Annotated in this window: 51 protein-coding genes and 1 pseudogene (1 of these 52 running past the window's edge); 30 read left to right on the forward strand and 22 right to left on the reverse strand. The window is 72.4% G+C overall.

The genetic code is table 11. The features are described from left to right. Positions 1-358 (forward strand): hypothetical protein (locus tag IH00_RS37875; RefSeq protein ID WP_039947579.1); only part of this gene is annotated, 358 nt, incomplete at its 5' end. A 220-nt stretch (positions 359-578) separates the two neighbouring features. Here IH00_RS37875 and IH00_RS0130310 read toward each other — a convergent pair. The 5 genes from IH00_RS0130310 to IH00_RS0130330 form a co-directional block, all read right to left on the reverse strand. Then, positions 579-1,400, reverse strand: coding sequence for an APH(3'') family aminoglycoside O-phosphotransferase (locus IH00_RS0130310; protein WP_031079163.1), 822 nt, complete (start codon positions 1,398-1,400; stop codon positions 579-581). 208 nt (positions 1,401-1,608) lie between these two features. Then, entirely contained in the window at positions 1,609-1,974 is a 366-nt protein-coding gene (locus tag IH00_RS0130315) for a cupin domain-containing protein (protein ID WP_031079165.1), read from the reverse strand. A 310-nt stretch (positions 1,975-2,284) separates the two neighbouring features. Next, on the reverse strand, positions 2,285-3,073 hold the full coding sequence (locus tag IH00_RS0130320) for an MBL fold metallo-hydrolase (RefSeq protein WP_052411742.1): 789 nt from the start codon (positions 3,071-3,073) through the stop codon (positions 2,285-2,287). Positions 3,074-3,181: 108 nt separating this feature from the next. Beyond that, the gene (locus tag IH00_RS0130325) at positions 3,182-4,159 is read right to left on the reverse strand and encodes a GlxA family transcriptional regulator (RefSeq protein ID WP_031079168.1); all 978 of its coding nucleotides are present in this window, start codon (positions 4,157-4,159) and stop codon (positions 3,182-3,184) included. A gap of 150 nt (positions 4,160-4,309) precedes the next feature. Beyond that, positions 4,310-5,017: an AAA family ATPase gene (locus tag IH00_RS0130330; RefSeq protein ID WP_031079169.1), complete on the reverse strand. Its 708-nt coding sequence runs from the start codon at positions 5,015-5,017 to the stop codon at positions 4,310-4,312. A gap of 75 nt (positions 5,018-5,092) precedes the next feature. On the opposite strand from IH00_RS0130330, the gene IH00_RS0130335 reads away from it, so the two are divergent. Beyond that, on the forward strand, positions 5,093-5,431 hold the full coding sequence (locus IH00_RS0130335) for a PadR family transcriptional regulator (RefSeq protein ID WP_031079173.1): 339 nt from the start codon (positions 5,093-5,095) through the stop codon (positions 5,429-5,431). A gap of 83 nt (positions 5,432-5,514) precedes the next feature. Continuing rightward, positions 5,515-6,468, forward strand: coding sequence for an HAAS signaling domain-containing protein (locus tag IH00_RS0130340; protein ID WP_234335015.1), 954 nt, complete (start codon positions 5,515-5,517; stop codon positions 6,466-6,468). A gap of 28 nt (positions 6,469-6,496) precedes the next feature. Here IH00_RS0130340 and IH00_RS0130345 read toward each other — a convergent pair whose 3' ends face one another. From IH00_RS0130345 to IH00_RS0130355, 3 genes are all read right to left on the reverse strand, one after another. Continuing rightward, entirely contained in the window at positions 6,497-7,480 is a 984-nt protein-coding gene (locus IH00_RS0130345) for a serine hydrolase domain-containing protein (RefSeq protein WP_031079177.1), read from the reverse strand. After that, entirely contained in the window at positions 7,477-7,710 is a 234-nt protein-coding gene (locus tag IH00_RS0130350; RefSeq protein ID WP_031079179.1) for a hypothetical protein, read from the reverse strand. The genes IH00_RS0130345 and IH00_RS0130350 overlap by 4 nt, the downstream gene beginning before the upstream one ends. 255 nt (positions 7,711-7,965) lie before the next feature. Further along, a complete protein-coding gene (locus IH00_RS0130355; RefSeq protein WP_234335016.1) occupies positions 7,966-8,517 on the reverse strand; it encodes a MarR family winged helix-turn-helix transcriptional regulator in 552 nt (183 codons plus the stop codon). 78 nt (positions 8,518-8,595) lie between these two features. Between IH00_RS0130355 and IH00_RS0130360 the strand changes: the two genes are divergently transcribed. Next, the gene (locus IH00_RS0130360) at positions 8,596-9,540 is read left to right on the forward strand and encodes an EamA family transporter (RefSeq protein ID WP_039947580.1); all 945 of its coding nucleotides are present in this window, start codon (positions 8,596-8,598) and stop codon (positions 9,538-9,540) included. A 507-nt stretch (positions 9,541-10,047) separates the two neighbouring features. After that, the gene (locus tag IH00_RS0130365) at positions 10,048-11,817 is read left to right on the forward strand and encodes a SpoIIE family protein phosphatase (protein WP_107064551.1); all 1,770 of its coding nucleotides are present in this window, start codon (positions 10,048-10,050) and stop codon (positions 11,815-11,817) included. 11 nt (positions 11,818-11,828) lie between these two features. Here IH00_RS0130365 and IH00_RS0130370 read toward each other — a convergent pair whose 3' ends face one another. Then, positions 11,829-12,566 (reverse strand): SAM-dependent methyltransferase, encoded by a 738-nt coding sequence (locus tag IH00_RS0130370; RefSeq protein WP_031079184.1) that lies wholly within the window; start codon positions 12,564-12,566, stop codon positions 11,829-11,831. A gap of 149 nt (positions 12,567-12,715) precedes the next feature. Between IH00_RS0130370 and IH00_RS0130375 the strand changes: the two genes are divergently transcribed. The 4 genes and pseudogenes from IH00_RS0130375 to IH00_RS0130390 form a co-directional block, all read left to right on the forward strand. Beyond that, on the forward strand, positions 12,716-13,300 hold the full coding sequence (locus tag IH00_RS0130375) for a GNAT family N-acetyltransferase (protein ID WP_234335017.1): 585 nt from the start codon (positions 12,716-12,718) through the stop codon (positions 13,298-13,300). Positions 13,301-13,766: 466 nt separating this feature from the next. Further along, positions 13,767-13,961, forward strand: a complete 195-nt coding sequence (locus IH00_RS0130380) for a hypothetical protein (RefSeq protein WP_031079189.1) — start codon at positions 13,767-13,769, stop codon at positions 13,959-13,961. Positions 13,962-14,512: 551 nt separating this feature from the next. Beyond that, positions 14,513-15,784, forward strand: a complete 1,272-nt coding sequence (locus IH00_RS0130385) for a hypothetical protein (protein ID WP_031079190.1) — start codon at positions 14,513-14,515, stop codon at positions 15,782-15,784. A 72-nt stretch (positions 15,785-15,856) separates the two neighbouring features. Further along, positions 15,857-16,138, forward strand: a pseudogene (locus IH00_RS0130390) (nitroreductase family protein); the annotation flags it as partial. A gap of 79 nt (positions 16,139-16,217) precedes the next feature. On the opposite strand, the gene IH00_RS0130395 reads toward IH00_RS0130390, so the two are convergent. Next, positions 16,218-16,388, reverse strand: a complete 171-nt coding sequence (locus IH00_RS0130395; protein WP_158828017.1) for a hypothetical protein — start codon at positions 16,386-16,388, stop codon at positions 16,218-16,220. 181 nt (positions 16,389-16,569) lie between these two features. Between IH00_RS0130395 and IH00_RS0130400 the strand changes: the two genes are divergently transcribed. Continuing rightward, the gene (locus IH00_RS0130400) at positions 16,570-17,610 is read left to right on the forward strand and encodes a PucR family transcriptional regulator (protein ID WP_031079195.1); all 1,041 of its coding nucleotides are present in this window, start codon (positions 16,570-16,572) and stop codon (positions 17,608-17,610) included. 82 nt (positions 17,611-17,692) lie between these two features. On the opposite strand, the gene IH00_RS0130405 is transcribed toward IH00_RS0130400, so the two are convergent. The 3 genes from IH00_RS0130405 to IH00_RS0130415 all read right to left on the reverse strand — a co-directional run bounded on the left by IH00_RS0130405 (position 17,693) and on the right by IH00_RS0130415 (position 19,524). Then, a complete protein-coding gene (locus tag IH00_RS0130405; protein ID WP_031079197.1) occupies positions 17,693-18,019 on the reverse strand; it encodes a hypothetical protein in 327 nt (108 codons plus the stop codon). Between the two features lie 13 nt (positions 18,020-18,032). Then, complete coding sequence (locus tag IH00_RS37880) at positions 18,033-18,371, reverse strand: STAS domain-containing protein (protein ID WP_052411743.1); 339 nt, start codon at positions 18,369-18,371, stop codon at positions 18,033-18,035. Between the two features lie 406 nt (positions 18,372-18,777). Further along, complete coding sequence (locus tag IH00_RS0130415) at positions 18,778-19,524, reverse strand: lysophospholipid acyltransferase family protein (protein WP_078888039.1); 747 nt, start codon at positions 19,522-19,524, stop codon at positions 18,778-18,780. Between the two features lie 690 nt (positions 19,525-20,214). On the opposite strand from IH00_RS0130415, the gene IH00_RS0130420 reads away from it, so the two are divergent. The 3 genes from IH00_RS0130420 (at position 20,215) to IH00_RS0130430 (ending at position 22,080) form a co-directional block, all read left to right on the forward strand. Further along, positions 20,215-20,643 (forward strand): VOC family protein, encoded by a 429-nt coding sequence (locus IH00_RS0130420; RefSeq protein WP_031079202.1) that lies wholly within the window; start codon positions 20,215-20,217, stop codon positions 20,641-20,643. A gap of 315 nt (positions 20,644-20,958) precedes the next feature. Continuing rightward, complete coding sequence (locus tag IH00_RS0130425; RefSeq protein ID WP_031079203.1) at positions 20,959-21,216, forward strand: EF-hand domain-containing protein; 258 nt, start codon at positions 20,959-20,961, stop codon at positions 21,214-21,216. A gap of 39 nt (positions 21,217-21,255) precedes the next feature. After that, positions 21,256-22,080 (forward strand): DUF817 domain-containing protein, encoded by an 825-nt coding sequence (locus IH00_RS0130430; protein ID WP_420710941.1) that lies wholly within the window; start codon positions 21,256-21,258, stop codon positions 22,078-22,080. Positions 22,081-22,309: 229 nt separating this feature from the next. On the opposite strand, the gene IH00_RS0130435 is transcribed toward IH00_RS0130430, so the two are convergent. Beyond that, positions 22,310-23,827, reverse strand: coding sequence for a WD40 repeat domain-containing protein (locus IH00_RS0130435; RefSeq protein ID WP_031079209.1), 1,518 nt, complete (start codon positions 23,825-23,827; stop codon positions 22,310-22,312). A 6-nt stretch (positions 23,828-23,833) separates the two neighbouring features. Here IH00_RS0130435 and IH00_RS42985 point away from each other — a divergent pair, with 6 nt between their 5' ends. After that, positions 23,834-23,995 carry a hypothetical protein gene (locus IH00_RS42985; RefSeq protein WP_158828019.1) on the forward strand — a complete coding sequence of 54 codons (162 nt, stop codon included), beginning with the start codon at positions 23,834-23,836 and terminating at the stop codon, positions 23,993-23,995. A gap of 23 nt (positions 23,996-24,018) precedes the next feature. On the opposite strand, the gene IH00_RS37885 is transcribed toward IH00_RS42985, so the two are convergent. Beyond that, positions 24,019-24,429 (reverse strand): hypothetical protein, encoded by a 411-nt coding sequence (locus IH00_RS37885; protein WP_234335018.1) that lies wholly within the window; start codon positions 24,427-24,429, stop codon positions 24,019-24,021. A gap of 566 nt (positions 24,430-24,995) precedes the next feature. Between IH00_RS37885 and IH00_RS0130450 the strand changes: the two genes are divergently transcribed. From IH00_RS0130450 to IH00_RS0130480, 7 genes are all read left to right on the forward strand, one after another. Then, a complete protein-coding gene (locus tag IH00_RS0130450) occupies positions 24,996-25,280 on the forward strand; it encodes a hypothetical protein (RefSeq protein ID WP_031079212.1) in 285 nt (94 codons plus the stop codon). Next, positions 25,273-26,328, forward strand: a complete 1,056-nt coding sequence (locus IH00_RS0130455; protein ID WP_031079213.1) for a polyprenyl synthetase family protein — start codon at positions 25,273-25,275, stop codon at positions 26,326-26,328. Before IH00_RS0130450 ends, IH00_RS0130455 begins: the two co-directional genes overlap by 8 nt. A 96-nt stretch (positions 26,329-26,424) precedes the next feature. After that, positions 26,425-27,585, forward strand: coding sequence for an oxygenase MpaB family protein (locus tag IH00_RS0130460; RefSeq protein ID WP_031079215.1), 1,161 nt, complete (start codon positions 26,425-26,427; stop codon positions 27,583-27,585). A 308-nt stretch (positions 27,586-27,893) separates the two neighbouring features. Continuing rightward, positions 27,894-29,447 carry an amidohydrolase family protein gene (locus IH00_RS0130465; RefSeq protein WP_031079217.1) on the forward strand — a complete coding sequence of 518 codons (1,554 nt, stop codon included), beginning with the start codon at positions 27,894-27,896 and terminating at the stop codon, positions 29,445-29,447. Next, entirely contained in the window at positions 29,444-31,024 is a 1,581-nt protein-coding gene (locus IH00_RS0130470; RefSeq protein ID WP_078888040.1) for a S41 family peptidase, read from the forward strand. The genes IH00_RS0130465 and IH00_RS0130470 overlap by 4 nt, the downstream gene beginning before the upstream one ends. 183 nt (positions 31,025-31,207) lie before the next feature. After that, a complete protein-coding gene (locus tag IH00_RS0130475) occupies positions 31,208-32,434 on the forward strand; it encodes a cation:proton antiporter (protein WP_031079221.1) in 1,227 nt (408 codons plus the stop codon). Positions 32,435-32,514: 80 nt separating this feature from the next. Beyond that, entirely contained in the window at positions 32,515-35,451 is a 2,937-nt protein-coding gene (locus IH00_RS0130480) for a tetratricopeptide repeat protein (protein WP_078888041.1), read from the forward strand. A gap of 319 nt (positions 35,452-35,770) precedes the next feature. Here the strand turns inward: IH00_RS0130480 and IH00_RS0130485 are convergent, their stop codons facing one another. Both IH00_RS0130485 and IH00_RS0130490 read right to left on the reverse strand, forming a co-directional pair. Next, on the reverse strand, positions 35,771-36,943 hold the full coding sequence (locus tag IH00_RS0130485; protein ID WP_031079225.1) for a zinc-dependent alcohol dehydrogenase: 1,173 nt from the start codon (positions 36,941-36,943) through the stop codon (positions 35,771-35,773). 101 nt (positions 36,944-37,044) lie between these two features. Then, complete coding sequence (locus tag IH00_RS0130490; protein ID WP_031079227.1) at positions 37,045-37,992, reverse strand: SRPBCC family protein; 948 nt, start codon at positions 37,990-37,992, stop codon at positions 37,045-37,047. Between the two features lie 611 nt (positions 37,993-38,603). On the opposite strand from IH00_RS0130490, the gene IH00_RS0130500 reads away from it, so the two are divergent. From IH00_RS0130500 to IH00_RS0130510, 3 genes are read left to right on the forward strand one after another with little or no spacing between them, the layout of a single operon-like run. After that, the gene (locus tag IH00_RS0130500) at positions 38,604-39,008 is read left to right on the forward strand and encodes a GntR family transcriptional regulator (RefSeq protein WP_031079229.1); all 405 of its coding nucleotides are present in this window, start codon (positions 38,604-38,606) and stop codon (positions 39,006-39,008) included. Then, positions 39,005-39,901, forward strand: coding sequence for an ABC transporter ATP-binding protein (locus IH00_RS0130505; RefSeq protein ID WP_031079231.1), 897 nt, complete (start codon positions 39,005-39,007; stop codon positions 39,899-39,901). Before IH00_RS0130500 ends, IH00_RS0130505 begins: the two co-directional genes overlap by 4 nt. Continuing rightward, positions 39,898-40,908 (forward strand): transporter, encoded by a 1,011-nt coding sequence (locus tag IH00_RS0130510; RefSeq protein WP_031079232.1) that lies wholly within the window; start codon positions 39,898-39,900, stop codon positions 40,906-40,908. The genes IH00_RS0130505 and IH00_RS0130510 overlap by 4 nt, the downstream gene beginning before the upstream one ends. A gap of 387 nt (positions 40,909-41,295) precedes the next feature. On the opposite strand, the gene IH00_RS0130515 is transcribed toward IH00_RS0130510, so the two are convergent. The 4 genes from IH00_RS0130515 to IH00_RS0130530 all read right to left on the reverse strand — a co-directional run bounded on the left by IH00_RS0130515 (position 41,296) and on the right by IH00_RS0130530 (position 46,002). Next, positions 41,296-42,516, reverse strand: coding sequence for a lipase family protein (locus IH00_RS0130515; RefSeq protein ID WP_031079233.1), 1,221 nt, complete (start codon positions 42,514-42,516; stop codon positions 41,296-41,298). A gap of 186 nt (positions 42,517-42,702) precedes the next feature. After that, positions 42,703-42,990 carry a helix-turn-helix domain-containing protein gene (locus IH00_RS37890; RefSeq protein ID WP_039947582.1) on the reverse strand — a complete coding sequence of 96 codons (288 nt, stop codon included), beginning with the start codon at positions 42,988-42,990 and terminating at the stop codon, positions 42,703-42,705. A gap of 704 nt (positions 42,991-43,694) precedes the next feature. Beyond that, complete coding sequence (locus tag IH00_RS0130525) at positions 43,695-44,756, reverse strand: GNAT family N-acetyltransferase (RefSeq protein ID WP_107064553.1); 1,062 nt, start codon at positions 44,754-44,756, stop codon at positions 43,695-43,697. A gap of 292 nt (positions 44,757-45,048) precedes the next feature. Continuing rightward, a complete protein-coding gene (locus IH00_RS0130530) occupies positions 45,049-46,002 on the reverse strand; it encodes a zinc-binding dehydrogenase (RefSeq protein ID WP_199819838.1) in 954 nt (317 codons plus the stop codon). Positions 46,003-46,079: 77 nt separating this feature from the next. Here IH00_RS0130530 and IH00_RS0130535 point away from each other — a divergent pair, with 77 nt between their 5' ends. Next, positions 46,080-46,469, forward strand: coding sequence for a winged helix-turn-helix transcriptional regulator (locus tag IH00_RS0130535; RefSeq protein WP_031079238.1), 390 nt, complete (start codon positions 46,080-46,082; stop codon positions 46,467-46,469). 76 nt (positions 46,470-46,545) lie between these two features. Further along, positions 46,546-47,190, forward strand: coding sequence for a class I SAM-dependent methyltransferase (locus IH00_RS0130540; protein ID WP_107064554.1), 645 nt, complete (start codon positions 46,546-46,548; stop codon positions 47,188-47,190). Positions 47,191-47,370: 180 nt separating this feature from the next. Here IH00_RS0130540 and IH00_RS0130545 read toward each other — a convergent pair whose 3' ends face one another. Then, the gene (locus tag IH00_RS0130545) at positions 47,371-51,078 is read right to left on the reverse strand and encodes an ATP-binding protein (RefSeq protein ID WP_078888044.1); all 3,708 of its coding nucleotides are present in this window, start codon (positions 51,076-51,078) and stop codon (positions 47,371-47,373) included. Between the two features lie 333 nt (positions 51,079-51,411). On the opposite strand from IH00_RS0130545, the gene IH00_RS0130550 reads away from it, so the two are divergent. From IH00_RS0130550 to IH00_RS0130565, 4 genes are all read left to right on the forward strand, one after another. Beyond that, the gene (locus IH00_RS0130550) at positions 51,412-52,116 is read left to right on the forward strand and encodes a response regulator transcription factor (RefSeq protein WP_078888047.1); all 705 of its coding nucleotides are present in this window, start codon (positions 51,412-51,414) and stop codon (positions 52,114-52,116) included. 249 nt (positions 52,117-52,365) lie between these two features. After that, a complete protein-coding gene (locus IH00_RS0130555; protein WP_031079245.1) occupies positions 52,366-53,463 on the forward strand; it encodes a phosphotransferase in 1,098 nt (365 codons plus the stop codon). 154 nt (positions 53,464-53,617) lie between these two features. Next, positions 53,618-54,934, forward strand: coding sequence for an aminotransferase family protein (locus tag IH00_RS0130560; RefSeq protein WP_031079250.1), 1,317 nt, complete (start codon positions 53,618-53,620; stop codon positions 54,932-54,934). After that, positions 54,931-56,130 carry the 5' portion of a 1-deoxy-D-xylulose-5-phosphate synthase N-terminal domain-containing protein gene (locus tag IH00_RS0130565; RefSeq protein ID WP_052411747.1) on the forward strand. Its footprint extends 579 nt past the window's final position, so only the first 1,200 of its 1,779 coding nucleotides appear in the window; the start codon lies at positions 54,931-54,933; its stop codon lies off the right edge, out of view. Before IH00_RS0130560 ends, IH00_RS0130565 begins: the two co-directional genes overlap by 4 nt.

Genomic DNA, 56,130 nt, shown 5'->3' on the forward strand with positions numbered 1-56,130 from the left:
GGTCAAGATCGCCGTCACCAACACGGTGAAGACGACGACCAACGTCCTGGTCAACATCCTCAACTCGGGAGCATCGCCGGCGGTCAAGGTGACGGCTACGAATGTCGTGAAGACGACGACCGAAATCCTGGTGTCCGCGCTGAAGCCCGGCACGAAGCCGGCGCAGCAGACGGCGGCGACCAACTTCGCCAAGCAGGTGAACGACACGCTGAAGGTGTCCCAGAACCCGAACGCCGCCGCTGCTCAGCGGACCGCGGCGACCCAGAAGCTCTCCCAGTGGGAGGACTCGCTTCCGAAGTGCCTGCAGCAGAACCCGTTCGACCAGTGCGTGAACACCGCTGCGAACACTGGTGAGTGAAGACTGAACAACCTCGTGCTCCGGGCAGGCCTCGACAGCAGACTCCGAGGCAGGGTTGTGAGCCGGTGACCCGGGAGCGGCCTTCGTGCAGCGCGCCAGTAAGGGCGCTGCACGAAGGCCGCTCCCTCACGGGTGCCGTCGAACACTCGAGCCACGTGCGGGGGTACCGGTCGACCGGGGTGCGATCCGAGCGGTCCCCCGTCAGACCCGGCAGCCCCGGTCAGCCCCAGGTGAGCGGGTCGAGGTGGAGGTAGAAGCGCAGGCGGTCGTGGTCGAGGCTGATGCCGTACCTCTCGGCGAATGCCGCGTCCGCGGCCCGTGCCTGTGCCTCGTCCGTCCATGTCTCGCGCGCCTGGGCGAGCAACAGCGCGAGGTCGGCGTAGCGGTCGGCCGGCCCGAGGCGGCCCAGGTCGATGAAGCCGGACACATCCAGGGTCCGCGGGTCGAGAATGATGTTGGGCAGACACAGGTCCCCGTGACAGACGACCATGTCGGCGGCCTCCTGCTCCCGTCGCCGGGGGACCTGCGGGGTGAGCCGGGCGAGCAACTCCGCTGCGGGCGTGTGCTGCTGCTCGGCGGGGAGGAATTCCGGGTTCACGGCGTCACGGGAGACGACGTCGCGGGCCACGGCGACCATGGCGTCCAGGCCACGGCGGAACGGGCACTCCGACACCGGCACCTCATGCAGCCGACGGACCGCGTCCGCGATGCTGTCCCAGGCGGTGCGCAGCTCGGCGGCGGGCACCTGATCGGCCGGCACGCCGGGGACGGCACTGGTCACCAGACAGGCACCCGCGTCACCGGAGTGCCAGGCGAGCACCCGCGGCCCCGGCACGCCCTGTGCGCCGAGCCATGCGACCCGGTCGCACTCGGCCTGCAGGCCGGCCGCGTCCGCGGGGGGCACGCACTTGGCGTAGCGAGTGGCGTCGGCGCTGCGGAACACGGCGGCTCCGGACTCGCCCGCCGTGACAGGCAGCCAGTCGCCACCCTCTGCACCGAGCGGCACCGGCCACGAGGTCTGCGGGGCGTAACGATCACTCATGACGGCCACTCCAGCCAGCCCGGCATCATGGCCCCCCTGTGCGAGCGCGTGCTCGAACCCCGGCGTACACCGTGCACCGGCTCTGCGGCGGGCCTGCACGAGGTGCGAACCGCGGGCGGGGCCACGGGCGCGGACACGGGTCGGCGCCCGGCACGGTGTCGGGGCGGACCGGGGCGCGGCCCCCGGCTCTCCGGTCGGCCCGAACGGCTCAGAGGCATACGTGGTACGCCTTGCGCAGCGTCTCGTGCACCGTCCACGTCGTCCGGTCGCCTGCGCGCAGGACGCCCGCGTCACCCGGCCCGATCTGCAGGGTGTCCCCGCCCTCGACCTCCACGGTGGCGCGCCCGCTGACGACGACGAACAACTCGTTCGCTTCGGTGTCCGTCACCACGCCGGGGGTCATCTGCCAGATGCCCCGGACCTGCGTGCCGTCCGCGGACTCCCAGAGCACCTTGCCGGTCACCACCGGATCACCGGAGACGATCTGCTCCGGATCCAGCGGTTCGGGCTCCAACTCGGCATCCGGGATGTGCACCACGAAGGAGGCCCTGCCGTCCGTCGTCTGCGTCGCCATGTGCGTCATGGGCACCGACTGTACGCACCGAGGAGTCCGCACGACCCGGCAGGGGCCTCACCCTTCTGGAAGCGGCCGTTCGCAGTGGCGGGGGCGTCCGCACCGAGGTGGTCCACCGCGGGCTGAGCACGCCCCGGCTCACCCGGCCGTCGCGGCAGCATCACGGCCGTCGGGGTCCTGCCGCCCCCCGGCCGCCCGTGGTGGTGCATGCGATGGGGTGTTCGGTCAGGCCCGCGCACCCTCGGCCAGTGCGGACACGTCGGCCCGGTCGTTCCACGCCGAGTGGGCACCGGGTGCGGGACGGACGGGCTCAACCCGCAGTGACATCACCCCGGTCGGGCGCCACGTCACCCACGTCCGCGCGGGTGGTGAGGCGTCCACGGGCCGCGAGGCGGGCGAGGCGCCGTCCTTCCCGGGCCGCCCAGCGTCGTACGCGGTCCGGGTCGAGCGGCGTGCCGTGGCCCACGTGGAGGCGGGTGGGGTCGAGGGCGAGCATCTCCCGCAGGCTGGCGAGGTTGCCGAGCGGGTCGTCATGGAAAGGCGGGTTGGCCGGCCTCCCCCGGATGAGGCCCATGAAGGAGTTGGCCACCAGGTCTCCGGCGACGAGGTCGCCGGTGTCGGTGAGGACGGAGACGGAACCGGCGGTGTGCCCGGGGGTGGGCATGATGCGGGCGTCGAGCCCGAAGTCGTCGAGGCTCGTCTCGCCCCGCACCAGGATGTCGGGTTCCAGGGGCTCGACCTGGACGTGCAGGTTCCTGTTGCGGGCCATGAGGCGGCCCATGGGTCCCGTGGGCAGGTAGGGCGTGCGCACCCGGCCGGTGCGATAGGGCTCGAGGTCGGCGATGTGACCGGCGACGGGAGCTCCGGTGAGCCGGTGGAGCTCGGCGGCGGAGCCGAAGTGGTCGAGGTGGCCGTGGGTGATGACGATCAGCGCGATGTCCGCGGGGTCCACGCCGAGCGCGGTGACGCGCTCGTGGATCCTGCGGGCACTGCCCGGCATCCCGGCGTCGACGATGACGGGACGCCGGCCCAGCAGCAGGTACGCGTTGACGGCGTGCCGGCCGAGGACGGGAAGGGGAACGACCTTGGTGCGGGGCATCGCTTTCTCCTCGGTACAGGACGTGGTGGCTTCAGGGCAGGCCGGCTCGGGACACGGCACCGTGGGCGGGCCGTGTCCTTGCACTGACGGGGTGGGGCTCGGAATCGCCTAGCGGAAGCGGCGGCGGTATTCGGCGGGAGTGGTTGCCAGCCGGCGCTGGAACGACCGGTGCAGGGTCTTCACCGACCCCAGGCCGCTGGCGGCGGCCACCTCCGGGAGACCGAGGTCGGATTCCTCCAGCAGCCGGCGGGCCGCCTCCAGGCGCGCGGTCTCGACGTACGAGGCGGGGGTGGCGCCCGTACGCTTCGTGAACAGCCGCGAGAAGTGGCGAGGGCTCAGGTTGACCCGTGCGGCGAGGGCCTCGGCGGACAGGTCCTCGCGGGGATGCTCGCCGATCCAGCGGCACAGCGCTTCCATCGGGTCGTCGGGACCCGGCCTTACGGAGAGCGGCACGCTGAACTGGCTCTGCCCGCCGGATCGCTTCACGTACATGACCATCATGCGCGCGGTGGCGAGCGCGATGGCGTGACCGTGGTCCTCCGCGACCATCGCCAGGGCCATGTCCATGCCCGCGGTGACTCCGGCGCAGGTCCACACCCGCCCGGACCGGACGAAGATGGGATCGGGATCGACGCCGACCTCCGGATGGTCGGCGGCCAGCTGCCCGGCGGTGAGCCAGTGGGTGGTGGCCCGCAGGCCGGTCAGCAGTCCGGCTGCGGCGAGCAGGTGCGCGCCGGCGCAGATGGAGCCGACCCTGCGGGCCTGGTGGCCGCCGCGGCGCAACCACGTGCTGACGGTCTCGTCGACGACCGCCTCGACCTTGTCCCCGTCCCCGGTGATGGCACCGGACACGAGCAGGGTGTCGGTCCGGCCGTCCACTTCCGCCAGGGTCAGGTCGGACATCAGCCGGACACCGCTGGAGGTGACCACCTCTCCCCCGGCGGGCGTCGCGATGTGCACCCGGTAGCCGGGCCGCTCCTGTCCCGCCACTCGGGATGCCACCGAGAACACTTCGGCGGGCCCCGTGACGTCGAGCAGTTCGACGCCGGGGAACGCAACGATGACGACTGTTCGCGGTGCGGGCATGCACCGATCATTCGCCCTCCCGGCCTGTGTCCGCAATGACGAGGTCGTCTCACATCCGGACACGGGCCCGCCGGCCGCCGGCCTCGGCGGTTCCGGCCTCGGCGGTTCCGGCCTCAAGGGCTCATGAGGGGAGGGCCGGCGCCGCAGCGCTCACCCCACGATGTGCCGCAAGTAGGACTGCGGGTCGGCGAGGTAGCGGCGCCAGTGGTCGACCAGGGCCAGCTCTTTCCAGGCGACCCGGCGCATGCCGTGCTCGCCCACCTCGATGATGTCGGCGCCGGGCAGGGCGGTGAGCAGCGGCGAGTGGGTGGCGCAGATCACCTGGCCGCCGTTCTTGACCAGTTGGTCGATGTGGCCGAGCAGCTCCAGGCAGGAGGCGAAGGACAGCGCGGCTTCGGGCTCGTCCATCACATAGAGCCCCGGCTGGAGGAACTTGCCCCGGAAGGCGGCGAGGAAGCCCTCCCCATGACTCACGCTGTCCGGTGCGAAACCTTCGCGGTCCAGGGCGTCCAGCGCGGTCTCGGCCCGCAGGAAGAACCCCTTGCGGGCCGACCAGCTGCCGAGCATGCGCCGCCCCCGCGGGGCCGCCTCGAAGCGGATCCACTGCCCCAGTGCGGACTTGGGGCGATGACTCGCGTAACGCCAGTCGTGCGAGCCGCCCCAGGAGTCGAGGCCGAAGCCCTCCGCGAGCGCCTCCACGAGGGTGGACTTGCCCGAGCCGTTCTCACCTACGAGAAAGGTCACCGGTGCCGTGAAGCTCAGGCCGTCCTCCGACAGCGCCCGGACACAGGGGACCGACCAGGGCCATTCCTCCGGTGCGCAGGAAGGCGCGTGTGCGTACGCGCGTTCGATGATCACCGGTCGAGCTTCTCATACGCGCAACCCGCCATCACAAATGACACTAGTGTGCGGCGCACAGTATCGTGTGACCTCATGGCCGCTGAAGAGCTGATCGCCGCCCAAGCCCAGGAGCTGCGCCGTGGCACGGTCGTCCTGGCCTGCCTGACGCTCCTGGAGGAACCGCAGTACGGCTACGCACTGCTGGAGACGCTGGGAGACGCCGGTATCGCGGTGGACGGCAACACTCTCTATCCACTGCTGCGCCGGCTGGAGAAGCAGGGGCTGCTCATCAGCGAGTGGAACACCGACGAGTCCAGGCCGCGCAAGTTCTACCGGGTCAGTCCGGAAGGCGCCCGGGTGTGCGCGGGACTGACGCGCGAGTGGCGGGACCTCGTCGACTCGCTCTCACGCCTGACCAAGGGGGACCGTTGAGCACATCACGTACATCACGTACATCACGTACATCACGCATATCGAGGGCATCCACAACATCGAGCCCTCCGGCCACTTCGAACGTGTCGAGCCTGTCCGGCGCCGGAACACTGGCCGACCGCTATGTCGACGAGGTCGTCCGGCACGTACCGGCCGGCCAGCGCGACGACGTCGCGGACGAGTTGCGGGCAACGATCGCCGACACCGTCGAGGCCCGGGGAACGGCCGACCAGGAGGCGGCCGAACGCGCGGTGCTCACCGAACTGGGGGACCCGCTCCGGCTCGCCGCCCGGTACGCCGACCGCCCGCTCGCCCTGATCGGGCCCGCGTTCTATCCGGCGTACAAACGGCTACTGGTGCTGCTGCTGTCCACCGCGCTGCCCGTCGTGATGGCCGTGACCATGGGGCTCGACGTCCTCGACGGGAAGGGCCTGGGCGAAGTGATCGGCAGCGGTGTCGAGACGGCCCTCACCGTCGGAGCGCAGGTGATCGCCTGGCTGACCGTGATCTTCGCCGTGGCCGAGCGGTCCGGCAAGCGGGTCGAAGCGGTCGGCCGGGAGTGGACTCCCGACGACCTGCCCGAGCGCCGGGCGCCGCAGAGGCGCTGCACTGCGGCCTACGCCGGGGTGGCGTGGCACGCGCTGCTGCTCGCCCTGGTCGTCTGGCAGCACACCGCGAAGCCGTACCGCACCGCCGGCGGCGAACGCCTGGAGGTGCTCCACCCGGGCCTGTGGTCCGGCTGGATGTGGCCGGTCCTCGCGGGGCTCACCGGGCTCGTGGTGCTCGGCGTGATCCGGGCGATGCACCCGTGGACGTTGCGCCTCGCCGCGTGGAGCGCCGCCGTGGAGGCCCTGTTCGCACTGCCGCTGGCATGGATCCTCCACCGGCAGGAGTTCTTCAACCCGGCCTTGCTGGAGTCCGTCAACGGCTCCTGGCAGACGCCGGACGCGTTCTACACCGCGGCGGCGCTGGGCGTGCTGGCGGTGGGCGTCGGCGAGACGGCGAAGCACTTCCGCGCAGCACGAGGCACGAGGTGACGCGAAGCCGTGGAGGGCCCGGCCCTTCTCAGCGGGGCTTGTTGTCGGCGTACTCGGTCAGCAGCGCGAATCCCTGCCGGTCGACCGACGCGGTGCCGGCCGCGAGGACGACGACACCGGTTCCGGCCACGCGGTCGAGCCCCAGCCAGGACCGGAAACCGCCCGTACCGCCGTTGTGCCAGGTGATCGGGCGGCCCTTCATGGGGATGGTGAGCCACGCGGCGCCGATGCGGGCGCCCGCGCCGAAAGGGGCGGCCGGATCGAGCGCGGCGACGCCCGGGGCGGTGCCGTCGAGCAGCGCCGCCGTGAGACGGGCCATGCTGGTGATGGACGCGCGGATGCCACCGGCCGGCCCGAGCGCCTCGCCGGTCCATGGCTGCCGCAACCGTCCTCGGCGGCTGGTTCCGGTGAGCGCCCCGGGCCGGAGCTGGTCGGCCGATGCCGGGGCGTAGAAGGGGTCGAGCCCCAGCGGGGTGGCGATGCGCCGGTGGAGCAGCTCGGGGTACGTCGTCGCGGCGGCGTGGGCGAGGGCGTGGCCGAGCAGTTCATACCCGAGGTTCGAGTAGCGGGGCCGCGGGCTGCCGAGCGGAACGTCCCGGGCCTGGTCGAGGAGCTGTCGGAGGTCCTCGCCGTAGGGATTCGTGCCGTGTCTCCACAGCGCGATGGTGCGCCGCCAGGGTTGCGCCGAGGCCGGCAGCCGGGGCAGGCCGGACCGGTGCGTGCTCAGGGACTGCAGCGTCACCTGTGCCGCGGGGGCGTCGCCGAGCGGCAGGAACTCGCCGAGGGTCGAGTCCGGCTTGATCTCCCCTCGTACGAGTGCGTCGGCGTACAGCAGGCCGGTGACCCCTTTGGAGATCGAGCCGATCTCGAAGTCGTCGTCGGGGTCGGTACCGCGTCCGGCCACGGTCGCGCCGCGAGGCGAGACCACGGCGGCGGCTGCCGGGACGCGCGGACCCAGCAGCTCGCGGAGCCTGGCGCCGAGCCGGTCGTCGCCATGGCTCGTGGCGTTCATGAGCGACCGCCGCGCAGGCCGCGACCACCGTGCTGCTTGTGGACCGCCTGCTTCGGGACGCCCATGGCGGCGGCGATCCGCGGCCCCGTGGCGTCGCGGTGGCGTGCGCGGACCACCAGGACCTCGATGCGTTCCGTCTCGCCGCGCGGCGGCGCGACGGCTCCCGGGCCCACCAGCGGATCGTCGTCGGCCGTCGCCGTTGCCAGTGCGGTCAGCCGCTTGAGATCCATGGGTCAACCGTAATTGACCAATCCATGGTGGATCAACGGAGGTTGACGGCCGAAGGTGTCCCAGGTGTTGCCGGACGAGGGGCTCAGGGCGGCGCCGAAGAGGCCGGCGCAGCGGGCGCAGTGACCATGGCGGCACCGAGGGCCGCCGTCGCGGGGCCAGCAGTCGTGACTGCCTCGCTGATGTGTTTCATGCCTGGTCGACGATGCCCGGTGTGGAGGCGATCGGTCCCGGGCGTGCGGCGGCGGCCGGCCCTCTCACGAGTTCGGAGAATTGTCGGGCGAGCAGTCCCCGAGGCCGATGAGCAGTTTGCGCAGGAGACCGGCGAGTTCGTCCTGGTCACGGCGGCTCAGTTTGCTCAGGAGCTTCGTCTCCAGGTCGGCGTGGTGGACGACCACTCCATTGACGAGCTCCCGGCCGGACTCGGTCAGTGTGACCAGCACGCTGCGTCGGTTCTGCGGATCGACTTCCCGGGTCACCAGCTCCCTGGCGACGAGACGGTCGATCCGGTTGGTGATCGCGCCGGAGGTGACCATCGCGGACTCGACCAACTGTCCCGCCGTGAGCCGATACGGAGGCCCTGACCGGAGCAGCGTCCCCAGGATGTCGAACTCCCAGAGTTGCATGTCGTGCGTGGCGAAGTGATCGCGGAGCTCGCGCTCGAGCAGTCGGCAGGCGCGCTGGATTCGGGCCACCACGCCCATCGCCGTGGTGTCGATGTCGGGCCGCTCGATCCGCCACTGGTCGAGCCGCCGGTCGACGTTGTCCTGGCCGTCCCCCACGACTTCGCCGCCTCCGGAATATCTCAACGTGAAGATGTTTGACGCCAGCGTAACAGGCGGCTAATTTCCTCAACGCTGAACATTTCAACGTTGAGAGGAATCAAGATGCGGACCCTGAGCCGTGGCACGCACGCGGGACGTGCTTCCCTGTCCGGCGGCACGCTCGGCGTGACCGCCCTGACCGCGCTCGCGCCGGCCGGATGGGGCACCACGTATCTGGTCACCACCGAGTTCCTGCCCTCCGGCCACCCGTTGGGGTCCGGTGTGATCCGCGCGCTGCCGGCGGGGCTGATCCTGCTCGCACTCACGCGCAAGCTGCCGTGCGACGAGTGGCTGTGGCGCGCGTTACTGCTCGGCGCGCTCAACATCGGCGCGCCGTTCGCGCTGTTGTTCGTCGCCGCCCAGCACCTGCCGGGTGGCGTCGCGGCAACCCTCTTCGCCGTCCAGCCGTTGCTCGTCGTCGGCCTGGCCCTCCTGCTGCTCGGGGAGAAGCCCACCCGCTGGCGGCTCGGCTGGGGCGTGGCCGGGGTGGTGGGCGTCGGCCTGATCGTGTTGCGCGGCCGGCTCTCCTTCGGCCTCCCCGGCGTGCTCGCCGGCCTCGCAGCCGCCGGCGTGATGGCCGGCGGGATCGTCCTGACCAAACGCTGGGGCCGCCCGGAGGGCGTCGGCGCGACGACCGTCGCCGGCTGGCAGCTCACCGCCGGCGGTCTCGTGCCCGTCCCGTTCGCGCTCGCCTTCGAGGGTCTGCCGACGGGGCTGGACGCTCGTGCGATCGGCGGCTACGCGTGGCTGGCCGGCGTGGGTGCCCTGCTCTCCTACCCGGTGTGGTTCCACGGCATCGGCAAGCTGCCCGTGGTCGCGGTGTCGTTCCTCCCGCTGCTCTCGCCCGTGATCGCCACGATCCTGGGCGGGTTGTGCCTCGGCGAAACCCTGACGCCCTGGCAGGGCGTCGGATTCGTGCTCGCACTGACCGCCGTCACCGCCGGGCAGTCGACCCCCTCCACCGTCCGGAACCTCGTCCGTGTCCCCGCCCCCAGGAACGGGGCGTAGAAGCACCCGGAGTCCGCCTGTCGGCTCCCGGAGCGCCTCCGGCCGGCGGGAACACGCCGCAGCAGTGGCCGTGACAGCGGGCTGGTCACGTACAGCCGCTCGAATGGGGATCCGCGCCGCGTCGGCCGGCCGGTCCCGGGCGATGGAAGGCGTCGGCCCCGGCCGAATCGTCCGTCGTGCGGAACCTCACCCGGCGTCGGCCTCCAGGCCGCGGGGCCCTGCCGCGGCGGCGTGCCCCGGAAGTGTGGCGGTCTTCCAGGACGAGTTCGGTGGCCTCGCGCACCATGCGGCTGTCGGGCACGGTGCTGGCGGCGCGGCCATGACGTCCTCCGCCGGCGGGCTCCGCCCACGCCCGCCCCCGTACGGGATTCCACCCGGAGTGTCCGCCAGGACACAGGGCCCCGGATACGGACACGGCGCGTGTCTGCGTACGAGGTTCGCACAGTCGTCGGGCGCGTGCTCGCGAAGCCGCGCGAGCGTGGGAGAGTAGACGCAGCTTCGGGGATCTTGCGTGCGGAGGTGGCGGGCGTGGTGGCGGGTGCCGACGGCGATGCGGGCAAGGCGGCGGGGCCTGCCGCGGCCGATGTCTTCGACGGTCTCGAGGCTGCCGCGTACCTGGTGGACGAGCAAGGCGTGATCGCCAGGGTGACCGCGCGGGCGGAGGCCCTGTTCGGGTGGTCCGCCGGGGAGATGATCGGTCAGGACGCCCACGCTCTGCTGCACCGGGACAGCGGTGGACGCACGATGCCGCGCGCGCAGTGTCCGATGATGCACGCCTTCCTGGGGCGGCACGTCGAGTACGACGAGCGGGGCTGGTTCGAGCGGGCGGACGGTGAGCTGCTGGAACTGTGGTGGCTGGTCGTCCCCTGCTCCTTGGGACAGGCCGGGAAGGGCGCGTTGGTCGTCTTCCGTGAGTCGTCGCCCGGTGCGGCCGCACAGGGCGCGGGCACAGTTCCCGCGGGGGCTCCGACGGAGCTCGACCGGCTCGCCCTGCTCGCCGAGACGACGACGCGCTTGACCTCCACGCTGGACGTGGAGGAGGCGCTGAGCCGGCTGGTCGAGCTCCTCATGCCCCGCCTCGCGGACTGGGTGGTGATCGATCTGCTGGTCGAGGGCGGCGATGTGCGGCGCGCCGCCGTGGTGCACCACGACGACGGTGCCCTGGTCCACCGGCGGGACCTGGAGGGCATGCTGCCCCCGGTGCCGGAGGAATCGCCGATGCCGCTTTCCCGTGCGCTGCGCGGCGCGGCGTCGGCGCTGGCCGGGCCCGACACGTACCGCGGCCCGGCGGATTCCGGCATCGCCGTGGAGCAGCAGCGGCTCTTCAAGGCGACCGGGATGCACTCGGCCGCCATCGCCCCGATCCGCACCGTGCGCGAGGTGCTCGGGGCGCTGACCCTGGGTCGCTCCGGGCAGCCGGCCGCGTTCACCCCCGCGGATCTGTCCCTGCTGGAGGACATCACCCGCCGGGCGGGCCTCGCGCTGGACAACGCGCGCCTCTACCAGCGCCAGCAGCGCGTGGCCGAGACCATGCAGCGGCATCTGCTGCCGCACCTGCCCACCGTGCCGGGCCTGCTGATGGCGGCGCGCTACCTGCCGGCGCCCCATGCCTCCCAGGTCGGCGGTGACTGGTACGACGCCTTTCCCTTCACCGACGGTACGACGGCCCTGGTGATCGGTGACGTCGGCGGCCATGACCTCGACGCGGCCGCCGGAATGGCGCAGTTGCGGAACATGCTGCGTGCCTTCGCGTGGTCCCAGGAAGGCCCGCTGAGCCATGTCGTCCAGCGGCTCGACGAGGCGGTGGAGCACATCGCCGAGGCGTCCACGGCCACGCTCGTCCTCTCGCGCGTCGAGAGGCGGGCGAGAGGCGGCTGGTGGCTCCGGTGGACGAACGCGGGCCACCTCCCACCGCTGCTGGTGGAGCAGGACGGCCGGGCGCGTTTCCTCACCGCCGGTGGTGGCATCATGCTCGGCACCCGCGCCGCGCTCCCCCGGGCCGACGCCGAGGCGGCGCTGCCGCCCGGGTCGACCCTGCTGCTCTACACCGACGGCTTGATCGAATCCCGCAGCCACAGTCTGGACGACGGGCTGGCCCGCCTGCTCACCGAGGCCACGGCGCAGGCCGGGCAGCCGCTCGACGCCTTCTGCACCGTACTCCTGGAGCGTGTACGGCCCGAGGACAACGACGACGACGTCGCCGTCCTCGCCCTGCGCATCCCTGACCCGGAGGACGCCGAGGACGCCGTCGGCCCCGAGGTTCCGGGCACGCCCTGACCCGGCGCCGCTCAGCCGCCCGTCGGCCGCAGCACGAGGCAGACGAAGCCCAGGACGTCCCGGTGCACGCGCAGCCACTGGTCACGGTGGACGGTGGCCGCTTCGAGCGCCTGGGGACTGTCCGGATCACCGGGGTGGTCCAGGGCCCATGAGGCCAGCGAGCCCGTCCAGGCCCATTCGTAGTCGTCGAGCTCCCGACGGGTGCTGACATGGCCGTGGACAGGTGTCCACCCGTCCGCGACGACCCGGTCCAGCGTGGTGGGCAGGTCGGTGAGGTCCCCGAGCAGCTCGACGGCCTCGGGCGAGGGCTCACGCTCCCAGAAGCCGTCACCCACCAGGACACGTCCCCCGGGGGCCAGGTGCTTGCGCGCCGCCTCGAGGGTCGGGAGCAGACCACCGAAGGCATGCGTGGCGCCGACGCAGAGCACCAGGTCGAAGGCGTGGGGCGCGGCGAAGTCTGCGGCGTCCTGGTGGTGGAGGACCAGGCGCTCCTCGACGCCGAGTTGCAGCGCGGTCCGACGGGCGCGCGCCAGCGAGCTCCGGGCGAGGTCGACGCCCACGGCGCGCGTCCGCGGATGCGCGCTCAGGGCACGCAGAAGCCACTCACCACCGCCGCAGCCGAGGTCCAGTACGCGCTCGTCGCCGCGCGGGAGGCTCTGCTCCAGCAGTCGGCGCACGGAGGCGTCATCGAGCGGGGCGGCGATCGGATGATCGGCGTGCGCGCGTCGGGATATCTGTTCACGGTCCACCGGCGGAGCCTGACACGCCGGGCGATGCCCCGCACCTGATTTCCGGCGGAGCCCCCGGGGCCGCAAGCCGCAGGCGGGCGCCGGCGCCGAGGAGGTCCGGCAGGCGTCTCGCGATGGTGCCCGGCGCACGGGGCCTAAGGTACTGCGTCGTGAACCGACACATGACCTCCGCACCCATAAGCACCCACTCCGACCTGGCCGTTGACCGCCCGCGGCAGCATGAGGGGCTGTTCTTCCGCAGGGCCGGGGAGCACGACCTGGCGGAGCTCGTACGGCTCCGCGACGACGCGGCACGCTGGCAGATCGACCGCGGGATCGACCAGTGGAAGCCCGGCGAGCTGCGCGAGGACCACTTCCGCGCACGCCTCGAGGACGGCGAGGTGTGGATCGCCGCTCTCGGCCCGCAGGGTCCGGTGGCCGGAGCGTTCGAGTTGTGGTGGGACGACCCGGCGGCCTGGGGCGTCCAGCCCCCGACAGCGGGCTACGTCCACCGGCTGATGACCGACCGCCGTACCGCGCCTCCGGGCACCGGACGCCGGATGCTCACCGAGGCGGAGCGCCGCATCGCCGCTGTCGGCCGCACCGTGTGCCGGCTGGACTGCCTCGCCACGAACCCGCGGCTGCGGGAGTACTACGAAGCGGCGGGATACACGGTCGTGGGCGAGCAGGGCTCCAAGGACGGCGGGCTCGGTGGAACCTACGCCGTCACGCTGCTGGAGAAGCACCTCCCGTAGGGCCACGGCGCCCTCGTCAGGGGGTGCGCCGCGGCGGCGCGACTGTGGTCCGCGCGCTCGCCGCCGGCGGAGACCGCGGCCGTGGCGAGCGCCTCCTGCCACGCGGTGCGCCACCCGGCCGGCGCGGGGCGGGCCGTGAGTGCCGTTGCTCCCGGGCCGGCAGCCGCCTCACCTTCGGGGCTCCTGCGTCAGGGGGCGCTCCGGCCGAAGCCCCCGGACCTGGCCTCCAGCTTCGGCGATGTATGCCGAGGACCTGCACCGACGCATTCAAAGAAATTGTTTCCGGCCATACCTCTGTACCGGCGACTGGTTCGGGTGCATGCTGTGACCTGCGCTGCTGCTCGCAACCCCCGTCGAGCAGCAGCGCAAACCGGCCTCGCCCGCGCTCACGCCGGGCGGGTCGCGCCGCACCTCCCGGCTCCCCACGGGAGGCCCGGCGCATGTCCCTGCACAGACGGAGGGCCATATGAGCGACGAGCACACGACGCGGTGTCTCACCCTGCCGGACGGGTCCGTGATCCGTACCGCGATCCCTTCATCAGACATGGACCTGCCCGACGAGCAGTTCTTCGGCAGGTATCCGGCGGTCCGGGACCTCGCGGAGCGCTGGGCCGCGGAGGCGTGGGACCCCGGCAGCCAGGAGCTGTCCGGCGGATCATGATGCTCGTCAGGGTGCTCGCGTGGCGAGGACGGGCGTGAGCAACGAGACGGACAGCATGCTCTGCCTGTGGGTGGAGCCGGGGGGGGACCGATCACTGGATGCGTCCGGGCGGGGTGTTCACCGTTGTGACGCGGACAGCACCCGAGGAATCCCCATTCGATGTCGTCGTTCACAGCCAGGGCGTCAGGGTGTGGGTGAACTCGGCCAACGATTCCGAGGTCTTCGACAAGAACGGCCTGGACCGAGTAGTGCAGGGCGTTCTGGCGGCCCGTCACGTCCACGCGACGTCGCGGGGCGAGCCGGAGGGCGAGAACGCCGTGCCGAGCTGGGTGCCGGCTGGTGCGGTGGTCGTCCCTCGGCGCAGCAGGGGCCGCCCCACGGAGGGGCGGCATTGGTACGGACAGCGCCGGCACCGTCCTCACCCCCGAGGAGGCGGCCAGCTCCGCGGTCAACGCCGACCTTGGAGGCCGGCACACCTCGGGGGCCCTGGGCCGCTGAACCCGGTTGCCCTCGCGGGGCGCGGTTCATAGGCCGGAGTACTGTGCTGCCCCATGAAGATCGAATGTCTTCTCGAGGAGCTGAACAGCGACGACGCGACGCGTGTGGAGGCCGCTGCCGCACGGCTTGCGGAACAGGCCGACAGCGTGCTGCGGACCCTGCTGCGGAATCTGGGCGATGCTCGGCGAGCCTCTGATCTGAAGCCGGTCATGGAGGTGTTGAGGCGCATCGGGCCATCCGCCTTCGACGCCCTGCTGGCGGCCTGGCGCGCGAAGCAGGTGTCGGACTGGGATGCGGACCGACTCCTTGCGTCGTTCGACGAGCGCTGCGCCGACCAGTACGCGGCCCTGGCGGCCGATCCGGACTTCGGGACGTCGGACAGCGGCTTCTCCGGGCTCGCCAGGCTGCGGGTGGACACCGAGGCCGGACTGACGGCCTTGGTGGGCTGTTTCGCCCGCGGCGGCCGCATCCCCTACAAGGCATCCGACTACGCTCGGCTGCTGCACGATTGCTTCCGTCCGCGGCTGCGCTCCCTGCGCCGTGACCCGGCCGCGCCCCCGGCGATCCGGCGGGCCGCGAGGACCGCACTGGTGGCGGGCGGCGGCGTCGACGCGCTCGACGACCGCGATCGGGCGGCGGTCGAGCGGCTGATACGGGTCAAGATCCTGGACGAGATTCCCGAGCTTCCGTCGACGACCCTGAGCGGCTGGTGGATGGCCGTGCCCGGGGCGTCGTACGAAGGGGTCTTCGAGGCCCTCGGCCTGCACGACCGGCGGCCGCTCACGGTCGCGGCCGGCATCGAGGCCGCGGAGGGCCGATGGATCCAGGTACCGGGGCCGGACGGCGCCGACCGCACCGTGGGGCGGGTCTTCGTCACCCCGGAGCTGAACGGATGGCGCCTGGTCTTCGGCGCCTTCGAACTGCTCATCGGCGACGATCTCTGGGATGGCATGATCGAAACGGCCGAGCGTGTCAGCGTCCACTGCGGCCAGGCCCAGTTCTTCTTCCTGGACGACGCCGGTGGCTCCGACATATGGATGGTCGCCGAGAAGGGCCGGGTGATCCGCCGGTACGCGGCTGAGGGCGACCCCGAATGGGAGGGCGACCCGCTGCCGTGGGAGACCCTCGCGGCCGACGAACCGGGCTTCGACCCCGAGTACGACGAGCGCAACGCGGGCACCACGGGCGCACGGTCCGCCTGCGGGCACCTCTCGGTCGACCCCGGCGAGGTCGGCCCGGACACCGAGCGGCGGGGTCACGGCTGGCTGGCTATCACCTCACCGGGAGTCGGGCACGGCGCGTTCCCCGGGACGCTCCGCCTTTAGGGTGCGTGCAGGGTCCGCGGCCCGCTCGGCCGCCCCCCGGGCCGCGATGGAACAGCCCCGCCCGTCAGCCTCTACCTCACTTCCTTCACGGCCCGGACGGCATGGAAGTACTCCCGCCTGGTCCTTGCCCTGATCTACCGGGACACCGGCTGCCTCATGCAAACCCTCAGCCTGGCCGCCACCGACCTGGGGCTCGCCGCCTGCCCGATCGGAGCCATCGACGCCTCCTCGAGCGCCTCGTTCCTCACCCCCTGCCAGGACCGGCTCATCCACGTCGGAAGCCTCGCCCTCGGACTGCCCCGCACCGACGAAGCGCCGACGCCTGTCCTCCGCCTTCAGGACCTCCACCACTGAGCCGTTCCGTTTCCGTGCGGCCCTGGGCGAAGCCTGGCCCGCACCCGGCCCGGCTCCCGCAGCCCCGTGGAGGAGCCCGTCAGAAGAGCGGGGGTGCCTCGACGCCTTGAGCGGGGGCGCCCCTGGTGTCCTGCCCGTCGGGCAGCTCCTCCTGGTACATGGTGGCGTCGACCGCCGGTACACGCCGCATGCTGCCCTCGCACAGGACGAGGGAGCGTGCGGTGCGCTTGTGGTCGTGAACGGACACCATGCCGAGCACGCTGGTGGGCGCGCCGGCGTAGACCCCGCCGCACACGGGGCACTTGACTCGAGGACGCCTGGCCATGGGGCAAGTGTCGTACACGGCACTGACAACCGGTAGGCGCGTCCTGCCGGTCGCGCGCGGTCCCGGGCCCCGAGGCCGTGCGACGACCGGCGCATATCATCGGGTCATGGAGGCACTGGCCTTACGGCTGTCGCAACTGGACTCGCTGGCCGAGGGCGCGATCCGCATCGTCATGTTCTACGACACCATGATGCGCCGGCGGGTGGATCTCCCGGCCCTCGCGCGGGCCTCGGCGGTCCTCGCTGAGTGCGTGGCCGGCATCCGGCTCCACGGCACGGGACAGGTGATCCGCATGGCGCCCGACGGCACCCCGGCGTCCGTCCCTCCGCCATCCGCCTCCTGCACGGCGCCGATCACGCTCGACGAGGAGGAGATCGGTGTCGTGTGGCTGGAACGCCCCGGCGCTCCCGGCTCCCCCGAACTCGACGCGCTGATGCTGGACCGGCTCGCCATCGCCACCGCGGCGGTCGTCGAACGGTACGGTCCGGCCCGTACCACCATGGCCGACCCCGCCCTCGTCGAGCTGGCGATCAGCGCCGACTGCGACGAGGCGTCCCGCGCACGGGCGTTGCGGCTCCTCGGTTTCGCCGCCGAGCTGCCGGTTCACGTCGTCGCCGTGCGGTCGCAGCTGCCGCTCGATCAGCTCGGCGGCCTCCTCTGCCCCGCCCGCCCGGTGAAAGCGGCGCTGGTCGCCGACGTGGGGGTCATCCTGGCAGCCACGGTGGCCCCGGGCCGGCTTCCGGCAGGGGTACGGGCGGGCATCGGCACCGCCGACAGCCCCGACCGGTCCTGGCGGGAGGCCCGTACCGCCCTCCGCTTCAGCACTCCGCGTCGGCCGGTCGTCCACTACGACGGTCTGGGGGCGCTGGCGCTGCTCGCCCAGGTGCCTCCGGACGCCGTGCGGAACAACGCCGACGTGGCCGCGGTCGCCCGCATCGCCGCCAGCCCGGAGGATCTGGAGACACTGGACGCCTACTGCGCCACCGGCTCCCTGCGACGGGCCGCCGATCTCCTCCACCTCCACCACAGCAGCGTCGCCCGCCGACTTGAGCAGATCGGCAAGACCTTCGGCATCGCACTCACCGAACCCACCGGACTGATGCGCGCCGGCCTGGCCCTCACCGCATGGCGGCTGCTCGACGACTGACGGGATGCCTGCCTCGACCGCTCACGCCCGTACGCGGTGGGGGCGGGCCGCCGCCGGACTCGCCGGCCGCGGCGCGGGCCCCCTACGGTCGCGACGCCCGCAAGGCGGCGCCCGCGGAGTCGACGTCCAGGTCGATGACGAGCTCGTCGCGCTCCCAGCGTCCCCGCTGCGAGATCGCGAGGCCGATCAGCGCCAGTTCGGCCGCCCGGTCCCGCAGCGCGTACTGCTCATGGCTCTCTTCACCCGGGTCGTCCGCCTCGTCGCGCTCCCACGCCGCCACCGCGGCCTCGGCCACGGGCCTGGGCAGCCGCACCGCGACCCGGCCGACCTGCGCGTCGACCTGTGTCCCGATCGCTGCCAGCACTTCGGAGTCTTCCAGGTACCGCTCGTACTGGTCGTGATCCGCCATGGATCGAGACTACTCACCGTTCCGGCTCAGGGCCGACCGCGCTGGCCAAGTCAGGGGTCAGGTGCAGGACTCCCTCCAGGCCGGTGAGGGCGAAGATCCTCCGGACCGGGGATGTCAGCGGCACGGTGATGACCAGGCGCTGTGTGTGGTGGGCCCGGACCAGCGCGCTGATGAGGGACGAATCGGCGAAGGAGACGAGGCTCAGGTCGACCACGGTGCGCCGGATGTCGTCCGCTGCCGCTTGCTCCAGGACGGCGCGGAGTTGGGGTGTGGTGGCGATGTCGAGCTCGCCGGAGCAGAGGATGATCCTCGTGTCGTGCTCATCGGGCAGAGCCTGCACGTGAGTGTTCATCCGCCGCCTCCTCCCTGCGCGCCGCCCGCCCACGGGCCGTGCACCACAACAGGGATGGTTACGGATGACGGGGGCCGCTCGCCGCTGTTGCCCGTCCGGCACCGGAATCGATTCTCCGGGCAACGCACCGTGTGTTGTCCAGCGCTCATTGTCGTGTGTCGTCATGGTGACGCCACGCCTTCCTCCCGGCGAAGCGTTTCCGCAGCCTCCGCAGGGCGTGGTGCAGCGCAAGCGCTCAGGCGCGCGTCATGCATGCAAGCTGATGTCCGCCGCGTCGAGATGCGACGGCTGCTCACGGTCTGCCTACCCGCCCCAACGCCGTCTCCATGCGCTGCCGTTCCCGTCTGGCGTACACCCGCCACGGCCGACACGTCCGCATCACGCGGTGCGCGGCGCCCGACGCGTTTCACCCCCGTGCGCCCGACGGGCTGGGATTCCGCCGGGCCGGAAGCGGGGGTTCGGCCGGCACGGCCAGTGGGGCCAGTGGGGCCAGTGGGGCCAGTGCGGCGGGTTCGCCGAGCTGAGCGGCCGCCGTACGCCAGGCGTCCGTCACCGCTTCGTGCGCCTGCGCCGTGCGTGCGGCACGGTCGCCGGTGAGCGTGAGCGGCGCCCCCACGTGGACGTGCAGGTCGGGGCGGCGCGCCGGTGCCGTCACCAGGCCCGCGAGCTGCTTGGCCACGCTCCCAGAGGTGATCCGCCGCGCTCCGGCCTGACCGACCGGCACGACGGGTGCGCCGCTGCGCTCAGCAAGCCGGGCCAGCCCCGAGCGGAAGGGACCCGGCGCGGCTTCGGCAGCGTCCTTGCGCAGCGGGAGGCCGCCCTCGGCGTAGATGAGGACCACGCGCCCCTCCTCCAGGGCGGCCGCGGCGCGGTCGAGTGCCTGGGCGGCGCGCCGGTCCTTGCGGTACACGGGTATGTGCCCTTCGCGCGCCAGGGCGCCGCCGAGAACGGGCAGGCGCCACAGCCCGGCTGCCGCCATGACGACGGGCTGGACACCAAGGCGGCGCAGCGCGGCGAGGACGACGGCGGGGTCGGCGAGCGAGGTGTGGTTCGCGGCGACGATGCTGCCGGGCGCCAGGGCGGCATCGGCGTCAGCGGTCACCGTGAGGCGCCCGAAGGCGGGCACCAGGTTGTGCGCCAGGCGGCTGAGCATGTGGTTCTCCCGGTCTCGACGACGTGATCACGACGTGATCCTCATCGTCGGCGGGCTCGGGTGGGCGAGCCTGAGCACGCGTACTCAATTCCGCACCGCGCACTACCCGGACCGAACGTGCAACACAGGCAGTGCTCACCCCTCCGGCCGCGCCGCCCGGCCCACGAGAGCGGCGTGGTGCGACTGCGGACCGTGGGTGTGGCGCCGGCGGGCGACACGGTCCGATGACGCGCCGGAACGCCGGTCTCGGTGCCACGGGGCGTACCGGCATCCCGGGCCGACCGACTGCCGGCTCCGCGGATGACGCTGTCACTGGTCCCCCGGATCGTTCCTCTGCACGCGGCAGCCGGCCTGCCCGCCGGTCCCGTCGTTCCGGAAGGCGCAGGGCCGCATGCCGTCCCGGCGAGACGACCGCCACCTGCACGCGGCCGGAATCCGCGAAGGGTTCACAGTGCGCCTGACCGATCGTCATGGAGGGTTCATACATACGATCTTGCTGTGATCGCACCGTGCCGCTAGAGTCCCGTACGTGACTGCCGGGTCGGCCATGGGCCACACACGAACGGGTTCCCCGGCCTCGGCGTGAGTTCGAGGCGGGCACGAGGCCCGCCCCTTCTTTTCCGTACCTTCGCTCCCCGCCCCCCTGTGGGCGCCCTCTCCACCACCTCGAAGACGGGAAAGTCCTCACACATGCCGTACGACCAGCAGCACCCGCACGATTCCGCGGTCCCGACGACCACGGTCCAGCTCAACCACACCGCCGTCCTTGCCCGCGACCGGCAGCTCTCGGCCGAGTTCATCGCCACCATCCTGGGACTCGAGGTAGGCAAGCCGATCGGGCCGTTCCTCCCGGTCGACCTGGGCAACGGCGTGACACTCGACTACTACGAGATGCGGGACGAGCCGATCCAGTCGCAGCATTACGCGTTCCTCGTGCCCGACGCGCAGTTCGACACCATGATCGGCCGCCTGCAGGCGGTCGGCGTCACGTACTACGCCGACCCCGGACACACCGACCCGGGCCGGACCAACGGGCTGTTCGGTGGCCGCGGCGCCTACTTCGACGACCCGAGCGGCCACAACATGGAGATCATGACGCGGCCCTACGCCCGCCCCTGAGTTGCGGGGCGACGTCCGGTGACCGGTGACGTCCACCGCGTCGCGTCGTCGCGCAACAGCCTCCGCCGGCCCGGGCCGGCCCCGAGTCGGCGGGCCGGACGGCCGGCAGGCTCGAGGCCGTCTCCGCGGCGCGGCGCGTACGGCGTGCGCCTCCCACTCCGGTGACGTGCTGCTTCCGTGTGAGCACGCGGAGGAACGACCGTCGGCACCGCACCCTGGGTCGCGGGACACCGGGGGAACCGGGTCGGGAAGTGGTGCGTTCAGAAGCGTGAGCGGGTGAACCGGCCCGTCCGCCGAGGGAAGGAACGCGACGACGTGAGCAGTGACAAGGCCCGGAAGCTCTTCGAGGCGCTTGATCTCGATGCGAACGGCACCCTGACCCGCGAAGAGGTGATCACCGCGCTGCGGACGAAGGGACCCTCCCTGGCCGCGTCGGGGGATCTGCCGTTCTGGGCCCTGGGGGACGCCGACGCCTCATCCGCGCTGTTCGACACCGCCGACCAGAACGGGGACGCGGTCCTGACCCTGGAGGAGTTCGCGGCGGTGGTCGACCGCCGTTTCGGCTGGCGCTGACCGGATCCGGGCGATCCGCTCCCGCACGGTTCTCGGGCCGTGCTGAACCACTCGGTGACCTGCGGCGTCCTCCTCGGCATGCACGGATTCCTCGGCGGCGTGGGTCAGCTTCTCAGGTTCGCGGTCATGCAGGCGCGCTGCTGCGCGTTCGCGGTGGCGCTGCTCGGCGGTATCGCGGTCTCACGCGTGCTGCCGGAGCTGCCGATCGCCCGGTACGACCTGGTCCTGGTCTACGGGATCCTGCTGACCGTCGGCGCCCGCATGATGGGCTGGGAGAGCCGACGGGACACGCTGGTGATCGCGGCGTGCCATGTCGTGGGGCTGCTGTTCGAGCTCGTCAAGGTACGTCTCGGGTCATGGAGCTACCCCGAGGATGCGGTGACGAAGATCGCCGGTGTGCCGTTGTACGGGGGATTCATGTACGCCGCGGTGGCCAGCTACGTCTGCCGGGCCTGGCACCTGTTCGAACTGCGTTTCACCGGATACCGCGCCGCCGCGACGGCGGTCGTCGCGGCAGCGGTGTACGTCAACTTCTTCACTCACCACTGGCTGCCCGATCTGCGCTGGCCGCTGGCCGCCGCGATGGTGGGCGTGACGGCCGGGGCATGGGTCGGGTTCACCGTGGGCCGGAGACGGTACCGGATGCCGTTGGCGGTCTCCTTCGTCCTGATCGGGTTCTTCCTGTGGGTCGCGGAGAACGCGGCCACGTACGTCGGCGCCTGGAGCTACCCTCACCAGCTCGAAGGGTGGGAACCGGTGGCACTCGGCAAGTTCGGCGCCTGGGCCCTCCTCATCAGCGTGACGTTCGTCCTGGCCGAGCGACTCAAGGCGGCGGAGGGGACGGAATCCCGAGCGGCCGGCTGACCGGGCGCGCCGGCCGCCTCCTCCTTCTGCTGCTGCTGCTCGGTGAGCGACGCGCTGTCCCGTGGCCGGGGAAACCGGAACGGGCCATGCCGCCCTGGCACGGGGCGTGGTCGCTGCGCCGGGCCGCGTCGGGTTGTCGGGCTCCGCCGGCCCCCGGCCGCCGGGGGTCGGGGAGCGCGACGCGCTGCCGCCTGCGCGTGAAGCCGTGGACGGTCACGGGTCCGGACGTTCAGCAGGTTTCGCGGTAGGGGACTCCCGGAACGAAGGTCTTCCAGTCCGCCGGAGAAAGACCGGTGCCCAAGCGGGCACAGAGTGATGCGGCGGTGCGGCCGGGATCGATGTCGTACGACTGGACGAGCACGTGCGCGCCCGCCGCCCGGAGGGTGGTTCCGTCCGGGCCGAAGGCGAGGGCACGGATCGTGTCGCCGGGCGTCGGCAGCGCCGCGCCGAGGAGGCGGTGGGACGCGGTGTCCCACCATTGCAGCGTGCCGGAGTTGCCCGCGACGGCGAGGGCCGTGCCGTCGGGCGAGAAGGCCAGCGCGGACACGGCCTCGTCCTCCATGTGGCGGGCTCCCGTGTGTGTCCCGGGGAGCACCCCGAGACGTGCGCGCAGGTCGCCGTCCCAGACGGTGACGCGGCCCAGCAGGTCGCCCGCCGCCAGGCGGGTGCCGTCCGGGCTGAAGGCGAGGGCGGTGGTGTCGTCACCGCCCAGCACGCGCCGCCGGACCCGGCCGGAGGGCAACTCGGCGACCGAGTCGGCCCAGGAGACGACCGTGCCGCCGTCGGGACGCAGGGCCAGCTCCTCTCCGCTGAAGCCGGCCAGGGTGCGCAGGCGCTTGCGACCCGGTACGTCCCACAGTTCGAGCACTTCACGCTCGCCCATACGGGAGACGGCAAGCGTCCGGCCGTCGGCGCCGAGCGCGAGCCCGGAGACGCCGAGGGGCAGTTCGTCCTCCAGCAGGGGCGTACCGCCCTTGTCGAGGTGGAGGGTGGCGAGCACCCGGCGCGCGCGTACGTCCCACCCGGTGATGAGCTGCGGTACGGCGGAGTCGGGGGCGGCGTCCTGCAAGGCCCGCCCGTAGGCGAGGAATCCGCCGTGGGGGTTGAACGCCAAGCGGTCGAAACAGCTGCTCGCGGGCTGCGGCGTGGCGGCCGCCGGCTCAAGGCCCCTCTCGTCGGAAGCCTCCCCGTCCGCGATGCCCTCCCCCTCCGCGGTGCCCTCGTGGTCCGCGCCTTCGTCGTCCGCCTCCTCGTCGTCCGCGTCCTCGTCGGAGTCCATGGACGGCTCGCCCGGCGGGAGCGGCGGACACGGTGCACCCGGAAGCCTGGCGAGGAGCCGGCCGCGGTCGTCCAGCAGCCGGTAGCCGACCCGGTCACCGGTGCCGCCCACGGTGGCCAGCCACCGGCCGTCCGGGCTCCACTCGGCCTCGTCGGTCCCCCGGTCGAGCCGGCTGCCGGTCACGGCTCGGCCCAGGGCCAGTGACCGGACGATCGTTCCGCTGCTGGAGACGTACCGTATGGCCCCGCCGGCGACGTCCAGGCGCAGTTCGTAGGGGGTTTCGTTGACCAGCGTGTAGCGGAACACCGGGGCTTGCGGCGCCGCGATGCGCCACAGCAGGATCTCGTCGGCGAGCGTGGCCGCCGCCGCGAACCGGGCGAGCCCCTGGTACGGGGGAGCCTCGGAGGCGTCGTCCTCCCGGACCCGGGCGGCCGTCGTGGCGCCAAGCGCGACGCGCTGTTCATCCACAGTGAGATGAAGTCCAACGGCAAGCAGGGCAGCAGCGAGCCGACGCGCTGGGACGGCAACGGCGACTACAAGTCGGCCGGCTGCATCAAGCTCAAGCCGTCCGACATCCGTGAGCTGAAGGGCTACCGCAGCAACTTCCCGAAGCCCACGCGCCTCTACGTCTCCTGACGCCACACCGTCCCGGTGCGGCCCTACTCCGGCTGTGTCACCGTCAGGGCCCAGCGGACCGTCTCCGTGGAGGCATCGACCGCCACGGAGAAGGAGCCCGGGAGGACCACGCCCGCATCCATGGTCAGCGAACCCACCGCGGCGCCCCCGGCGGGGCACTCCACGGCGAAGGCGCCCACCTCCACCTGCTGCGACTCCATCGTCACCCGCACGCTGCCGCCGCCTTCACACGCCACCGTGAGAACGGTCGGCAGGCCCTGGTGCGCACCGCCCGACACGACACCGCCGTCCCCCGTACGCTCCTCCACCCACACCAGGCCGTCCGGCCCGGGGTGCGGCAACAGGACACCGCCGGCCGCGTACGCGGGCACGACGCCCGCAACCGCCGAGCCGAGGGCCATCATCGCCACGCACGCCACTTCGGTCCGTCTCATTCCTGCTCCCCCACTGGTCTTTCGTGGAGTCCACAGTGTGCTTCGGCAGGCCGCGCGGTGCCTGAGTACTCGTACTCAGCCGCTCCTTCGGCTCCGGCCGGGGTGCGACGACGGGGGACCGACGCACCGCCCCTCCTCGTACGGGAAGAGGCGTCATCCATGAGCCGTCGTCATGTCGCCTTCGTCGCTCGACGCGCCGCCGCGGCCGCGGCCGTCACTCCGGCGGCGTCACCGGTGCCATCTCGTCCGGTGGAGTGGGCAGCGGGGTGCGGCACCACATGCCGTGGCTTCCGCTGCCCGACGTCGCGTCGGCCCGTGTGGCGAGCCCGGGTACCGGCCTCCTCGTCGGCCAGGAGTTCCACGACCGAGAGCTCGAACGCGGCGAGGTCGCGGATCCGGCTCGGCGGCGGGCGAGCGGCACGGGGGCGCCTGCGCTCCGACGTGCGTTCCCCCGTGTCGCTCGAAAGTGGATCAGCTCGTACCGCCGGGACCGGGGTCGGCATGCTGGTCGCGGAGCGTGGTGCACGGACGCGCTCTCGCCGCGAACGACCCCTGGGGACGCCCGTATGCCGCACACCACGCCACCTGCCGGGCGCCGGGACCAGCAGGCCCTGCTGATCGTCGCCGGGATGGCCGACCTCGCGGTGACCGCCGTCGGGTCGGCGGCAGGCGCCGTCCGCTCACTGCTGCGCCGGTCGGACGCGGCCGAACTCGTCAAGGAAGCCGAAGCGGATCTCGAGGCGCGAGGCCGGCTCGTGCTGGACCGCTACGACAGTGTTCCGCCCGCGTACCTGGAGGTCCTGGCCCAGCGGGTGCTCGCACGGCAGGCCGCCGACGGTGGCGATGTCTGACCTTGTGGAGCCGGAGGCCTTGAAGTCCCGCGTCGACGACATCCTGCGTGCGTTCCTCACCGAAGAGGTCAACCGTTTCCTGGACATCGACGAGGCCCTGCGACCGGTGGGGGAAGAGATCGAGAAGGTCGCCCGGCACGGCAAGCGGCTCCGCGCGGCGTTCTGCTACTGGGGCTGGCGTGCCGCGGGACAACCCGACAGCGACGCACTGATGCGAGCAGCGGCCTCCATGGAGCTGGTGCACGCCGCGGCCGTCGTCCACGACGATCTCATCGACGGCAGCCCGCTGCGCCACGGTGTGCCCACCGCCCATCTCGCGCTCGAGGACGCCGTGCGCGGACGGACCGACACTCCGGCGGCCGCACGCGCCCTGGCGATGCTGGCCGGTGACTACCTGATGGCCCTGGCCGGGCAGTTGTTCACCACCTGCGGTCTGCCCGCGGCCTATCTCGCACGGGCCCGCGCCGTCTGGGCCGCCCTGGCCCGGGAGCTGATCGCCGGCGAATGCCTGGAGATCCTGCACACGGGCGGCGACCACACGGACACCGACACCGCGCTGAAGGTGATCCGGTACAAGACCGCCAAGTACACCGTCGAGCAGCCCCTGCTCCTCGGTGGCCTGCTTGCCGGTGCCTCCCGGCCGCTGCGCGAGACCTGCTCCTGCTACGGCATCCCCCTCGGTGAGGCCTTCCAGCTGCGCGACGACCTGCTCGGCCTGTTCGGCGACCCCGAGCGGACGGGCAAGTCCGGCCTCGACGACATCCGCACCCACCGGCCCACCGCCCTGCTCGCCCTCACCTGGCGGAGCGCGGACGCCGCCCAGCGGCAGCAGCTGCGCCGGCTCCTGGGCAGCGACGGCCTCCACGGCGAGCACCTGAACGACGTCCGCACCCTCATGACCGACGTCGGGGCACCCGCACGGATCGAGCGGATGATCGACGCACGCGTGGAGGAGGCCGTCCGCTCCCTGGACGGCGTCGATGTGCCCACGCAGGCTCACCGGGCCTTGCTGGACCTGGCCCACCGCGCGACCGCCCGCCACCACTGACCCCGTGTCCGGTGCCGCAGTTCGAGCCCGCCGCCCGCCGTCCCCGTCCCCGTCCGTCGGGCGGCCGGAGCGGCGGGCCACTTCGAGGAGAGCGTGATGATGTACACCGAGGCATCGATGGACGTACTGCGGCAGAGCGGCGACGAGCTCGCCGACGCGGTCGTGGCCACCCTGTTCGAACGGGGGGAGGTCGGGAAGTTCAACACCCTGATGCGCTACGTCTCCACCGCCGGCGCCCCGCTGCCCGACGGGTTGCCCGATGTGGCCCGCGCCTACCTCCGGGAGACCGCCGCGCCTCCGAGCTGGGTCGACTGGGCCGAAATGGAGAAGGCCCGGTTGTTCTTCATCGACAACAACGTGCACATCTCCACCGCCCTGTCCTTCGCCTCGATGCCCGCCTGCTACGTCGTCCCGCACGTGGCACGGCTGCTGTCGGCGGCCCACGGACTGCACTATCCCTCCAAGCGGATGGCGGAGACGGGGCAGTTCACCGTGCACCTCATGCAGCCCGACGCCTTCGAGGCCGGCAGCCGCTTCATCCCGGCCGCCCAGAAGGTGCGTCTGCTGCACGCCTCCATCCGTCATCACCTGCTGCGCGGGGACCACTGGGACAGCGAGGCCCTTGGGGTGCCGATCTGCCAGGAGGACATGATCGGGGGGCAGATGTTCTTCTCCCTGCTCGTCCTGGACACCCTCCACCGGCTCGGCATCCACATGAGCACGGAAGGCGCCGAGGCCTACTACTACGCCTGGCGCGTCGTGGGAGCCATGCTGGGCGTCGACCAGGAGGCCGTCCCCCGCACGGTGGAGGAAGCCCGCGGGTTCCTGGACCTCTACATGCTGCGCCACATGGGCCCGAGTACCGAAGGCGCCCACCTCACGAGGCAGTTGATCGACCTGTACGAGGAGGTGGTCCCGGGTACCTTCTTCGACCCCGTCGTCTCCGCGCTGATCCGCTACCTCATCGGCGACACCTGCGCCGACTGGCTGGAGGTGCCCCGCACCACCTGGGACACCGTCGTCAAGGCCGCGCCACGGCTGCTCGGTGTACTGGAGTCCATCGAGGACCGCTCTCCCTGCGGCGCCTGGGCCCTGGACCGGCTCGGGCACCTCACCACGATCCTCGAACTGTCCGCCCTGACTCGCGGCCGCGTCATGCACTACGCCATCCCCGAGCACCTGAAGAGCGACTACGGCATCGACCCGGCCGTCCCTCCCACACGGCGCTGGACCCCACCGCCCGCGACGGTTTCCTGACCCGGCGCCGCGGGGACAGCGGCGTACGGCGGCCTGTCACCATCCCGCGGCCGTGGACGTCGCGCGGCGGGGCGGTTCCCGTCACGAGTTGCGAGGAGCGCCACGCGGTGTTCCGCTGAAGGAAAGACCGGCCCGGCCCGCCGGACCCCGGCAGGCCCCCGAGGCCGAACCCGGCAGGCCCCCCGACGCCCTGACGCTCGGGCTGCCCGCGCGAGAGACATGCGTCCGGCCGGCCGCCCGCACCGTGCACGAGGTCGTCGGTTCGCGGCCGGCGACGGTCGCACGCCGACCCGGGAGGCACGGAGCTGATGGCGCTCATACTCGACGGCACGGTCGTCACCTGCGACAGCGACCACAGGATCCTCGACCCCGGCTCCGTGTACGTCGGCGACGACGGCCGCCTTGCCGCGGTGCGGCCGGCCGGGCAGGCGGCACCCGCCGGGTTCCCGGACGCGCCGCGGATCGACACGGGGGCGCTGATCTTCCCGGGCCTGATCGACCTGCACAACCACATCGCCTACAACACGCTCCCGCTGTGGGAAGCGGTCGGCGTCCCCTACCTGCACCACGACCGGTGGGTCGGCGAGCAGCGGACGCCCGACTACTCCACGTCCGTCACCTGGCCGGCCAAGGTGCTGGGTCAGGCCGCGCCCGAGGCGCTGATCAAGTACGTCGAGGTCAAGGCGCTGATCGGGGGCACCACGTCCATCCAGGGAGCCCCTCACTCGACGCGGGCGGTCGACGGATGGCTTCTGCGGATCGTCGACAACGAGAAGCTGCCGGCGGGCACCGACATGGTGATGACGGCGGCGCTGCAACTCGACGCGGAGGTGCTGCGCGAGGAGCGGGCGCCCCGGCTCGACGGCACGCGTCTGCTGATCTACCACGTCGCGGAGGGCAGCAGCGGGTCGATCGTCCGCCGCGAGTTCGAGGAGCTCGAGCCGTGCCTGAAGCCCGGGCTCATCGGCGTGCACGCCACTGCCCTGGCCCCGGCCGACTTCGGGAAGTGGCAGGACGCGGTGACGGCGATCAGCCCGGAGGAGCAGGGGACCGTCGTATGGTCCCCGTTCTCCAACTACTGGCTCTACCACGACACGACGCAGGTGGCCGAGGCGCACAGGAAGGGGCTGCGCATCGCGCTCGGCTCCGACTGGGCACCGTCGGGGACCAAGCACGTGCTCGGCGAGCTCAAGGTGGCCGACGCGGTCAACCGCCACGAGTTCGGAAGTCACTTCGACGACCGGGACCTGTGCGACATGGTCACCGCGAACCCCGGCGACGCGCTGGCGACCGCCTGGGGACCGCATGTCGGGCGGCTTCAGCACGGCAACGCCGCCGACCTGCTCGTCCTCGAGCGCCACGAGCCGGCCCGGGACGCCTACCGCAACCTGATCGACGCGACCGAGCGCCACGTACGACTGGTGACGGTGCGCGGCCGGCCGTTCTACGGGACGCCCGCGCTGATGACCGCCGCCGAAGCCACGGACACCGATACGATCACGGTGGCCGGCCTGAGGCGTCGCGTGTCGGTGCGTCAGCCCGGCCGCACCGACGCCCAGCTCGACTGGCCGGGCGTCAAACGCGCGCTGGAGGCGGTCCGCGACGACCCGGTCGCCGCCTGGCGGGCATCACAGGACGCGCTCGCGGAGTGGGGCGGGCCGCTCGACGACCCCGAGGCGCCGCTGACGCTCTTCGGTGACATGCCGGACGGCGACACGGGGCTGTTCGCCGCCGCCGGTGAGGTCCCGCCGGACCTGGTCGTCCCCCGCCCGGACCCGCTGACCCACGACGCGGCCTACTTCGCCGCGGTGGCACGCAGCGGCGTGCCCCAGCTCCAGCACCTCGCGGACTACTACCCATGAGCCCGGCGGTGGCGCGGCCGGACCGGAGCCTGCCGGGATCCATGGGACTCGGCGAGTTCCTGGCGCGGGTCGAGGCCGACCCGCTGCCGCTCGCGGACCGCTACCGGCTCGTGGCCGCCGCCCGCGTCCTGCTCGAGGAGCTCTACGTCCACCTGCCGCTCAAGCGGGCGATGCACGCCATCGACCCGGTCCAGCGCCTGCGCTTGCTGGAGCGCCGTCTTCCGCCGCTCAGCGAGCTGCAGTTCCACTCCGAACTGGCGGACGTCTTCCGGAGCCTGCGCGACCTGCACACCGTTTACCAGCTGCCCGACCCGTACCGCGGCCATGTCGCCGCGCTGGGCTTCCTCGTCGAGCGCTACGCCGACTCCGACGGGACGCCGCACCACATCGTTTCGAAGATCGACGCTTCCCTCGTCCACGCGGGCTTCGACGTCGGTGCCGAGCTCGAAGCCTGGAACGGTGTCCCGATCGAGCGCGCGGTCGAGCGCAACGCAGCCGCACAGGCGGGCTCCCACCTCGACGCGCGCCTGGCCCGCGGGCTGGAGTCGCTGGCGCTGCGCCCGCTGCGGACCGGTCCCCCGCCCGACGAGCACTGGGTGCTGCTGTCCTACCGCGCCACGGACGGCCGGCGCCGCGAGACGCGTGTCCCGTGGCGCGTACGCGCCGCGGAACGGCATGCGGGGCGCGCGCAGGATCCGGTCCCCACGCTGGCGACGAGCCTCGGTATCGACGCGGGACGGGAGGCCACCCGCCAGGTCAAGCGTGCGCTGTTCGCGCCGCCCCCGGCGCGGCGCTCGGCCCCACGGTCCCTCCGCAGCGTCGTCGACCACCGGACGGTGCGCTTCCGCGGCCGGTCGTACGGGTACCTGCGCATCTTCTCGTTCAACGTCCCGGGCGCGCGGGTGTTCGCCGAGCAGGTGGCGCACATCGCGGCAGGCGCCCCGGCGGGCGGGCTGATCGTGGACATCCGCGGCAATCCGGGGGGCCACGTCCCGGCGGCGGAGGCCGCCTTGCAGGTCCTGAGCGGCGGTCCGGTCGTGCCGGTGAGCTTCTCGCTGCCGACCACGCGCGCCGCGCTGGCCCTCGCCCGGGCCGGCCCGGGCTTCCGTCCCTGGACGGGCTCGATCCGCGCGGCGGTGGAGACGGGCGAGGCGTACTCTCAGGGGTTCCCGCTCACCGACCCGGAGGCGATCGCCGCGGGGCTGCCGCGCCACGCCGGCCCGAAGGTCCTGATCACCGACGCACTCTCCTATTCGGCCGCCGACGTCTTCGCCGCGGGTTTCCAGGACAACGGTCTCGGTCCCGTGCTCGGGACCGCGCCGCGGACCGGTGCCGGCGGCGCCAACGTCTGGACGCACGAAATGCTGCGCGTGTGGCTGCCGGAGCTGCTCGCCGAGCTGCCGCGCGGCGCCGGGTTCCGCGTCGCGCTCCGGCGCGCCACACGGGCACGCGGCAACGTCGACGTCCCGCTCGAGGACCTCGGCGTCCAGGCGGACGAGGTGCACCGTCCGACGGAGCGCGACGTCACCGGGCACAACAAGGACCTGCTGGCGGCGGCCGCCGCGCTGCTCGTCTGAGCGCGGCCCCTGCCCCCGCGTGCGGTTGCGCCGGCATGTCGGGCCGCGACCGGGCGGCGGTGCCGCGACGCTCGGCCCGGTGGAGTGTCCGACTCGCCGCACCGGCGCGCGGGCGCGTCCGGCCGGGGTCCGGCCCTAAGCTGCGCACATCGGGAAGGGCCCAGCCGGAAAGCGCAGGACGTCATGCTTGCCGTCACCGTCATCGCGGGCATTCTGTTCACCTGGGCCGTGGTGTCGCACCGGCTCGCCCGCTGGAGCATCACCGCACCCATCGCCATGATGGTCGCCGGCATCCTGCTCACCCGAGGTGACGAGCCGGTCTTCCGCTTCGACTTCGACACGGCCTCCCTCGAGCACGCGGTGGAGGTGGTCCTGGCACTCATCCTCTTCGTCGACGCCACCGAGGTGCCCCCGGGGGTCATCGGCAGGGAGAAGGGAACCGTCGCCCGTCTGCTCGGCGGCGCACTGCCGCTCACGCTGTGCGCCGCGTTCCTCGCCGCCCTCGCCTTCTTCCCCGAGCAGCCGGGGTGGGTGCTGGCGGCTCTGGCGACCGTCGTCGTCCCCCTGGACCTGGCCCCGACCTCCGCCGTGGTACGGGACCGGCGGATCCCGGCGCGCCTGCGTGACGTGCTCAACGTCGAAGGGGGTCTGAACGACGGCATCATCTCCCCGGTGTTCCTCCTGTGCGTCGCGGCGGCCGTCGCCTCGCACACCAGGAGCGAGGACTACACGGAGGCGTTGCTGGGGGCGGTGGTCTCGGCGGCGTGGGCCGTCGCCGCCGGTTCGGTCATCGGTTACGTGGCCGGCTGGCTGCTGCGCCGGTCCTGGGCGCACGGCTGGACGCAGCCCGCGGCGACACGGCTTGGTGTGCTGACCGTGCCGATGGCCTCGTACAGCCTGTCCGTGGCGCTGGGCGGGAACGGTTTCGTCGCCGCCTTCGTCGCCGGCCTCTGCCTGGCACCGGCCATGCCGCACCTTCCCCGGGACGCGGTGGAGATGACCGACGACCTGGTCACGCTGCTGTCCCTCTCGCTGTGGTTCCTCTTCGGGCAGATGGTGAACGACGAGTTCTGGGACGGCTTCCACCTCTCCGTGGTCCTGTACGCCGTCGTCGCCGTGACCCTGGTCCGGATGGTCCCGGTGCTGCTGATGCTCTCGGGCACCGGCATGACGCCGCGCGACAAGCTGTTCCTGGGGTGGATGGGACCCAGAGGAGCGACCTCGATCGTCTTCGGGCTCCTCGCGGCGGTCGAGCTGCCCGCTGTCAGTGGTGACTTCATCAGCCGCGTCATGGTGATCACCGTGATGGTCAGCATCGTGGTGCACGGGCTGAGCACCGAACCGATCGGCCGCGCCTATGCCCGCGGGGACCGCGTCCGGTCCGAGCCCCCCGTGCCGCCCCCCGGCTGACGGGGGGGGTCCGCCTTGCCGCGGACGGCCCCGGGGGGCAGGGGTGTCTTGCCATACTGGCCGACCGGGGGTGGTGCGGCATGGCGGAGCAGCGGCCTTCGCGGCAGGAGTTGACACGGCGACGGCGCCGGAGCGGGTTCGTGGGCCGGCGCGGCGAGATGAGCGTGTTCCGGGACAACCTCGCCCGTGATCCGGTGGCCGACGACTGCACGTTCCTGTTCCACGTGCGGGGACACGCGGGGGTGGGCAAGACCTCGCTGGTACGGCAGTGGGAGGCGGCCGCCCGCGAGCTGGGGTCGGCGACGGCGTACCTCGACGACGCCGCGCAGAGTCCCGTGGAAGTGATGGAGGCGGTCGGCGAGCGCCTGGGACGCCAGGGCCTGGAGCTGCGGCGGTTCGACAAACTGCTGGCGACGTTCCGGCAGCGCGCCCATGAGGCGCAGCTGGAGCTGGGCGCGCAGACGGCCGCGCAGGAGGGCGGCGCCGCTCAGCCGCCCCCGGCCTCCCTGCCGGGGCTGGTCGCCGCGCAGGTCGGGCTGACCGGCCTCGGAATGGTGCCGGTGGTGGGCGCGCTCGCCGGGGCGGTCGACCCGTCGCAGGTCGCGCTGGGTGCGGACCGGCTGCGGGCCGCCCTGGGCGCGCGGATGCGGTCCCACGACGACGTACGTCTCGTGGTCGACCCGGTGCGCGGCCTGACGCCGGTGTTCCTGGAGGATCTGGCCGAGGCCGCGCGGCGACGGCCCTGGGTGGTCCTGTTCTTCGACGTGTACGAGCGGACCGGCCCGGTGCTGGACGAGTGGCTGCGCGACATCGCTTTCGGCGAGGTGCACGGCGCGCTGCCCGCCAACGTGCAGATCGTGCTGTCCGGTCAGGGACGTCTGGACGCCCGGTGCTGGGGCGACTGGCTCGATCTGGTCACCGAGGTGCCGCTGGAGGTGTTCACCGAGGAGGAGGCCCGGGCGCTGCTGACGGTGCAGGGGGTCATCGACGAGCAGGTCGTCGAGGTCGTCCTGCGCCTGTCGGGCCGGCTCCCCGTTCTGGTGCACACCCTCGCGCAGTCGCGCCCCGCGTCGTCCGGGTCCGTGGGCGACCCTTCGGGGACCGCCGTGGAGCGGTTCCTGAAGTGGGAGACGGAGCCGTCGCGGAGGGCCGCTGCCCTGGCGTGCGCCCTGCCGCTCCAGTTCGACGAGGACGTCTTCCGTGCCGTCGCTCCGCCGGAGGCCGCGGAGCTGTACCCGTGGGTGCGCCGGCTGGCGTTCGTCACCGATCAGGCGGGGCGGTGCAGGTACCACGAGGTCGTGCGCTCCCCGATGCTGCGGCTCCAGCGCACCCAGTCCCCCGCCCGCTGGCGCGGTGCGCACGAATCGCTCGCGCGCACCTTCGGGGCCTGGCGGGAGCAGCGGGAGGAGAGCGTGCCGGGCCCGGGCCGCTGGGACGACGCGGCGTGGCGCGAGCACCGGTTGAACGAGACGTACCACCGCTTGTGCGCCGATCCGCCTCGGGCCCTGCCCGAAGCGCTGGAGGCGGTCGTCCACGCCTGCGAGCAGGGCAACGGCACGGCCCGGCGCTGGGCGCAGCTGCTGGCGCAGGCCGGGACGGACACCGCGGACGGCTGCCTCGCCGGGTGGGGCGCCCGGCTGACCTCCGCGTCCCGGGACGACGGCTCTCCGGTCGTGGCCACCCTCGACGCCCTGCTCGGCCACCCGGGCCTGACCTCCGGCGGACAACTGCACGCCCGTCTCGTCCGCGGCCGGGCCCACGGGGCCGCCGGCCGGTACGAGCAGGCGCTGGCGGACTTCACCGCGGCGCTGGTCCTCGACCCGGAGTGCGAGGACGCCTTCGTGCAGCGTGCCTTCACGCACCAGCGGACGGGCAGCCCCGAGGAGGCGCTCGCCGACCTCGGTGACGCCATCCGCATCGCGCCCGGCCACGCCCGGAACCACGCGTACCGGGGGCACATCGCCGTGACGGCCGGACGTCACGACGAAGCGCTGGCCGATTTCGACCGGGCCGTCGAGCTCGACCCCGACCACGACTGGGCCCTCGTCGGCCGCGCCAGGCTGTACAACGCGAGGGGCCGTCACCAGGAGGCGCTCGCCGATCTGAACCGCGCCCTGGCGGTGGACCCCGAGTACGCCGAGGCCCACGCGGAACGGTCGCGCTGCCGGTGGCGGCTGAAGCGGTGGGACGAGGCCGTGCGCGACATGGCCCGCGCTGCCGCGTTGGGCCCCGACTCCTCCTGGTACCGGGCCCTGCTCGCCGACCAGTTGCTGGACCTGGGGCGGCATGCGGAAGCCCTGGAGCAGGTCGGCCGGGCGCTGGCCGACGAAGCCGAGGACGGTCCCCGCAGCCGCGCCTGGCCCTACACGCTCCGCGCCTGGGCGCTGCACGGCCTGGGCGGCCGGGACGCCGACGCCCTCGCCGACCTGGACCGTGCGGCGGAGCTGGACGGTGCCGCGTCGATGGCGTTCGCCATGCGGGGCTGGCTGCGATGGGAAGCGGGCCGGCTCACCGAGGCGCGGCAGGACTTCGACCGTGCGCTCGCCGAGGGCCACGCGTGGCCGTGGGCGCTGCTGGGCCGTGGCGTCGTGCACGTCTACCAGCAGCGGTACGAGGCGGCTGTCGCGGACTTCGGCCGGTCCTGCGCGGTCCAGTTCGGAGTCCTCGAGCCGGAGCGTACGATCGCCCGGCCGCTCGTCGAGCTGTTACGGGAGCACCTGCCGGGCAACCGCGCCTCCATCACCGCCGCGATCCGGCTCACCGCGCTCCTGTCCCATCAGGTCCAGTGGCCGGGCCTCGTCGGCCAGGTGGGCTCCGTGCTCGCCCTGCGTCCGGGGCCCCGGCTGTTGATGGGCGGACTGGGCCTGTTGCGCCGCACCGTCGCCGCCCTGAACGACCGGCCCGAGAGCGCGGACGCGGAGCGGGCGGACTGGTCTTTGTGGCTCCTCTCCCCCCTCCTGCACGTCCTCGACCGCAGCCCTGCGGGCCGTCAACGGCTCGGTGACTCCGGGAGCTAGGCCGGAGACCCGGCAGCTCTTCGGCTCCTGTCCCGCGCCAGGGGAAGGCCCCGCCGCGGGGGGTGCGGCGGGGCCTTGGCTCGGCACGGTCGGGGGGCAGCCGAGCTCGGGTCTGCATGCTGGTGCCCCGGATCCGGTCCGGCAATCCCGCCGGGCTGCGGCATGGCCGGAAAGACTCGCCTTCGGCGACCCGACCACAACACGGCGAACCCGGCTAACCCGGACGACACGACGTACAACGAGCGAACCCGGACGACATGGCGGACACGGAGCACCGTTCGGTGCCGGCGCTTGATGCGGCGTGGGGCCTGAGGCCGGTTCAGGGAGTCAGCACGACCTTGTTGCACTCGTCCTGCTTGTGCTTGAACATCTCGTAGGCCTGCGGGGCCTGCTCCAGGGGCATGTGGTGGGAGATGACGACGGACGGGTCGATCCGGCCGCTGCGGATGTGGTCCAGGAGCGGCTTCGTGTAGCGCTGGACGTGGCACTGCGCGCCGCGCAGCGTCAGGGACCGGTTCATCAGCGAACCCATCGGGAACTTGTCCAGCAGCCCGCCGTAGACGCCGACGACGGAGACCGTGCCGCCGTTGCGACAGGACAGGATCGCCTCCCGCAGGGCGTGCGGGCGTTCGGTCTCCATGTGGGTGGCCTGCTTGGCGCGGTCATAGGCGTGCACCGGACCGGTGGGGTGGTGCGCCTCCATGCCGACGGCGTCGATGCAGGCGTCCGGCCCGCGTCCGGCGGTCATGTCCCGCAGCGCCTCCAGGACGTCGGACTCCTCGTAGTTGAGCGTCTCGGCACCCGTGTGCCGCCGGAGCCGCTGGAGCCGGTAGTCGAAGCGGTCGATGGCGATGACGCGTTCCGCGCCCAGGAGGAAGGCGCTGGCGACGGCGAACTGCCCGACCGGGCCCGCGCCCCACACGGCGATGGTGTCGCCGGGCCGGATGTCGCACATCTCCGCGCCGATGTATCCGGTGGGCAGGATGTCGGAGAGGAACAGGACCTTGTCGTCGGGCAGTTCGTCCTCGATCTTGACCGGGCCGATGTCGGCGAACGGGACCCGTGCGTACTGGGCCTGGCCGCCGGGATAGCCGCCGAGCATGTGGGAGTAGCCGAAGATGGCGGCCGGGCTGTGCCCCATGACCTTCTCCGCGAGTCCCGCGTTGGGGTTGGAGTTCTCGCACACCGAGTACAGGTCGTGCTCGCAGGCCCAGCAGTGGCCGCACGCGATGGGGAAGGGGACCACGACCCGGTCGCCCACGGCGAGGTTGGAGACGTCCTTGCCCACTTCCACGACCTCACCCATGAACTCGTGGCCCAGGATGTCGCCCTTCTTCACGGTGGGGACGTACCCGTCGTACAAGTGGAGGTCCGATCCGCAGATCGCGGTGGACGTGACCCGGACGATGGCGTCCCGGGAGTTGAGGATCCTGGGGTCGGGGACGTCGACAACCTCGACGCTGTTGCGTCCCGTCCAGCAGGTGGCCTTCATGATGCTCTCTCCTTTCGGCTCGGCGCGGCGGCTGCGCACGCCGGCTCCGCACGTCCGGCTTCGCCCGGGCACGTCCGGCTTCGCCCGGACTCAAGCCGGACTCAGGCCTTGAGCGGCTGGGCAGGGCGCTGCCTGGCGTGGCGCAGGGCGTGGGTTCCCTCGGGGCTGCCTTCCGACCGGACGACCTCGCCGGTCTCCAGGACCTGTTTGAAGCGGCGCAGACCGTCGCGTACCTGCTGCTCGGGGTGCTCGCCGAACAGCTTGGCCACGGCGGCGCCCGCCTTGCCCGCGGGTGGCCGGTAGGAGAGGTCCACGTGCAGTTCGGTGCCGCGGTCCCCCGGGGCGTCGCTGAACCGCACCGTCCCGGCGTTGTCCACTCCGCCGCCACGAGTGGTGGAGCGCCAGGCGATGAGCTCGTCGGGGCGGTCCTCGACGACCTCGGCATCCCATTCGACGGTGCGCTTCATCGGACCGTGCGCCTTCCAGTGCGTATGCCCGTCGTCGTACTCGACCGAGTCCAGATGCGTCATGAAGGTGGGGAGGTGGGTGAAGTCGTGCCAGTAGCGGTACACCTCGGTACGGGGCCGGTTGACGGTGACGGAGGCGTGCACCTCCAGTGGTGCCGCTTCCTTGCCGGCCGCTCCCTTGCGAGCGGCGTTCCTGTTCCGCAGGGCGCGGGACGCCGTGTAGACGTCGGCGGCCGCGATGGCGGCCACGGCGGCCGTGACGGCGGCCGCACGGACGCGGCGGCCACCGCTTCGGGAGGCGACTACCCGGCCCAGCGCGGCGAGGTCCACGGCGTCCCCGAGGACGCGGGTCCACACCAGGGGGGCGGGCCTGTCACTGCCCAGGAGCAGCACGGCGTGCGCCAGCTCGCGCACACCGACCAGCGGGACGGCGTTACGTGCGGTGGTCGAGTCGTCCACCCCCGCGAGGCGGCAGACCGCGCGGGGAGCGGTGAGCTGGGCCGCGCCCAGGCCGAGGCTCACCCAGCCCAGCAGGCGGGCCTGCCGCTCGGTGGTGGGATCGTGGTACCGGTGTCGGTTCATGGCTTCCTTCGCAATCGGCCGCACGGGAGCGCACATGCCCCGCGCGGGTGCGTCGGCTCACGTCGACGGTGTCGCCCGGGCCCCGGTGCCGCCGGTACTGCCGGTGCTCCGGAGCGGTTCGGTTGTCGTGCCGGTTGTCATGCTTGTCGCCGGCGGCCGGAACAGGAGCACGTCCGGAGCCGTCCCCGGTGTCCGCTGACGGCGACGTGTTCCGCGTAGCCGTACGGGCTGGGATGAACCCCGCCGAAAGGTAAAGAACACGCATAGCCGCGCGGGTGCCGTCCCGGGGGGACCGAGCTCGCCCCGACCACGACCGGCGGCTGCTCGATGGCGTGCAGGCCGATGCTGCGCTCGCGCAGGTCCGCGCCGAGGGTCACCAGGTGGAGCACCGAGCGGGAGAGCCGGCCGAGCCTGGCGACCTTCAACGTGTCGCCGGTGTCGACGTGGATGCGGTCGCGGTCGACATCTGCCTCAGCAGTGCGTCGATCTGATGATCAGGGTCCTGGTCGGCGGTCGGGGCCCGCGCGTAGCCGATGAACAGGTGTGCGCCCGCAGTGCACGCCTTGCCGGATGTTCGACGTAGAGAGCTATAGTGCTAGGCAACTAGATAAATGGAGGAACCGGTGATTGAGTTCCACCTGAACGGCCGGTCCGGCCTGTCCCCGTACCAGCAGCTGGTCCAACAGGTTCGACATGCACTGCGCCTGGGCCTGCTGAAGGAGGGGGACCGGCTGCCGACGGTCAAAGACGTGGCGAAGCAGATGGCGGTCAACCCGAACACGGTGCTCAAGGCGTACCGCGAGCTGGAGCACGACGGCCTGGTGGCCGCCCGTCCCGGCGTCGGGACGTTCGTGACCCGGACGCTGGCCGACGGCACGCTTGCCGCGCAGGGACCGCTGCGCAAGGACCTGCAGCGCTGGCTGACCAAGGCCCGCCTGGCCGGGCTCGACGACGAGAGCATCGAGGCGCTGTTCATGACCACGTTTCGTGAAGCCGCCGGAGAGGACGTAGCGTGAGCGCCGTCTTGCGAGCCCAGGGACTGGGCAAGAGGTACAAGCAGCGCTGGGCGCTGCAGAACTGCGACCTGGACGTGCCCGCCGGCCGGGTGGTCGGCCTGGTCGGCCCCAACGGCGCCGGCAAGTCGACCCTGTTGAACCTGGCGTCCGGGATGCTGACCCCGACCGCGGGCACCATCGAGGTGTGCGGTGGCCGTCCTGCTGCGGGCGTGGAACAGCTGGCCAAGGTCGGCTTCGTCGCCCAGGACACCCCGACCTACGCGGCGCTGAGCGTCGCCGACCACCTCGAATTCGGCAAGCGCCTCAACCCGAACTGGGACGACGCCGTGGCGCACGACCGGATCCGTCGCCTCGGTCTGGACCCCGAGCAGCGGGCGGGCAAGCTGTCCGGCGGCCAGCGCGCGCAGCTCGCTCTCACCCTGGGCATCGCCAAGCGCCCGGAGCTGCTGATCCTCGACGAACCGGTCGCCGCCCTGGACCCGCTCGCCCGACGGGAGTTCATGCAGGACCTGATGGAGGCTGTCGCCGAGCACGAGCTGAGCGTCGTGCTCTCCTCCCACCTGGTCTCCGACGTGGAGCGGACCTGCGACTACATCATCGTCCTGGTCGATTCCCGGGTTCAGGTGGCCGGCGACATCGACGACCTGGTCGCCTGCCACCACCGGCTCACCGGACCGCGCAGGGACCCGGACACGCTCCCGGCCGGTCAGCACGTCATCACCGCCAGCCACACCGACCGGCAGACCACCCTCCTGGTGCGCACCGACACCGCGGTCCACGATCCGTCCTGGACCGTGAGTCCGCTCGGTCTGGAGGACATCGTCCTGGCCTACATGACCCGGCCCGCCGATGCGGTACGCGACACCCGACCCGCACTGGAGGTACTCCGATGATCTGGCTGACCTGGCGCCAGTTCCGCACCCAGGCCGCCGTGATCTTCGCCGCCGTGGCCGCCCTCGCCACCATCCTCGCGGTCACCGGCCCACAGCTGGCCGACCTCTACCGGACCGCCGGCAGCGGCCTGGTGGACCAGGTGTCCAGCTCGGACCAGACCCTCTACTACACCGGACTTCTGGTCGTGCTCGCCGTGCCGGCGGTCATCGGGATGTTCTGGGGTGCGCCGCTGATCTCCCGTGAACTCGAGACCGGCACCCACTACCTCGCGTGGAACCAGGGCGTCACCCGCACGCGCTGGCTGGCGACCAAGCTGGGCTTCGGTGCGGCGGCCTCCATGGCCGCCGCGGGGCTGACCAGCCTCGCGGTGAGCTGGTGGAGCAGCCCCATCGACCGGGCTGTCAACGGCGGCGGTGCGACGGACACGTACTTCCCGCGGCTCGACCCCGTGGCCTTCGCCGCACGGGGTGTCGTCCCCATGGCCCATGCCGCCTTCGCCTTCGTCCTGGGCGTCGCCCTCGGCCTGGTCATCCGCCGCACCCTGCCCGCGATGGCCACCACGTTCGCCCTCTACGCCGCCGTCCAGATCGTGGTGCCGACGTGGATCCGGTCCCACCTGGCCGCCGCGGACCGGACCACCGTGCCGATCGAGCCCGACGGCGCCCCCATCAGCGTCCAGGACGAGGCCGGGCAGATCATCGCGCACCTCGACGAGGTGCCCGGGGCCTGGGTCACCTCCCAGCAGACGCTGAACGCCGCGGGTCAGCCGGCCCCCGTGCCGTCGTCCTTCCCCGACTGCCTGCGCACCGAGTCGGGCCCGCCCACCCTGCAGCAATTCGAACGCTGTATCGCCGACCTCGGCGCCTTGGGCTACAAGCAGCAGGTGACGTACCAGCCCGCCGGGAACTTCTGGGCCCTTCAATGGGCCGAGACCGGGCTCTGTCTCGGCCTCGCCCTGGCCCTGACCGGGTTCTGCGCCTGGTGGATCCGCCGCCGAGTGACCTGACGGACGCCAGCTCCGGTACGGGAGCAGCCGTGAGGGGCAGCCGGGTCCCGGCCGCCCCTCACGGACTTGGCGGGGTCCTCTCACCATTCAAGATCAAGCTCGCCGATATCGGCTGTCCCGGTGTCCCAAGGCCGGTACAGGCACCGGCCCGTCGGCACAGGGCTCACCTCGGCGCCGCCAGGGCCTGGCCGGAGGGGTCCGCCCGGTGCGGGAACGCGGCGTCGCGGGCGGCGAAGGTGGCGTTGCCCTACACCTCAAACCAGGAGCGAACCGAGGCCCTGGCAGACTTCCTCGACACCTACAACCACCACCGCTGCCACACCGCACTCAACGGACACCCACCCATCGCCCGCGTCACGCTCGACCAGCCGTTGCCGGTGGCGCGCTTCAGTCGGTCTTCGCCGACTCGTCGAAGAACCTGACGATCTGGGGCAGGGCTTGCCGCACCGAGCCGTTGTGGTCGTAGTCGCCGACGTCGGTCAGCCGACGTGCGGCACCGTTCCTGGTCAACTGGTCGGCACAGTACGCCGCGTGACTGACGTCGACGTCCTTGTCGCCCCGGCCGTAGAAGATCTCCACCGGTACGCTCGGCCGCCAGTCGCACGTGTTGTCCATCGGGCGCAGTTTGTCCTTCAGGACGCCGTCTGGCTTGCGGATCTTGTTCAGGAAGTCCTCGGTGAACAGGTCCTTGGAGGTGGCCGGGAGTTCGCTGACAATCTGCCCGGCGGTGTGATGGCCGTCGAAGAGACCCTCCACCTTGCTGTCGTAGGGGGAGCGGAAGACGTCTCCGGGTGATGTGTAAAGGCCGTACATCTTGTTCCAGGCGGTGACGAAGTAGGCGAGGTAGATGCCGGATTTGGCGATCTTGTCATCGGCCGCGGCGGCCTCGAAGGCCGAGAGGTTGTAGGGGCCGCTGACCGGGGCGAGTGCCCCCAGCCTGAAGTAGCGGTCGGCGCCATTCTTCTGAAGCGCCCGGCCTACCAGCATGGTCGCGGGGCCGCCCTGCGAGAACCCGCTGACCTGAACCTTCCGCTTCAGCTCCCGGCCGTTCCGGTGAGCGAGTGTCCGGGCCGCGCGGAGGCCGTCCACCGAGGCCGCAACGGTGGCCTGAGGGTCACCGTAGGGGTGGAAGCCTTCGCCCGAGCCGAGGCCCACGTAGTCGGGCGCCGAAACGGCCCGCCCGGTCGAGGCGAACAGCAGGGCGGCAAGCCGGTCGTTCGACTTCGGATTCTCCGAGGCGACGTCCTTGCGGTAGACGGTGGTGCCGTGCAGCCAGGAGACGGTGGACAGGTGGCGCGTCCCGTTCTTGGGCAGGACGACGAGCTGGCTCGCGGTCGTGGGGGTGCCCCTGCTGTCAGTGGTGCGGTAGGTGACCCGATAGGCGGTCACGCCGTAGCGGACCTGGGACGAGTCGATCTTTCCCTGGAGTTCCCCGGCCACTTCCTCCGCTGTGAGGTCGGCCGCTTGCTCGACGGAGACGACGGTCCCGCCTTGTGCCCGCTCGCTGTGGGAGCCGGCCGCAGCCGAGACCGGAGCCACCAGGGCGGACACACTGCCGAGGACCGCCGCACCAGCCAGAATCCGGGTTCTTGTTCGCCGTGAAGTCATGGATGGATCATGCCCGTCGGCCGCTCGGCTGGGACATGGAGCGACCCCCCGGCCTGCAAGGGGGGAATACCCCCTTGGGGTCCGTAGGGGATGCCGGATGCCCCCTCATACGGAACAGTGTCCCTGATCTTCCCCATGGTGATGGCGACCCGGCGCAGGGAACGGCCGTCGCAGCGCTTGGGCACCTCAGCCGCGGGCCACCACCGAGCCAGTCGTGGCCGCCTGGACGCCGGCCTGCTGCCCTGCACGCCTGACATTCCCGGGCTCGGGAGTCAGCAGATCCCTGATCTCACATCCGAGCACGACACAGATCACGTCCAGGTGCTCCAGGTTCAGGGAGACTGGCTGACCTGACCACAGGCCGGACATCTTCCCGGCCGAGATCACCAAGCCGTGTTCGGCCAGGCTCCGCTGGAGCCCGGACGCCTTCCAGATCCCTTTGTTCGCGGCGGTCAGCCGCAGGTTCCACTTCATCCCATCGTCCTTCCAGCCGCTTCGCGGCCCACCGCTGCCCGGACGCCCAGGCGTCCTCGACCCGGGTCTGCTGGACGTGGAAGTACCACCATCGTGGTGGCGATCCAGGAATGTCCGAGGACCTTTGGATCCCGAGCGGAACAAGACCCCCGAGATAGAGCCCGGACGCGCAGAAGTGCCGCAGGACGGGCGGCGTGAGCGTGTCGGCCCAGGCGGGCAGATGGGCCTTGGCCGCGGCGGCCAGGCCGTTGCGCAAGGCGTCGTCGCCAACCCGACGCGAGGAGCCGTCTGCATTCTTGCGCTCGGAGGGGCACAGCGGGGCACCGGGACGGGCGTGGTCTTCGTCGAACTGGCCCCAGACGTCCTCGAAGTACGTGGTCAGCGCCTGCGCGCGAGCCAGCCGGGTGCCGCTCGGCGAACCCCGCAGCACCTTTCCGGTTCCCCGGGGGGCCGTTGCCCGGTGCCCGCGCGGGTACGGGCGCCACCGTCGCACGGGGCCTGGCCGGCGCACCGTTCCCGCCGGTCTGGGCCGGGGCATGCTTCCGGTCATGCGCGCCACGTCGAGCGTGGTGCGGGCACCGGCCGGGGGAAGCTGCGCCATCGCTCGCCGGCGCCGCGGAACGGGCCATGCCGTCGCCGACGCACCGCCCGGCCCGCGTGGGGGACGTGCGGTGAGGTCAGGCTCGGGAGCTCGGTTCCCGCCGTCAGGTGCGCGTCAGCACGTAGTGGACGTGCTCGTCGCTGGAACCGGCCTGCTGGAAGCCCGCGCGGGTGAGGACGGCGTGGGAGGGGGCGTTGTCGTGGTCCACGGTGGCGCGCAGCAGCTTCAGCTCCGGACGCGCGAAGGCCCATGCGGTCAGGGCGCGCAGCGCCTCGGTGGCGTACCCGTGGCCGCGCGCGGACTTCACGAGGTCGTAGCCGATCTCGGCGCCGCCGTCGGGGTCAGGGGCGGCGTGGAAGCCCATGGCTCCCACCGCGCGCCGGTCGGAGGCGCGCACGATGGCGTACGGGCCCCACCCGGGCCGGTACGTCCCCGCCTCGCTGGCCTTGACCACCATGCCACCGGCGAACCGCGTGCCTTCCTCGGGGCCTCCTTCGACCCAGGCGAAGCCGCCGCTGCCGCCGCCGTGCAGATCGGCCGCGACCACGGGTGACACCTCGCACAGGAAGAGATGCTCGGAGCGGACCGGTTCGGCGTACCAGCGCCAGGCTCCCAGGCGGGGCAGCCCGTCGAGGTCACCGCGGCCGGTGGCCCACAGCAGCGTCCGCCAGGGATCGGCGCCGTGAGGTGCCTGCGGGAACAGCCTTTCCAGTGCCCGGGCGCACAGCCGACCGGGCGGCTGCCAGTCGTCCACGCCCAGGGCGCGGAGGATGTCGCGCGCGTGCAGGAGCGCCTCGACCACCCCCATGGCCGCGAACCCGTCGCCGCCGGCGGCGCCGTAGGTGTGCCAGGCGCGTACGCCGGAGGGTGCCCTGAAGACGGCGGCGGAGAGCAGACCGCCGATGGCCTCGATGACACGGACCAGCCCGTCCGGCGTGGTCCCCTCTTCGGGGACGATCTCGAAGGGGACGTATCCGTCGGTCGCGCGGCCGGTCAACTGACCGGCGTAGCCCGCGAAGGCGCCGGCGAGGTGGACGGCGGTGTCGTAGCAGCTCCACTCCAGTCCGGCCGCCGGGACGGACCAGTCCTGGTCCGTCACTGCGCGGAGCGCCGAGGTGGTGACGCGGACCGCCTCGTCGATGTCGTGTGCACCCATGATCGCCATGGCGACGACCCTAGGAGCCCGTCTCCTCGCGCGCCAGGCGTTTCCGGGAGCGGACCCGCGCGGTGCGACACCGACCACGCCGCCCACGACGTCGACGCCGTCAGGCTCGCGGTCGGCGAGAAGACCTCGTTGGCCGATGCCCTCCGTTCCGGCGCCGCACGTCTCTCCGGCCGGCTGGCCGATCCGTTCAGGCCGCCCTGTCGATACACCAGCCACCGATGGGGGACAGAACCGACGGCGTCGACGAGCGACCTGTGACGGCTTGGCGGTACGGACCGCGTCCGGGGACGGCTCAGCCCTGCGGAAGAAGTGCCGGCGCCCGCCGCTCCTCGCGGGACACCTCCAGGACCGCTTTGCCGGAGACGCGGCGCCCGCGGAGGGCTTCGGCGGCCTCGGTGAAGCGGTCCCAGGCCCCCTGCCAGCCGATCTCGACGGTGAGGGCACCCTCGGCGGCCAGCCCGGCGAGAACGGCCAGGTCCGGACCGGCACCGCCTTCGATGACGAAGGAGGTCAGCGACTTGGCCGGGCCGACGGTCGCGTACGGGGGGAAGACCGCGGGCTCGCCGGAGGTCCAGCCGACGCTCTGCACGCTGCCCCCGGGAGCCAGCAGGTGCCATGCCGCGACCAGCTGGGACCCGCCCACGCTGTCGATGACCACGTCGACGGGCCGCTCGAGTCCCTCCAGACCGACCAGCACCTCGTCGGCCCCGAGCTCCGCGAGCCCCTCCCCGCGGGCCGTCGATCCCACGGACGCGATCACGTGGGCACCGGCCCTGGCGGCCAACTGGACGGCGAACCGGCCGACTCCACCGGACGCGCCGGTGATCAGCACCGTCCTGCCCGGTCCCGACCCGGCAGCCCGCAGGGAACGCAGTGCGGCGACGCCGGCCACCGGCAGGGCGACGGCCTTCGCCAGGTCCAGGCCCTCCGGCACCTCGGCGATCGCTCCCGTGTCGATCGCGACGCGCTCGGCGAACGCCCCGGAGGCCAGCGCCACCACCCGGGTGCCCACCGCCGGACCGGTCCCGTCGGCGGCGGCCCGGACCACCACCCCGGCGGCATCGGAACCGAGCACCGCGCCCACCGGGACGCGGCCGGAGCGAGCGTCGTTGAGGTCGCCGTAGTTCAGCGAGGCATGGGAGACCTCCACCACGACCTGGCCGGGCGCGGGCACCGGGTCGGGAACCTCGCCCAGGCGAACGGCGGCGGGTGCGGACGGATCGACGACGAGAGCACGAACGGACATGTCTTCCCCCTTGGGTGACGACTTGTTACAACAGTCATCATCAGTAACCCTGCTGCTCAGCGGAAGGAGGCACATTCATGTCACCTGGTAACACCCGTGTTGCCGAAGCGGTGAGGGACGAGGCCTGCCCGGTCACCGAGGTGCTCGACCGTGTGGCGGGCAAGTGGAGCATCGGTATCCTGATCGCCGCCGCCCACGGCCCCGTCCGCTTCACCGAACTGGAACGCGCCATCAGCGGCATCAGCCGGCGCATGCTGACACTCAACCTGCGCCGGCTGGAGCGGGACGGGCTGCTCGTCCGCACCGTCCATCCCACCGTGCCGCCCAAGGTCGAGTACAGCCTCACGCCCATGGCCCGGGAACTCCACGCCTCCCTGACCGGGCTGGTGGACTGGGCCGAGCGCCACCGGGCGGCCGTCGCCGAGGCCCGCGCCGCCTATGACGCGGCGGCGGAGCAGCGACCGTGACCGTGGCCGTGGCCGGCCGTACACTCGCCGGAAGTGCCGTACCGGACGCACGGCGTTCGGGCTGGGAGGTGGTGACGTGAGCCGGGTGCCAGGACCGGGAGGGGCTTCCGCCGCTGAGGTGTTCGACGCGGTGGGCGCGCGCTACGAGGAGGTCTTCGCCGGTGTCCCGGGACAGCTCGCGGCGGTCGACTGGGTCGCCGGGAGCCTCGCGCCGGGGTCCCGTGTGCTGGACGTCGGCAGCGGCACCGGCCGCCCCACCGCCGAGGCGCTGGTGAGGGCCGGGTTCGACGTCACCGGGATCGACGTGTCGGCCGAAATGGTGCGGCTCGCCCGCGAGCGGGTGCCCGGTGCCCGTTTCGAGCAGGTCGACGTCCGGGAACACCGACCGTCGCAGGGCGGGTACGACGCGGTGTGCGCCTTCTTTCCCCTGCTGATGATGGATCAGCCGGAGATCGTGGAATCCCTGGCGAGGATGGCCTCCTGGGTCTCCCCGGGCGGGGTGTTCGCGATGGCGACCGTGCCCGGCGACGTCCGGGGCCTCGACATCGTCTGGATGGGCCACGAGGTCACCGTCAGCAGCCTGTCCACCGAGGACCACCTGCGCGTCCTGCGGGACGCCGGCCTCGAGGTGGTCCATCACCACACCGACCTGTACCGTCCGCACGGCCACGACGCGGAACCGGAGCCGCACCTCTACCTCCACGCGCGGCGCCCTGCCTGATCCGGCGCCCGCAGCGCCGGAAGCCACGAAGCGATGAGCGAGGTCGGCCTCAGCCATGCGGCGGGTGATCGGGCCGGTTCACCGGTTGGCCGCCCTGCTCGTCCACCTCTGCCACCACCCGTACACAGTCGCCGGGGTCGGGATCAGCCCGCCGGCGGCCCTCGAACGTCACAACAGGCCCTACGGGCACGGTTGCGCCGTGACCGGCTCCGGGAGGAGGTGGCGCATCAGGCGTGTCGAGGGCAGGCGCGGGAGCAGGTAGGCGTGTTCGCCGCGCGCCGTGGTCTCCTGCAGCAGGCGGTGGAGGGCCGTGCCGGCCTCCGTCACCCGTCCGACGTGGTGCAGCGCGTCGGCGAGGAAGCCCAGGTGCAGCGGCAGGCGGATCAGGGTGCCCGACGTCTCCAGCCCGGACAGCGCCGACGTGAGCAGGGCGATGCCGGCGTCCGGCTCACCGCTGTGGGCGACGGCCCAGCCCTCGCAGACGGACAGCATGTGCGTCCAGTAGCGCAGCCCGTAGCGGTCGGCGACCTCACGCCCTTGTCCGCCGGAGTTCCGCGCCGTCGCGACGTCCCCCTCCAGGGCCGCCAGGACGGCGTCCACGTACAGCGCGAACGCCCGGTCGTTGGGACGGCTGTCGTGGCGGGTGAGGGCGAGCAGTTCCACGCGGCGTGCCGCGGCAGCGTCCTCGTCGCCCATCAGCCAGCGCGTGAAGGCGTCGTACGAACGGCACGAGACCCTCGGGTCGTGCTGGAAGTAGCGCGCCACCCGGCGCCCGCCCTCGGTGCCCAGTGCGTCCGCCCGCTCGACGGCGTCCTCCAGTTCGGCGAGCGCTTCCGGCAGCCGGCCCCGGACGTGCAGGACGATGCCGCGGCCGTATCTCGCCCCGAGGTACGCGACGGGGTCCTGCGGTGTCCCGGGCATGGCGCGCAGCCGGTCGGAGAAGCCGAGGGCGCCGTCGTACCGGCCCGTGACCAGGTTGGCCGTGCACAGGGACCACAGGACGGTGGGCTGGTCCGTGGCGCCGGTGACGGGGTTGAGGGCCCTGCTGCGGGTGAACGCCGCTTCGGCGTCGGAATCGCCGTATCCCCGCGTGGTCGCGAGCATCTGGCCGAGCTGGATCTGCAGTTGCTGTTCCAGCAGCGGAGCGGTGTCGTCACCGGGCGGCAGCAGGCGTACGAGGTCGATGGCGCGCCGCAGCCACATCTCCGCCTGCTCGTAGGCCAGGCGCAGCTCGGCCTCCTCCCCGGCGCGGCACAGGGCGGGCAGCGCCTTGGCCGGTGACAGGACCCGCGAGCCCTCCCAGGCGTGGTGGGCGAGTTGCTCGACCCCGTCGTGGCGGCCGGCGGGCCGGGCCGCGAGCGTCTCCGCGATCCGGGCGTGCAACTGCGCCCGCCGGCGGCGGCTGAGTTCGCCGTAGAGCGTCTCCCGGACCAGGGCGTGGGTGAAGTGCAGGCCCCCGCTCCCGGCCGGGTCCTCGGACAGCAGCTGTGCGCGCAGGGCCGGTTCGAGGTGGTCGCAGACGGCGTCGTCGTGGCCGGACACCTCCGCCAGCAACCGTGGGTCGATCTCCGAGCCGATCACGGCGCACAGGCGCAGCAGGTCCCGGGTGGCTTCCGGGAGGGCCGCGAAGCGCTGCGTCAGCACCTCGCGCACGCCCGACGGCACGTGGGTGAACAGCCGCCGCACGGCGCGCGGATCATGGAGCCGGGCGGGATCGCCCAGCAGGGACATCAGCTGGTTGACGAAGTACGGGTTGCCCTTGCTGCGCTCGTGCAGCCGCTGGACGGTCGCGCGGGAGACCCCCGGCCCGGACGCGGCGGAGACCAGGACGGACACCGCCTCCTCGGGCAGCCCGTCCAGCTTGATCGTGTCCGTTCGGGGACTCCACAGCGTCTCGCCCAGGGCTTGGCCGAGTTCGGGGTCGCTCTCGATCTCCCAGGTGCGTGCGGTGATCACGATGCCGAGGCGCCTGCCGTTGAGCCGGCTGGTGAGCAGGCGCAGCAGCTGGAGGGAGGGAGCGTCCGCCCAGTGCAGGTCCTCCAGCATGAGCAGCAGCGGTGCGTCGTCCGCCAGGGAGAGAAGCGTCTCGCAGACGGCGTCGTACGTACGGAAGCGGTCGGGCGCCACCTCCGGGTGGCGGTCGCGGTGCCGGTGCTCGTCGGGCGAGCTGTCGAGCAGCGGGGAGAGGCCGTCGCCGAAACGTTTCCGCACGGCGGCGAACGCCTCCGGCCGGGATGCGGCCACCTGACGGAGCACTTGCGTCCACAACCAGTACGGCGGCGTTCCCGGACCCGGGAAGCAGTAGCCCCACAGGGCCTCCACCCGGTCGTTGCGCACCCGCTGGGCGACCTCCGACAGGAGCCGGGACTTGCCGATGCCCGGCTCTCCCAGCACGGCGGCGAGACGGCCCTTGCCGCCCAGGAGGTCGGCCACCAGGATGCGCAGCGCCGCCAGCTCGCTCTCCCTGCCGACGAACGACCGCCGGTCCCGCGAGGTGTGCGGCTGCGCGGCGGGAGGAGGCGCGGCGGTGCCTGCGCCGTGGCTGTCGCGGCCGGTGGCGGTGGCGGTGTGATGCGTGCCGGGGTGGTCCGTACTCGCGGACGGTGGGCGGCTCTCGGCAGCCCAGGGCGCGGCGGGCGGGAGAGTCGGTGCCACCGGGAGGGGCGCAGAAGCCGGGCTGACAGGGGCGGCCGGGGTGGACGGGAGGGCCGCCGGGGACGGCCGGGGCGTCCGGACCGGGCCGGACCGGAGCGGGGCCCGGCCCGTACGGGGTACGCGGCGTTCCGTGACGGTGCCGGGTGCGCCTGCCGCCGCCTCCGGCGTCACTCCACCGGGCGCCGTCCCCGGTGCGATCGGCGGAAGCACGGGCTGCTGCGGTGGCGTCGCCGGGTGTTCGCCCAGCGCGGCCCGTGGGGACTCCGTGGAGCCGGTCGGACCGGGTGACCGGGCGGGGAGGGCGGGCGCCTGGGCGGTGTGGGTGGGCAACTCCTGGCGGAGGATGGCCCGGTGGAGCCGCTGCAGCTCCTCTCCGGCGTCCACGCCCAGCTCCCCGGCGAGCCAGTCGCGGGTCCGCGCGTACACGTGCAGCGCGTCGGCCTGGCGGCCGAGCCGGTACTGCGCCGTCATCACCTGTCCGGCGAGGCGTTCGCGTCCCGGGTGGGCGCGTACGTCCGCGTCGAGTTCGGCCACCGGTTCCAGGTCGCCGAGGACGAGGCAGGCGTCGGCCCACGTCTCGACCGCCGAGAGTCTCACCCGTGCCAGCCGTTCGCTCTCCTCGGCGAGCACCGGGTAGTCGACGAGTTCCTCGTAGGGGGTGCCGCGCCACATGTCCAGGGCGGTGCGGAGCAGGTCCCTGGCCTCGGCGTGCCGGTGGTCGCGGTGCAGCCTGCGCCCCTCGGCCACCGCGTTCTCGAAGCGGTGGACGTCCACCTCGTCCTTGGTCAGGTCCAGCACGTACCCGGCCGCCACGCGGTGGATCAGCCGGGTCCGGTCGCCCGGGTCGGGCCGTGGCGACAGTGCGCGCCGGAGGTGGGAGATGTAGCTGTGCAAGGAGGGCAGGGCCCGGTCCGGAAGCCGGTCGCCCCACAGTTCCTCCAGCAATTGCTGGGCCGGCACGACGTTGCCGAGTCGCACGGCGAGGAGTGCCAGGAGCGCTCGGCGGCGCGGCGGCCCCAGTTCGATGGCCCGGCCGCCCGCGTCCGCCGCCATCGGCCCGAGCAGCCACAGACGGGGGCGGGACGCGATCTCCGGCACCTCGGGGCGCGGCGGGCCTGCGCTGCGAGCGCGGGCGGCGCCCCGTACCCGTCCGGCACCCGCGGTGGGGCGGGGTTCCGGAATTCCGCAGGCGTCGGTTTCGTATACGTCCCGCTCGCCACCGGGAATTGCCATTGGTCGTTCGCTTTCTCGTCCGCCCAGCCTCACGGCATTCGCACCGTTCCCCCCGCCGCACGCCGATCCTCGCACAGGCGACAAGTACGGGCCAAGCGCCTCTCAAGAACCCGTCAAGGATGGCGAAATGCCTTCGCTTCACAGGTCGAGAATTCGACAAGGCCGTTGTGTCACGTTGGTCCGGCGCCGGCGGCCACGCATTCCGGAGGCCGTCGCGACATGCCCGGCGGGCAGCCTCGCACCCGCCCGGCGGCGGAATATCCCACGCGTTCCCCGGGAGAAATGGAGTTTGATGTGAACACGTCGGCACGCGATTGTCCCGCGGCGGCCGTCATGAGCAGCACCCGCGCGGATGCCCGTCCGGAGCGGGCGCCCGGCCGGCAGCGGGACGAGCGGCGGCCCGATGGCGGGGCACCGCTGCGCGTCGCCGTCCACGCCACCGACCACGTCACCTACACCGGGCTGGCCCGCTATCTGGAGGGCGACCCCCGCGTGGTCGTGGTGGGCCGGGACAGCGCGGAGGAGGCGGATGTGACGGTGTTCACGGCCGACACGGTGAGCGGCGAGACCCTTCATGTCCTGCGCGGACTGTCGGCACGGCGCCGCACCGGCCCGTTCCTGGTGGTGGCCGGCACGCGCTGGAAGACGGACGTCGCCCTGGCCGTCGAGTGCGGCGTGCGCGCGGTGCTGTGGCGGCGCGACACCACGCCCGAGACCTTCGTGCGGGCGGTGCTCCGGCTGGGCGAGGGCGGGGGATCACTGCCCGCCGACCTCCAGGGCCGGCTGCTCGATCAGATCCAGCGGACCTGCCGCGATGTCCTCATTCCGCAGGGCCTCGCCTCCGCTCGGCAACTCACCGTGCGCGAGGCGGACATATTGCGGCTCATCTCCGAGGGATGCGATCTGGCCGACATCGCCGAGAAATTGGCTTATTCAGAGCGAACCGTCAAGAACATCCTGTACCGAATGATGGGGCGGCTGGAGTTGCGCAACCGCGCACACGCCGTTTCCTACGCCATTCGGTCCGGGCTCATTTGACCGCCGGGCGCAGGGTACGTACGGGCACGCTCAGGAGAACAACGGGCAACGCAATTGCAGAACGCTGGCTCCGGGCCACCCCCGCCCGCCACGCTTTCCGGGACGGCACCACGCCACGCCCCCGCCAACCGCCCCCGCCTGCCCGCGCCGCGCCGTCGCCATCCGCCCCATCTCCCGTCCCTCGTCTCTCATCCCCCCTACCGCGCCCCACTGCCCGTCGCTCCGTTCCCCGTCACCGAAAGGAACCCGATGACCGTCGTCGCCCCGGCAGGAACCGAGGAGTGGGTACGCCAGGTCCTCGCCGCCCACTGGGGCGAGGCGTGGGCCGGGAGCGGGCTCCGCCCGCTGACCGTCGGAGGCGCGGCACCGCTCACCCACACGGCGGGGCTCTGGCGGGTCGCCGCCCCCACCGGTCCCCACGTTCTCAAGGTGCAGCTCAACAGCGAAGCGGCACGGCCCGGCCCCTTCTATCCGCTCAAGGACCGTGTCATCGGGCACTGCCGTCGCCAGGGGGTGCCCGCCCTGCCCGTCGTACCCGCCGCCGACGGCAGCCCCGGCGTCCGCCACGGGGGCCTCGTCTGCGAGCTGTCGCCCTACTCCCCCGGCACCCGGGCGAGCGGCACGAGCGGGGCGGAGGCCGTCGCCATCGTGGAGGCCGGACTGGCCCTGCGGGAGGCCCTGGACACCTTGCCGCCGGACGTGGCGGGGGAACTCGCCTCCGTCCACCTGCCCCTGCTGGTGGAGGAGGAGCACTGGCCGGCCGCCCTGCGGGACGCCGAGCGACGACTGCTGCCCAAGGCCGAACGCGGTACGGACCGGTGGCACCGCGCCGCGGCCGGCGTGCTGCGCGAACTGCACGCGGCCGCACCGCTGTTACGGTCGGCCCTCGCCAGCGGCCATGGAACTGCGGTCCGTGCGGCGGCCACCCGCCCGGCCGTCGTCCACGGCGACCTGCACATCCACCACTTCCTCCTCGCCGAGCGGGGCGAACCACGAGTGGTTGCCCTGCTCGACTTCGACAACCTCCACGTCGACGACCGGCTGCTGGACCTCGCATGGGTGGCCGACACCGCGGTCCTCGCCTGCGGGGACGATGCCGGAGCGGCCCGTGACGTCATCACCCGGTTCGTCGACGCCGGGCGGCGCCGCGGACTGCTGCGCCCGGGGGACGAGGAGCTGCTGATGCCGGTGCTGATGGCGCACTCGCTCCCGGTCGTCGTGGACATCGCCAAGGACATCCTCGACCGCGCCGTCCTCACCCCGCAGTGGCTCGCCTACTTCGACCTGCTGTCCCCGATGCGCAGGCTCGCCGTCCACGAACTGCTCACCGGCGTGGCGTCCCGCTGACCTCCGGCCCCTCGCCCCACCGCCCCGTACCCCTCGACCCGGTGCGCCGCCCCGTACACCCGCGCACCGGACAGGCCGCATTGACCACCGCCGCAGCACTCCCCTCCCCCGCTTTCTCCGTTCGTCCGTTCCTTCGTCCTTCCAAGGAGTCGTAGTGACCACCACCCGACCCGCACCGCTGTCGTCCTGGCCCTCCGACCTCTCCGCGTTCTGCTTCGAGGTGCCGCACTCGGAGGAGTCCCTGCTCTTCGAGTCCGGCAAGGGGGTGCGCCTCTCCGACGCGGCGGGACGCAGCTACCTGGACGCCCTGTCCGGTGTCTTCGTGACGTGCTTCGGATACGACTGCGAGCCCATCGTCCGCGCCGTGACCGACCAGTTGCGCACCCTCCCCTTCAACCCGCCGCTGCACGGAACCAACCGTGCCGCCCTCGAACTCGCGCAGGGCCTCGTCGACCTGGCGCCCGCCGGCATCACGGCCGCCAAGCTCGTCAACGGCGGATCGGAGAGCGTGGAGGCCGCGATACGGCTGGCGCGGCTCCACCACCGCTCCCGGGGCAACCCCGGCAAGGTGAAGATCCTCAGCTACTACCACGGGTACCACGGAGCCACCTTCGGTTCGCTGACCCTGACCGGACGGCCCGACGTCACCCGCTTCGGACCCGGCCTCCCGGGTGTCGTGCACGTCTGGCCGCCGGACTGCCTGGAGGCCTTCTGGGACGTACCGGCGGAGCAGTCCGGCGCCCTCGCCGCCGCCATGATCGAGCGGACGATCGAGGCGGAGGGGCCGGACTCGGTGGCGGCGCTCGTCATCGAGCCCGTGATCCACCTGCGCGGCATGGCCATCCCGTCCGCGGACTACCTCGCCCGGGTCCGGGAGGTGTGCGACCGCCACGGTGTCCTGCTGGTCTTCGACGAGATCGTCACCGGCTTCGGCCGGACCGGCCGCCCCTTCGCTGCGCAGACCTTCGGCGTGACGCCCGACATCCTGTGCGTCGGCAAGGGGATCTCCGGCGGGTACGCACCGCTGGCCGCCGTGCTGATGGCCGAGCACATCGCCGAGGGGCTCGGGGAGAAGGGCGGGCCGGTGTCGTTCGCCCCGTCGCACACCTACGCCGCCAACCCGCTCGCCTCCGCCGCCGGGCTCGCCGCGGTCACGCTCTTCCGCGAAGGCGGCTACCTCGACCGGATCCGTGAGCTGTCCGCGTACACCGAGCCGCGGCTCCGTGCGGTCGCCGGGGACCGCGGCACCGTGCGGGCGGTGGGCCTGCTGTACGGCATCAAGCTGGCCGGCGGCGGTGAGCGCCTCGGTGAGCGGGTGGCGTCCGCCTGTCTGCGCCGGGGCCTGATCATCCGCGGGCAGGACGACTGGGTGGTCCTCGCGCCGGCGTTCGTCACCACGACGACCGAGGTGGACGAGATCGTGGGCGTGCTCGGCGAGGCGCTCGACGAGGTCTGCGGGGCCGGCCGGTGAACGACCTGCACGAGCGTTTCGCCGGGCCCGCGCGTGACGCGCTGCCCCGGCTCACCGCCGCCGAACGTGCCGTGGTCGTCCGGGAGCTGGACGAACTGGAGCACGGCGACCACGGCGGGAACTCCCTGCTGGACGGTCTGCGCAAGGTCGCCGCACAGGTCCCCGAACGGCTCTACACCAACAGCGCCGAAGTGCTGCTGCGGATGCACGAGATCGCGGGCTCCGGGAACCTCCAGAGCAACCTGTCGTCGCTGTCCCTGGTGCGTGCCTGCTTCGCCCTGGGCCTGGTGGACGACGGCGACGGGGGCGGCCCTGCCGAGCTGGTGGTCGGCCGGGGGCACATCGCGCCGGCCTTCTACGCCGAGCACTACGTACGGGGGGCGCTGCCGTTCGCTCCTCTGGCCACGCTGCACCAGGACGGCCTGACCGGGGTCGTCCACCGCGACCTCGGGTTCCGCAACACGATGCGGTACAGCCTCGGTGTCGGTGTGGCCCAGGCGGTCAGTCTCGCCTGGGAGCTGACACGGCGCGGGGAGGACCGCAAGGTGGTCTGCCTCGCGGGGGACGGCGAACTCCACGAGGGCGCCGCCTTCGAGGCGCTGCGCTTCGCGCACGACGCGGGGCTGACGAACCTGGTCCTGGTCGTCGACGCCAACGCCAAGGGCATCGAACCGCTGGCCAAGCCGGTGAACACCGGATATCTGTCGGCCTACCTGGGCCGGCTGATGGAGGTCGACGGCTGTGACGACTGGGCCGTCGAGGCGGCGCTCGGGGCGCTGCTCACCCTGCCGGGCCCGGCGGTGCTCGTCTGCCGCACCCGCAAGGGCGACCACAGCTTCAAGCCTGCGGGAGCGGCGGCCGCGGCGGGCCCGGTGTCGTTCGCCTCGACCGCCGGGCGCATGCTCGCCGCGCACCAGGAACGTACGGGGCGGGACCTGGCGGTCTTCACGCCCGACATGGCCGCCCGGTTCGGCCTGCGGGGGCACGTCCCGTACACCAACACGGGGCTGGCCGAGACGCTGACCGTGGGCATGACGCTGTCCCTGCCCGACGACACCACCAAAGTGGTGGCCACCGACGCCATGTACTACATGGACTCGATGAGCATGCTCACGGAGGCCACCACCAGCGTGCGCAACCTGCTGGTCCTGGCCGGACGGAGCTGGGGGGCGTGGGGCGGCGCCCACAACGCCACC

This window comes from Streptomyces sp. NRRL S-118 (assembly GCF_000716335.1).
Classification (GTDB): Bacteria; Actinomycetota; Actinomycetes; order Streptomycetales; family Streptomycetaceae; genus Streptomyces.

Excerpts from the sequence above, each read along its gene's own strand:
- IH00_RS0130310 (WP_031079163.1), bottom strand. The coding sequence starts at position 1,400 with ATGAGTGATCGTTACGCCCCGCAGACCTCGTGGCCGGTGCCGCTCGGT.
- IH00_RS0130315 (WP_031079165.1), bottom strand. The coding sequence starts at position 1,974 with ATGGCGACGCAGACGACGGACGGCAGGGCCTCCTTCGTGGTGCACATC.
- IH00_RS0130320 (WP_052411742.1), bottom strand. The coding sequence starts at position 3,073 with ATGCCCCGCACCAAGGTCGTTCCCCTTCCCGTCCTCGGCCGGCACGCC.
- IH00_RS0130325 (WP_031079168.1), bottom strand. The coding sequence starts at position 4,159 with ATGCCCGCACCGCGAACAGTCGTCATCGTTGCGTTCCCCGGCGTCGAA.
- IH00_RS0130335 (WP_031079173.1), top strand. The coding sequence starts at position 5,093 with ATGGCCGCTGAAGAGCTGATCGCCGCCCAAGCCCAGGAGCTGCGCCGT.
- IH00_RS0130345 (WP_031079177.1), bottom strand. The coding sequence starts at position 7,480 with ATGAACGCCACGAGCCATGGCGACGACCGGCTCGGCGCCAGGCTCCGC.
- IH00_RS0130350 (WP_031079179.1), bottom strand. The coding sequence starts at position 7,710 with ATGGATCTCAAGCGGCTGACCGCACTGGCAACGGCGACGGCCGACGAC.
- IH00_RS0130360 (WP_039947580.1), top strand. The coding sequence starts at position 8,596 with ATGCGGACCCTGAGCCGTGGCACGCACGCGGGACGTGCTTCCCTGTCC.
- IH00_RS0130380 (WP_031079189.1), top strand. The coding sequence starts at position 13,767 with ATGAGCGACGAGCACACGACGCGGTGTCTCACCCTGCCGGACGGGTCC.
- IH00_RS0130385 (WP_031079190.1), top strand. The coding sequence starts at position 14,513 with ATGAAGATCGAATGTCTTCTCGAGGAGCTGAACAGCGACGACGCGACG.
- IH00_RS0130395 (WP_158828017.1), bottom strand. The coding sequence starts at position 16,388 with ATGGTGTCCGTTCACGACCACAAGCGCACCGCACGCTCCCTCGTCCTG.
- IH00_RS0130400 (WP_031079195.1), top strand. The coding sequence starts at position 16,570 with ATGGAGGCACTGGCCTTACGGCTGTCGCAACTGGACTCGCTGGCCGAG.
- IH00_RS0130405 (WP_031079197.1), bottom strand. The coding sequence starts at position 18,019 with ATGGCGGATCACGACCAGTACGAGCGGTACCTGGAAGACTCCGAAGTG.
- IH00_RS37880 (WP_052411743.1), bottom strand. The coding sequence starts at position 18,371 with ATGAACACTCACGTGCAGGCTCTGCCCGATGAGCACGACACGAGGATC.
- IH00_RS0130415 (WP_078888039.1), bottom strand. The coding sequence starts at position 19,524 with ATGCTCAGCCGCCTGGCGCACAACCTGGTGCCCGCCTTCGGGCGCCTC.
- IH00_RS0130420 (WP_031079202.1), top strand. The coding sequence starts at position 20,215 with ATGCCGTACGACCAGCAGCACCCGCACGATTCCGCGGTCCCGACGACC.
- IH00_RS42985 (WP_158828019.1), top strand. The coding sequence starts at position 23,834 with ATGAAGTCCAACGGCAAGCAGGGCAGCAGCGAGCCGACGCGCTGGGAC.
- IH00_RS37885 (WP_234335018.1), bottom strand. The coding sequence starts at position 24,429 with ATGAGACGGACCGAAGTGGCGTGCGTGGCGATGATGGCCCTCGGCTCG.
- IH00_RS0130450 (WP_031079212.1), top strand. The coding sequence starts at position 24,996 with ATGCCGCACACCACGCCACCTGCCGGGCGCCGGGACCAGCAGGCCCTG.
- IH00_RS0130455 (WP_031079213.1), top strand. The coding sequence starts at position 25,273 with ATGTCTGACCTTGTGGAGCCGGAGGCCTTGAAGTCCCGCGTCGACGAC.
- IH00_RS0130460 (WP_031079215.1), top strand. The coding sequence starts at position 26,425 with ATGATGTACACCGAGGCATCGATGGACGTACTGCGGCAGAGCGGCGAC.
- IH00_RS0130465 (WP_031079217.1), top strand. The coding sequence starts at position 27,894 with ATGGCGCTCATACTCGACGGCACGGTCGTCACCTGCGACAGCGACCAC.
- IH00_RS0130470 (WP_078888040.1), top strand. The coding sequence starts at position 29,444 with ATGAGCCCGGCGGTGGCGCGGCCGGACCGGAGCCTGCCGGGATCCATG.
- IH00_RS0130475 (WP_031079221.1), top strand. The coding sequence starts at position 31,208 with ATGCTTGCCGTCACCGTCATCGCGGGCATTCTGTTCACCTGGGCCGTG.
- IH00_RS0130480 (WP_078888041.1), top strand. The coding sequence starts at position 32,515 with ATGGCGGAGCAGCGGCCTTCGCGGCAGGAGTTGACACGGCGACGGCGC.
- IH00_RS0130485 (WP_031079225.1), bottom strand. The coding sequence starts at position 36,943 with ATGAAGGCCACCTGCTGGACGGGACGCAACAGCGTCGAGGTTGTCGAC.
- IH00_RS0130490 (WP_031079227.1), bottom strand. The coding sequence starts at position 37,992 with ATGAACCGACACCGGTACCACGATCCCACCACCGAGCGGCAGGCCCGC.
- IH00_RS0130500 (WP_031079229.1), top strand. The coding sequence starts at position 38,604 with ATGGAGGAACCGGTGATTGAGTTCCACCTGAACGGCCGGTCCGGCCTG.
- IH00_RS0130510 (WP_031079232.1), top strand. The coding sequence starts at position 39,898 with ATGATCTGGCTGACCTGGCGCCAGTTCCGCACCCAGGCCGCCGTGATC.
- IH00_RS0130515 (WP_031079233.1), bottom strand. The coding sequence starts at position 42,516 with ATGACTTCACGGCGAACAAGAACCCGGATTCTGGCTGGTGCGGCGGTC.
- IH00_RS37890 (WP_039947582.1), bottom strand. The coding sequence starts at position 42,990 with ATGAAGTGGAACCTGCGGCTGACCGCCGCGAACAAAGGGATCTGGAAG.
- IH00_RS0130525 (WP_107064553.1), bottom strand. The coding sequence starts at position 44,756 with ATGGCGATCATGGGTGCACACGACATCGACGAGGCGGTCCGCGTCACC.
- IH00_RS0130530 (WP_199819838.1), bottom strand. The coding sequence starts at position 46,002 with ATGTCCGTTCGTGCTCTCGTCGTCGATCCGTCCGCACCCGCCGCCGTT.
- IH00_RS0130535 (WP_031079238.1), top strand. The coding sequence starts at position 46,080 with ATGTCACCTGGTAACACCCGTGTTGCCGAAGCGGTGAGGGACGAGGCC.
- IH00_RS0130545 (WP_078888044.1), bottom strand. The coding sequence starts at position 51,078 with ATGGCAATTCCCGGTGGCGAGCGGGACGTATACGAAACCGACGCCTGC.
- IH00_RS0130550 (WP_078888047.1), top strand. The coding sequence starts at position 51,412 with ATGAGCAGCACCCGCGCGGATGCCCGTCCGGAGCGGGCGCCCGGCCGG.
- IH00_RS0130555 (WP_031079245.1), top strand. The coding sequence starts at position 52,366 with ATGACCGTCGTCGCCCCGGCAGGAACCGAGGAGTGGGTACGCCAGGTC.